This window comes from Anaerophilus nitritigenes, assembly GCF_004138215.1.
Taxonomy (GTDB): Bacteria; Bacillota; Clostridia; order Peptostreptococcales; family Thermotaleaceae; genus Anaerophilus; species Anaerophilus nitritogenes.
The window spans coordinates 1-44,457 of sequence record NZ_RYYS01000092.1 but is presented as its reverse complement, the minus strand read 5'-3'; the positions used below and the strand labels follow the sequence as shown (position 1 = coordinate 44,457).

44 protein-coding genes and 2 riboswitches are annotated in these 44,457 nt (G+C 29.2%); of the genes, 17 read left to right on the top strand and 27 right to left on the bottom strand.

The window, feature by feature from the left end; all coding sequences use genetic code 11:
* Nucleotides 1-214: 214 nt before the first annotated feature.
* From EK368_RS13170 to EK368_RS13135, 8 genes are all read right to left on the bottom strand, one after another.
* The gene (locus EK368_RS13170; RefSeq protein WP_129600438.1) at nucleotides 215-457 is read right to left on the bottom strand and encodes a BhlA/UviB family holin-like peptide; all 243 of its coding nucleotides are present in this window, start codon (nucleotides 455-457) and stop codon (nucleotides 215-217) included.
* Nucleotides 433-990, bottom strand: a complete 558-nt coding sequence (locus tag EK368_RS13165; protein ID WP_165000454.1) for an RNA polymerase sigma factor — start codon at nucleotides 988-990, stop codon at nucleotides 433-435. The genes EK368_RS13170 and EK368_RS13165 overlap by 25 nt, the downstream gene beginning before the upstream one ends.
* A gap of 489 nt (nucleotides 991-1,479) precedes the next feature.
* On the bottom strand, nucleotides 1,480-2,262 hold the full coding sequence (locus EK368_RS13160; RefSeq protein ID WP_341472801.1) for a sirohydrochlorin cobaltochelatase: 783 nt from the start codon (nucleotides 2,260-2,262) through the stop codon (nucleotides 1,480-1,482).
* 20 nt (nucleotides 2,263-2,282) lie between these two features.
* The gene (locus EK368_RS13155) at nucleotides 2,283-2,996 is read right to left on the bottom strand and encodes an energy-coupling factor ABC transporter ATP-binding protein (protein ID WP_129600432.1); all 714 of its coding nucleotides are present in this window, start codon (nucleotides 2,994-2,996) and stop codon (nucleotides 2,283-2,285) included.
* 2 nt (nucleotides 2,997-2,998) lie between these two features.
* The gene (gene cbiQ, locus EK368_RS13150; protein WP_129600430.1) at nucleotides 2,999-3,598 is read right to left on the bottom strand and encodes a cobalt ECF transporter T component CbiQ; all 600 of its coding nucleotides are present in this window, start codon (nucleotides 3,596-3,598) and stop codon (nucleotides 2,999-3,001) included.
* The gene (gene cbiM / locus EK368_RS13145) at nucleotides 3,598-4,242 is read right to left on the bottom strand and encodes a cobalt transporter CbiM (protein WP_129600428.1); all 645 of its coding nucleotides are present in this window, start codon (nucleotides 4,240-4,242) and stop codon (nucleotides 3,598-3,600) included. The genes cbiQ and cbiM overlap by 1 nt, the downstream gene beginning before the upstream one ends.
* Nucleotides 4,242-4,679 (bottom strand): carboxypeptidase regulatory-like domain-containing protein, encoded by a 438-nt coding sequence (locus EK368_RS13140; RefSeq protein WP_129600426.1) that lies wholly within the window; start codon nucleotides 4,677-4,679, stop codon nucleotides 4,242-4,244. Before EK368_RS13140 ends, cbiM begins: the two co-directional genes overlap by 1 nt.
* A 14-nt stretch (nucleotides 4,680-4,693) precedes the next feature.
* Complete coding sequence (locus tag EK368_RS13135; protein WP_129600424.1) at nucleotides 4,694-5,482, bottom strand: DUF4382 domain-containing protein; 789 nt, start codon at nucleotides 5,480-5,482, stop codon at nucleotides 4,694-4,696.
* A 187-nt stretch (nucleotides 5,483-5,669) separates the two neighbouring features.
* Nucleotides 5,670-5,844: riboswitch (cobalamin riboswitch) on the bottom strand.
* Between the two features lie 276 nt (nucleotides 5,845-6,120).
* Between EK368_RS13135 and EK368_RS13130 the strand changes: the two genes are divergently transcribed.
* Nucleotides 6,121-6,819, top strand: a complete 699-nt coding sequence (locus EK368_RS13130; RefSeq protein WP_129600423.1) for a cobalt-factor II C(20)-methyltransferase — start codon at nucleotides 6,121-6,123, stop codon at nucleotides 6,817-6,819.
* Nucleotides 6,820-6,855: 36 nt separating this feature from the next.
* Here EK368_RS13130 and EK368_RS13125 read toward each other — a convergent pair whose 3' ends face one another.
* From EK368_RS13125 to pepF, 5 genes are all read right to left on the bottom strand, one after another.
* The gene (locus tag EK368_RS13125) at nucleotides 6,856-7,623 is read right to left on the bottom strand and encodes an enoyl-ACP reductase FabI (protein WP_129600421.1); all 768 of its coding nucleotides are present in this window, start codon (nucleotides 7,621-7,623) and stop codon (nucleotides 6,856-6,858) included.
* A gap of 13 nt (nucleotides 7,624-7,636) precedes the next feature.
* Nucleotides 7,637-9,034: a peptidoglycan D,D-transpeptidase FtsI family protein gene (locus EK368_RS13120; protein ID WP_129600418.1), complete on the bottom strand. Its 1,398-nt coding sequence runs from the start codon at nucleotides 9,032-9,034 to the stop codon at nucleotides 7,637-7,639.
* Entirely contained in the window at nucleotides 9,027-10,253 is a 1,227-nt protein-coding gene (locus tag EK368_RS13115) for an FtsW/RodA/SpoVE family cell cycle protein (protein WP_129600416.1), read from the bottom strand. Before EK368_RS13115 ends, EK368_RS13120 begins: the two co-directional genes overlap by 8 nt.
* A gap of 5 nt (nucleotides 10,254-10,258) precedes the next feature.
* Nucleotides 10,259-10,684, bottom strand: coding sequence for an FHA domain-containing protein (locus tag EK368_RS13110; protein WP_129600414.1), 426 nt, complete (start codon nucleotides 10,682-10,684; stop codon nucleotides 10,259-10,261).
* A 146-nt stretch (nucleotides 10,685-10,830) separates the two neighbouring features.
* On the bottom strand, nucleotides 10,831-12,633 hold the full coding sequence (pepF, locus tag EK368_RS13105; protein ID WP_129600412.1) for an oligoendopeptidase F: 1,803 nt from the start codon (nucleotides 12,631-12,633) through the stop codon (nucleotides 10,831-10,833).
* A 196-nt stretch (nucleotides 12,634-12,829) separates the two neighbouring features.
* On the opposite strand from pepF, the gene ytvI reads away from it, so the two are divergent.
* Both ytvI and EK368_RS13095 read left to right on the top strand, forming a co-directional pair.
* The gene (gene ytvI / locus EK368_RS13100; protein WP_129600410.1) at nucleotides 12,830-13,885 is read left to right on the top strand and encodes a sporulation integral membrane protein YtvI; all 1,056 of its coding nucleotides are present in this window, start codon (nucleotides 12,830-12,832) and stop codon (nucleotides 13,883-13,885) included.
* Nucleotides 13,886-14,116: 231 nt separating this feature from the next.
* Nucleotides 14,117-16,051: a type I glutamate--ammonia ligase gene (locus tag EK368_RS13095; protein WP_423243547.1), complete on the top strand. Its 1,935-nt coding sequence runs from the start codon at nucleotides 14,117-14,119 to the stop codon at nucleotides 16,049-16,051.
* 13 nt (nucleotides 16,052-16,064) lie between these two features.
* On the opposite strand, the gene EK368_RS13090 is transcribed toward EK368_RS13095, so the two are convergent.
* Entirely contained in the window at nucleotides 16,065-16,832 is a 768-nt protein-coding gene (locus EK368_RS13090) for a hypothetical protein (RefSeq protein ID WP_129600407.1), read from the bottom strand.
* Between the two features lie 155 nt (nucleotides 16,833-16,987).
* On the opposite strand from EK368_RS13090, the gene EK368_RS13085 reads away from it, so the two are divergent.
* The 4 genes from EK368_RS13085 to EK368_RS15325 all read left to right on the top strand — a co-directional run bounded on the left by EK368_RS13085 (nucleotide 16,988) and on the right by EK368_RS15325 (nucleotide 20,400).
* Nucleotides 16,988-17,827, top strand: a complete 840-nt coding sequence (locus EK368_RS13085; protein WP_129600405.1) for a mechanosensitive ion channel family protein — start codon at nucleotides 16,988-16,990, stop codon at nucleotides 17,825-17,827.
* A 146-nt stretch (nucleotides 17,828-17,973) separates the two neighbouring features.
* Nucleotides 17,974-18,216, top strand: a complete 243-nt coding sequence (locus EK368_RS13080; RefSeq protein WP_129600403.1) for a FeoA family protein — start codon at nucleotides 17,974-17,976, stop codon at nucleotides 18,214-18,216.
* A gap of 14 nt (nucleotides 18,217-18,230) precedes the next feature.
* Nucleotides 18,231-19,019 (top strand): FeoB small GTPase domain-containing protein, encoded by a 789-nt coding sequence (locus EK368_RS15330; RefSeq protein WP_129600401.1) that lies wholly within the window; start codon nucleotides 18,231-18,233, stop codon nucleotides 19,017-19,019.
* Nucleotides 19,012-20,400 (top strand): nucleoside recognition domain-containing protein, encoded by a 1,389-nt coding sequence (locus EK368_RS15325; RefSeq protein ID WP_202976486.1) that lies wholly within the window; start codon nucleotides 19,012-19,014, stop codon nucleotides 20,398-20,400. The genes EK368_RS15330 and EK368_RS15325 overlap by 8 nt, the downstream gene beginning before the upstream one ends.
* Before the next feature lie 25 nt (nucleotides 20,401-20,425).
* Here EK368_RS15325 and EK368_RS13065 read toward each other — a convergent pair whose 3' ends face one another.
* Complete coding sequence (locus EK368_RS13065; protein ID WP_129600399.1) at nucleotides 20,426-20,869, bottom strand: metal-dependent transcriptional regulator; 444 nt, start codon at nucleotides 20,867-20,869, stop codon at nucleotides 20,426-20,428.
* Nucleotides 20,870-21,191: 322 nt separating this feature from the next.
* On the opposite strand from EK368_RS13065, the gene EK368_RS13060 reads away from it, so the two are divergent.
* Nucleotides 21,192-21,380, top strand: coding sequence for a hypothetical protein (locus EK368_RS13060; RefSeq protein WP_129600397.1), 189 nt, complete (start codon nucleotides 21,192-21,194; stop codon nucleotides 21,378-21,380).
* 119 nt (nucleotides 21,381-21,499) lie between these two features.
* Nucleotides 21,500-21,952 (top strand): chemotaxis protein CheX, encoded by a 453-nt coding sequence (locus tag EK368_RS13055; protein ID WP_129600395.1) that lies wholly within the window; start codon nucleotides 21,500-21,502, stop codon nucleotides 21,950-21,952.
* Nucleotides 21,953-22,126: 174 nt separating this feature from the next.
* On the opposite strand, the gene EK368_RS13050 is transcribed toward EK368_RS13055, so the two are convergent.
* Nucleotides 22,127-24,589 carry an ABC transporter permease gene (locus EK368_RS13050; protein WP_129600393.1) on the bottom strand — a complete coding sequence of 821 codons (2,463 nt, stop codon included), beginning with the start codon at nucleotides 24,587-24,589 and terminating at the stop codon, nucleotides 22,127-22,129.
* An 11-nt stretch (nucleotides 24,590-24,600) separates the two neighbouring features.
* Nucleotides 24,601-25,287, bottom strand: a complete 687-nt coding sequence (locus EK368_RS13045; RefSeq protein ID WP_129600391.1) for an ABC transporter ATP-binding protein — start codon at nucleotides 25,285-25,287, stop codon at nucleotides 24,601-24,603.
* A 220-nt stretch (nucleotides 25,288-25,507) separates the two neighbouring features.
* On the opposite strand from EK368_RS13045, the gene EK368_RS13040 reads away from it, so the two are divergent.
* A complete protein-coding gene (locus tag EK368_RS13040; RefSeq protein ID WP_202976485.1) occupies nucleotides 25,508-25,888 on the top strand; it encodes a four-helix bundle copper-binding protein in 381 nt (126 codons plus the stop codon).
* Nucleotides 25,889-26,072: 184 nt separating this feature from the next.
* Here the strand turns inward: EK368_RS13040 and EK368_RS13035 are convergent, their stop codons facing one another.
* From EK368_RS13035 to gltS, 6 genes are all read right to left on the bottom strand, one after another.
* Complete coding sequence (locus EK368_RS13035) at nucleotides 26,073-27,314, bottom strand: HAMP domain-containing sensor histidine kinase (protein ID WP_129600389.1); 1,242 nt, start codon at nucleotides 27,312-27,314, stop codon at nucleotides 26,073-26,075.
* On the bottom strand, nucleotides 27,298-28,014 hold the full coding sequence (locus EK368_RS13030; protein WP_129600387.1) for a response regulator transcription factor: 717 nt from the start codon (nucleotides 28,012-28,014) through the stop codon (nucleotides 27,298-27,300). The genes EK368_RS13035 and EK368_RS13030 overlap by 17 nt, the downstream gene beginning before the upstream one ends.
* Before the next feature lie 126 nt (nucleotides 28,015-28,140).
* On the bottom strand, nucleotides 28,141-29,478 hold the full coding sequence (locus tag EK368_RS13025; protein ID WP_129600385.1) for a DUF4179 domain-containing protein: 1,338 nt from the start codon (nucleotides 29,476-29,478) through the stop codon (nucleotides 28,141-28,143).
* Nucleotides 29,475-30,020: an RNA polymerase sigma factor gene (locus tag EK368_RS13020; RefSeq protein WP_129600383.1), complete on the bottom strand. Its 546-nt coding sequence runs from the start codon at nucleotides 30,018-30,020 to the stop codon at nucleotides 29,475-29,477. The genes EK368_RS13025 and EK368_RS13020 overlap by 4 nt, the downstream gene beginning before the upstream one ends.
* Nucleotides 30,021-30,305: 285 nt before the next feature.
* Nucleotides 30,306-31,655 carry a chloride channel protein gene (locus EK368_RS13015; protein WP_129600382.1) on the bottom strand — a complete coding sequence of 450 codons (1,350 nt, stop codon included), beginning with the start codon at nucleotides 31,653-31,655 and terminating at the stop codon, nucleotides 30,306-30,308.
* Between the two features lie 206 nt (nucleotides 31,656-31,861).
* Nucleotides 31,862-33,094 carry a sodium/glutamate symporter gene (gene gltS, locus EK368_RS13010; RefSeq protein ID WP_129600380.1) on the bottom strand — a complete coding sequence of 411 codons (1,233 nt, stop codon included), beginning with the start codon at nucleotides 33,092-33,094 and terminating at the stop codon, nucleotides 31,862-31,864.
* A gap of 536 nt (nucleotides 33,095-33,630) precedes the next feature.
* Here gltS and EK368_RS13005 point away from each other — a divergent pair.
* The 5 genes from EK368_RS13005 (at nucleotide 33,631) to EK368_RS12985 (ending at nucleotide 39,113) form a co-directional block, all read left to right on the top strand.
* Nucleotides 33,631-35,190, top strand: coding sequence for a glutathione ABC transporter substrate-binding protein (locus EK368_RS13005; protein WP_129600378.1), 1,560 nt, complete (start codon nucleotides 33,631-33,633; stop codon nucleotides 35,188-35,190).
* 92 nt (nucleotides 35,191-35,282) lie between these two features.
* Complete coding sequence (nikB, locus tag EK368_RS13000; RefSeq protein ID WP_129600376.1) at nucleotides 35,283-36,212, top strand: nickel ABC transporter permease; 930 nt, start codon at nucleotides 35,283-35,285, stop codon at nucleotides 36,210-36,212.
* A 12-nt stretch (nucleotides 36,213-36,224) separates the two neighbouring features.
* Nucleotides 36,225-37,127, top strand: a complete 903-nt coding sequence (locus EK368_RS12995; protein WP_243109426.1) for an ABC transporter permease — start codon at nucleotides 36,225-36,227, stop codon at nucleotides 37,125-37,127.
* Between the two features lie 17 nt (nucleotides 37,128-37,144).
* Nucleotides 37,145-38,131 (top strand): ABC transporter ATP-binding protein, encoded by a 987-nt coding sequence (locus tag EK368_RS12990; protein ID WP_129600374.1) that lies wholly within the window; start codon nucleotides 37,145-37,147, stop codon nucleotides 38,129-38,131.
* Between the two features lie 13 nt (nucleotides 38,132-38,144).
* Nucleotides 38,145-39,113, top strand: a complete 969-nt coding sequence (locus tag EK368_RS12985) for an ABC transporter ATP-binding protein (RefSeq protein WP_165000453.1) — start codon at nucleotides 38,145-38,147, stop codon at nucleotides 39,111-39,113.
* A gap of 7 nt (nucleotides 39,114-39,120) precedes the next feature.
* On the opposite strand, the gene EK368_RS15290 is transcribed toward EK368_RS12985, so the two are convergent.
* From EK368_RS15290 to EK368_RS12970, 4 genes are read right to left on the bottom strand one after another with little or no spacing between them, the layout of a single operon-like run.
* Nucleotides 39,121-39,246, bottom strand: coding sequence for a hypothetical protein (locus tag EK368_RS15290; RefSeq protein WP_279222282.1), 126 nt, complete (start codon nucleotides 39,244-39,246; stop codon nucleotides 39,121-39,123).
* Nucleotides 39,247-39,263: 17 nt separating this feature from the next.
* Nucleotides 39,264-40,022, bottom strand: a complete 759-nt coding sequence (locus EK368_RS12980; protein WP_129600373.1) for an ABC transporter ATP-binding protein — start codon at nucleotides 40,020-40,022, stop codon at nucleotides 39,264-39,266.
* 6 nt (nucleotides 40,023-40,028) lie between these two features.
* Nucleotides 40,029-41,123, bottom strand: a complete 1,095-nt coding sequence (locus tag EK368_RS12975) for a FecCD family ABC transporter permease (RefSeq protein WP_243109425.1) — start codon at nucleotides 41,121-41,123, stop codon at nucleotides 40,029-40,031.
* A 14-nt stretch (nucleotides 41,124-41,137) separates the two neighbouring features.
* A complete protein-coding gene (locus EK368_RS12970; RefSeq protein ID WP_129600370.1) occupies nucleotides 41,138-42,202 on the bottom strand; it encodes an ABC transporter substrate-binding protein in 1,065 nt (354 codons plus the stop codon).
* 118 nt (nucleotides 42,203-42,320) lie between these two features.
* A riboswitch (cobalamin riboswitch) is annotated at nucleotides 42,321-42,502 on the bottom strand.
* 279 nt (nucleotides 42,503-42,781) lie between these two features.
* Between EK368_RS12970 and EK368_RS12965 the strand changes: the two genes are divergently transcribed.
* Both EK368_RS12965 and EK368_RS12960 read left to right on the top strand, forming a co-directional pair.
* On the top strand, nucleotides 42,782-43,459 hold the full coding sequence (locus tag EK368_RS12965; RefSeq protein WP_129600368.1) for a CPBP family intramembrane glutamic endopeptidase: 678 nt from the start codon (nucleotides 42,782-42,784) through the stop codon (nucleotides 43,457-43,459).
* Between the two features lie 135 nt (nucleotides 43,460-43,594).
* The gene (locus EK368_RS12960) at nucleotides 43,595-44,350 is read left to right on the top strand and encodes an IclR family transcriptional regulator (RefSeq protein ID WP_129600367.1); all 756 of its coding nucleotides are present in this window, start codon (nucleotides 43,595-43,597) and stop codon (nucleotides 44,348-44,350) included.
* Nucleotides 44,351-44,457: the final 107 nt, after the last annotated feature.

The following is a 44,457-nucleotide window of genomic DNA, read 5'->3' as shown; positions in this document are numbered from 1 at the left end:
TCCTAATCTTGTTAAATCTTGTTGTAGCTTCTTAACATCTTCCCCTTTATCTCCTCGTCTTAACATTTTATAGCCTCCTTTTTATAAATTATGAATATATTAAATTACTATTTTATTTAAAAGCTTTAACCGGTTAGTTGCTTTATATATATTAAAGACAACTTTTATAGTAAAATTGTAAACCACTATTTTAAAAATTTTAAAATTAAAAAAACTAAAAATTTAAATCTTTCTTTTTAAATACATATTCTTTTATATCTTCAACATCCTTTTTTACATCTTCAACCACGTTTAATTTATCTGTTAAATTTGATATAATTTCTTGATACTTTTTTTCTCTTTCTTCTTGACGAACATCTCTTTTTTCTTGATTTTTTAATATATAAAAAACAAGAGCCACGCTGAGTAAAGTCCATACTCCTTGTGTAGCTGCTAATTCAAATATTTTTTCTTCCAAGTTTTTTCCTCCTTATTAATTTGTAAATTTTTCCTCAAATTATGCAGTCCTCTATTTTTGGCTCTGTTTACAGCTTGTCTTGAAATTCCTAGTAAACTTGAAATTTCTTGATCAGAAAATTCTTGTATAAATTTTCTTTTTATTACTTCTCTTTGTAGTGATGGTAATGAGTCCATCAAAGTAGATATAAAAATCATATTATCAAGATCATCTCCTACATCATCTGTAATATCTACTTCTAAAGAAGCATATTTAGGTTTTTGTAGTATGTTTTTTTTAAACAAATTTACAGATCTATTTTTTAAAAATCTGTATATATAATTGACAATAGCACCATCATTTTGCATATGTAATTTATCTAATTTTATATCTTGAATCATCTCTAATAATGCGATTATTAAATCTGTTTCTGCTTCTTCATAATTCAAATCTCTACTTAATTTTTTTATAAGCAGATTAAACTTTAAATAGATACTTATAGTGGCCTCTTCATCTCCAATATGTGCTTGTTGTAGCATCTCATATAATTCCATATTATTTCCCCCTTCTGCCATGAACTTAGATAGCTATCTACTAAATAAAGACAAGTTAAAGATGAAATTTGTAAACGGGTATTTTTTAGCTTGTTTTGTAGTATATTGACATTTTTATTAAATACCTTATATTTTACAAGTGAGAAATACTATGCAAATTTGCTACTCTGTTTATAATTTTTTAAAATAAAACATGAAGATTTTGGTACAAACCGTTTTAAAATAAGATTCTCATAAAAATTAAAAACTTAATTTTGTATTAAAGAAGTTATTAAATAATTTGAAAAGATTTTATTGTATAAACTTTTTAATAAAACTCTAAAGAATAGAGGTTATATTTGTATATAATTATAGGACACTAAAGACAGCTATCATAAGATACCCGCCTTTAGTGTCCTGTCAGTAATAAAATTCTATCAAGTACACAATTCCCTATTAAATAATAAAAAACAACAAGCAAAGAAACATCTATTTGCTTGTTGTTTTTTATTATTTTTCCATTATATCTTTTATATGTTGAACATAAATATCTTGATATTTTGAATTTTCTCCTAATCCATGAAGATAGGTATTTACAGTAAATCCTTCTTTCTCAAGAATTGTTTTCCAAGAATCATCTTCATCCCCTGCCATATCGTTTTGAGCATGATCTCCTGCTACTAACATATATGGCATTAATGTAACTTCTTTGATATTATCATCTTTGAGTTTTTCAAGCACATGATCTAATGTTGGATACCCTTCTACAACACCTATATAAACAGGTAATTTTTCATCCTGTAATACAAGTTGAAGATTTGAATAGCTAGAATTTGCTGGATGATTTGGACTTCCATGACCCATAAGTACTACAGCTTGTGTGTCTTTCATTTGTGGAAGTTGTTTTTTTAAAGCTTCTACCGCTATATTATAATCTTGTGAATAATACAACAGAGGTTTTCCCAGTTCTAATTTGTCAAATGTTTCATCTTTAAATTTAGACACTTCCTCTACAATATCATTAAATTCTTCTCCTGCAATAACATGTAAAGGTTGTACGATAACTTCTGTAAATCCATCTTTTTTCATTTTTTCAAGCCCTTGAGCTAAAGTATCTACTTCTATGTTATCTCTTTGTTTTAATTTTTTTATAATAAAATTAGAAGTAAAAGCTCTTCTTACTTCATAATCTGGAAAAGACTTTTGAATTTTTTGTTCTACCGCATCTATTGTTACTTTTCTTGTATCTTCATAACTTGTTCCAAAGCTTGTAACTAAAATTCCTTTTGTCAATGAAATTCCTCCTTCTATTCTTATCTTAAAGAATAAGGCACTTCTAATCCATGTTCTTCCATTAATTGAGCATTCGAAAGAATTTCTTTAGGATGTCCATCTCCTTGAATTTTTCCATGATCAAATACAATAACTCTATCACAACTTTCAAGAATAAATTCTAGATCATGAGATGCTATAATTCTAGCATCTTCTGTAGACGTTTTTAAAAAATCAATCAACAATCTTCTATGACGCATATCAAGATTAGAAGTAGGTTCATCATATATGACAAAAGAAGATTTCATAGCTAAAATTCCTGCAATAGCTACTAATCTTTTTTCTCCTCCGGATAATTGGTGTGGTACTCTATCTTTTAATTTTTCTATATGAAGAATCTTTAATGCATCTTCTACTCTTTTTTCTATGTCATCATGAGATAATCCCATATTCGTAGGTCCAAAAGCAATATCATCCCATACCGATGGATGAATCAATTGATCGTCTGGATTTTGAAAAATCATACCTAATTTGGGGTAAAATTTTCCTGCTATAACCTTTTTATCATATAGAAAAATTTCTCCCTTTTTAGGTTTATAAATACCACTCATCAAATAAAAAAGAGTTGTTTTTCCTGCTCCATTAGGTCCTATTAGCCCTAATTTTTCATTAGAAGATATTTTTAAAGATATATTTTCTATTATATATTTTTTCTCATATCCAAAGGAAACATCTTTCATGTTAAGAACTGTCATATTTACCTCCCATAACCTCTGATATGCATTGCATCATATACTCTTTGTGCCTGTTCATAACTTCTTACAAAAGTAGATCCTAAAAGACTACTCATAGTTTTTATGTCTTTAAAGCTTCTTTTCATTCCTCTCATATACATAGCTCTGTGCATAGTTTCCATCTGTCTTCCTAACTCAAATATATATCGGTAGGTAAATAAAAACAAATCTGTTAATATAGATGGCATTCCCATCATTCTCATAATTTTGATTACATCCACATAAGAAGTAGTATGAAAAAAAAGAATACTCATACTAAAAATACATAAAAATCTACTTGTAAATAACAAAGAATGTTCTAATCCTTGGTAAGTGATATTAAAATAGGTAGATTGTATGAGTAGATCTCCATTTGTAAAAAACAAATAGATTATATTCATCATCCCTACAAAAATGAAGGGGATTTTTATCCTTTTTAAAAAAACTTTAAAAGGAACCTTGAAAACAATCCATGTAATCAAGGTAATCCCAATCATAAAAGGAATCCACTTCATTTTTTGTATAGATGCAAAACTAAATATCATAATTAAAAATCCTAAAAATTTATACTTGATTCTCTTCATTATTTATGATCCTCTAAAATTTCTGGTTTTACTTTTTTAAGGTAAGTTACAATCCATGCAGTAAATATACCTTCTAATAGTACAAGAGGCATATGTGCTAAAAATGATCCATATACAGCCATTCTTTCTGCTACTACATCTACGTCTTTAGGAATAAATCCTAATATGATTAAACAAAATATAATTACAGCTTGTAAAGTTCCAAATGCTCCTATAAAAAAACTTAATACTGTATTTTTTGTTTTACTATCATTCATAGAGTGGCATAATTTTTTATAAATTATACTTGATACAATAGCAGGAATTCCTAATATGATCGTATTGATTCCTATTGTCGTCAATCCTCCATGACCAAATAATGCAGCTTGAAAAAATAATGATACAATAACCGATAAAAAAGCATAATCTCCTACAAGAATACCTAAAGTACCTGTAAGCATCAAATGGACACTAGTAGGTGGTATTGGAATATTAATTAAAGAACCTACAAAAAATGCTGCTGTTACAATAGATACCTTTGGAATTTGCTTTTTAGGATCTTCTTTTTCTTTAATTTTTTTTATAGTGTATGCAGCAATTCCTCCTGTTGCAGCATAAGCTCCTACACATGCATATAGAGGAAGCATCCCATCAGGTATATGCATTATTGATTCCTCCTTGAAAAATAAAGTGCAGTTCCAATCATTCCCCATACTACGCATCCTGCCATAATCCATTTTTGTACTGGAGAATACCCTGATTGAACTGGTGCACTCTCCTCTGCTCCTACTGGAATATGAAGCATTCCTCCATGTCCTGATTGTCTAATTTGTACCATCCAATCTCCTTCTTTAGAAGAATCTGGTGTAAATACATATTTTCCATTTTCATCACAAGTATCTTTTTTCCATGGTTTTTTAGCATCATCAGGTGCATAGATAATAATCTGTGCATTTTTCATTACCATTCCATCTTCATATTTTGCATCAATTGTATAAGATGAATCTTTTGTATAAGTAATGTCTACTCCATGTGCAAAAGTTGGACTGGTATATAAAATCATCATCATCAAGATTAAACCTAGTTGATATATTTTTTTCATTTTGTCACCTCTATTTATATTTCTTCTGTATATGCATGTCCTTCTCCTACATGTCCAACATGTGGAATACTATCTACTAATGTTTTGAATTCTTCTTTTGTTAATCCTTCTTGTAAAGCTTTCATATCTACTTTAATCATATTATCTTTTTCTAATTTTACTAAAGGTTCAAATCCTAAAACGCCTTCTTCATCTGGTCTTTTAATACTTCCAAATAAGTGATCTAAATGATAAGTCATTTGAAGATCTGCATCTCCTTCATCTAAGATACCTTTTCTTTCATCACCTAAGTATTCTCCTGCATAATACATATTTTCTTTATCTAATGCAATTTCAAAGTTTACTTCTTTTCCATCTTTTTTAGCTTTTCCTATAAATGTAAGTGCTGCTCCCTTATTTACACCTTCTGTTGCTTTTATTACTTTCCATGACATAGCATTATATTGACCATAAGGTGCTTTTACTTGACCAATTTCAGGATTTTCTTGTGCTAAGTCTACAGTTTTTTCACCTTCTAAAACAGCACTAGCTTCTCCTTTGATTGCTTCTTGAGTTTCTGCATCATAATCTGTATCTAATTGATAAGCTTTAATATCAGAAACAGTAAGATAAATATGATCAAACTCTAAATCCCATCCATCTTTTGTTGTAAATCCTTCTGTAGCTGCTTCTTCTCCACTTGCAACAAATGTTAAGTTTCCTTCTTGTGCTTGTTCTTTTACTTGTGTTTCTGTTTTTACTTCCTGTCCACAACCTGTCATCATTAAAGCTGCAATACAAATCACACTAAATATTTTTTTCATTTTTTATTCCTCCCTTTATATTGTGTATTACATTTAAAATTATTTCAATACCCCCACTCAAAATATAAAATTTTCCTCCTTTCACACATTATTACAAAAAAAAAGAGCCCTTAGAGGTTCTTTTTTAAAATATACATAAAAATAGCATAGCTATTTAAATATGAATACCTTACTTTCCCTCCGAAAGTTAAATAGGATATATTAGGCAGGTCTCCTGGCTTAGCTTCATTTTACTCCTTATCCTTCCCAGTTGTACCAGTGGATTTTTAAAGTTTCATCAGCTTTACAGTAGCGGGGGCTGCAGTGGATTTTACCACTTTCCCTTTTGATTCTTTTAAGAAACCTAATATAAATTTATTTAATTTTGATCATCTAAATTATACATAATCCGTTATACTATGTCAATTAAATTTGTCTTTTCTAACTCATTTTTATTAAATTTAAATTAAGTTTCTTTAAATTTTTATAATCTTATATTGATTAATTAATTGTATTCTGTTAGAGTTATAATGAATTTTTATTAAGTTTCTTTATGTTTTATGGTATTTTATTCTCTAGGTATTTATATAAGTTTTGCAAAAATTTATCAACAATAGAAAGGAGGTAATACAAATACTTAAATAGTATTTGTAGATAATATGGCAAAATTTTATGGAATTGGTACAGGTCCTGGAGACAGCACCTTAGTTACCATCAAGGCAGTAAAAACTATTGAAAAATTAGACATTTTAGTTACACCAGAACCTAAACAGGGAGGAGATAGTTTTGCTCTATCCATTGTAAAGGAATATATTCTTCCTCATACTGAAATTCGCCAAAGACATTTTCCTATGAATTTCAATAATGAGGAAAAAAATACAGCTTGGCAAAAAATTGCTGATGAAATTGAATTAGAAGTAAAAAATGGAAAAAATGTAGGATTTATCACGTTAGGTGATCCTATGCTTTATAGTACCTATGTATATATTTTAAATCTTTTAAAACAAAAAATAGAAATAGAAACAATTCCTGGAATTAGTGCTTTTTCCAACATTGCATCTAGTAAAAATTTTCCACTTGTAATGGACAAAGAAGCATTAGTAGTGCTTCCATGTACTGCTGATGAAGAAAAAATAGACTTTACACTACAACATTACAATTCTATTGTACTCATGAAAGTGTATAAAAACTTTAAAGAAATTATTGAAAAACTTAAAAAATATAACTTAATTCAATATGCAATTTTAGTAAGCAATTCTTCTTTAGACAAAGAAGTAGTATTTACAAATTTGGAAAATATTACACAAGATCAAATTTCTTATTTTTCTACTATATTGATCAATAAAGAAAATTATTAAAAAATTCACATGTTCTTATAGGAACATGTGAACTTTTTAATAGCCTAATATATTATAGCCTCCATCTACATGAATAACTTCTCCTGTGATTCCACTACTTAAATGACTTGCTAAAAATACAGCTGTATTGGCTACTTCTTCTGTTGTAACCAATCTCTTCACAGGTACCTTTTCTTCAAATTCTTTTAACATCATATTAAAATCTCTTATTCCTTTTGCTGCTAATGTTTTAATGGGCCCTGCTGAAATACCATTGACTCTTATATTATACATTCCTAAATCTGCTGCTAAATATTTTATACTGGCATCTAATGAAGCTTTTGCAACTCCCATTACATTGTAATTTTTTACAACTCTCTCTCCTCCTAGATATGTAAGAGCCATAATACTTCCACCCTCATGCATCAATGGCTTTGCATATCTAGATATTGCCACTAAGGAGTATGTACTTATATCTTGTGCTATTTTGTATCCTTCTCTTGAAGTATCTATATACATTCCTTCTAATTCTTCTTTTTTCGCATGAGCAATAGAATGGACAACACCATGCAACACTTTCCATTTACTTTTTAATGTATGAAAAGTGTTCTCAATTTCTTCATCCTTGGTCACATCACAAGGAAGAAGACAAACATCCATGTTTTCTGTTAATCTCTTTATTTTATCTAATACTTTCTCTCCCTGATAAGTAATACAAATGTTTGCTCCTGATTCATAAAATGTTTTAGCAATAGCCCATGCAATACTTCTTTGATTGGCAACTCCCATAATAATAATGTTTTTATCTTTTAATAATTGATACATTCGTTTCTCCCCTTTATTTGAGTTTATTCAAGGCAGCAATCATTAAATCTCTTGCAATAGGTGCTGCACTTGAGCCTCCAGTTAATCCAATATTTTCAAGTACTATTACAACACATACCTTTGGATCATCAGCTGGAGCAAATCCTACAAACCAAGCATGCTCCTTTTGAGATTCATTTTCTGCTGTTCCAGTCTTTCCTGCAACTTTTATATTTCTAATTTTTGATTTTTTTCCTGTTCCTCGATCTACTACATTTATCATCATATCTTTTATTTTTTCAGATGTCCACTCATCTGTAACACTTCCAAGAATCTGTGGGCGAAAATTTTTAATTGTTCTTCCATCAGAACTAAGAATTTCCTTTACCAAATAAGGCTTCATCATCTTTCCATCATTTGCAATAGCACTAGCTGACATCACCATATTCAGTGGTGTCACTAAAATTTTTCCCTGTCCAATGGCAGTGGCTCCTAGCTCTGGTTTGGTCAACATTTGTTTTGGAAATATAGAATTTTTCGTCTTTAAATCAAAAGGAATTTTTTTATTAAACATATATTTTTCACATGTTTTTTGTAAAATTTCCTCTCCTAGCTCAAGTCCCATGCGAGCAAAGGCTACATTACATGAAACTCTCATAGCTTCTTTTAAATCAATTTTTCCATGAACATTTTCTTTATAATCTCTTAATACATACCCATCAATATTTATACTTCCTCTACATTCAAAATTCTTACTTATATCATTTTCAAGTGCTGCCGTTGCAGTAATAATCTTAAATACAGATCCAGGAGCATAAAGCCCCATGGTAGCTCTATTAATTAATGGACTATTTTGATTCTCTGTAATTTCAGCCCAGTGATCTTTTATAGTAGATGGATCAAAATCAGGATTACTTACCATAGCATATATTTCTCCATCTTTGGGATTCATAAGTATAATAGCACCTTTTTTACCATTTAAATGTTTCTGTGCATCTTTTTGTAAATCATGATCAATTGTAAGAATTAAATTATTTCCTTTTTCTTTAGGTCCTGTAATTTTTTGTGTAATTTCTGCAATAGGGTTTTGATCAATATTTAAAAGTTCTTTATTATAAGAAGCCTCCAATCCTGATTTTCCATATTCCTTCAAACTATATCCAATAATATGACTATACAGATTTCCAAATGGATAATATCGAACCTGTCCATCTTGAGTTTTTTCACTATAAGCCAATGTCTTTCCATTTCTATCTGCAATAATACCTCTTAATACATGTTCTTCATTAACCCATTGCCTTTTATTATAATGATTCGTTACAATTTTTGAAGCCTGAAAAACTTCAAAATAGCTTAAATACACTACTAAGCTTATGAAAAGCATGCTAAATATAATTAAAACCCTTATGATTCTTTTGTCCGTTTTATCCATTGTCTTCCTCCTGACTAGGATCCATCTCTTCAGAAGCTACTTGTAAAATTCCCAAAGCAGCAAAACTTGATATCAATGAACTTCCTCCATAACTTACAAAAGGAAGGGTCACTCCCGTTAGTGGAATCATTTTGATAACTCCTCCGATAATAATAAATGCCTGAAGTCCAAGCAAAGTTGTCATTCCTATGGCAACAATTTTAAAAAACAAATTTTGTTGATACAAAGCAATTTTAAAACCTCTATATACTAAAATTAGAAATAGCATAATTACTCCAATTCCACCAAATATTCCCATTTCTTCGCAAATAGCAGAAAAAATAAAATCATTATGTACCTCTGGAATAAATTCTGGATATCCAAGACCAATTCCTGTTCCAAAAAAACCTCCTGATGCAATAGCAAATAAAGACTGAGTAATTTGATATCCTTTATTATCGATGTACTTCCAAGGATCAAGCCAAGTAACGACTCTAATTTGCACATGATTCACTACAAAATAACTTACGAGCGCAATAAAAAAAGCTCCTATTATATTATAATAAATTAATTTTCTATTGTTTTCAAATATATAAAAAATAGTCATAAATATAAAATAAAAAATCATAGCTGTTCCTAAATCTCTTTGAATAAATAAAAATCCTATATAAGTATATACAATACCTATGAGTCCATAGGTATTCATTATTTTTTCTTTTTTACTATAATAGGAAGCCAAAAAAAATATAAATATTATTTTTATCAGTTCTGCAGGTTGAAATCCAATGTTTCCAACTTTAATCCAATTGGTAGCTCCCTTAATTTTTACTCCAAACACAAGAGTAGACAAAAACAATATAAACGATAAAATCATATAAGTTTTTGTCCAATCTTCCCATTTCTTTATCTTTTTTATCACTGCATAAAATAAAAAAAAAGTAGTTATTCCTACACCAAACCAAGTAATTTGTCTAAATCCATAAAACGGATTAATTCGATAAATCATAATAATTCCTATGCTTATCAGCATAGTCATAATCAAAAAAATATAATGATCCCCTGATGAGGTTCTTAATAATATAAAATTAGAAATATAAATAATAAAAGTAAGAAATATTCCTGAAATTAAAATAAATTCATCAAAACTTTCCTTATAGAAATACAAAAGACATAAAGCCATAATATCTATCAAAAGAATTAAATTTTGTGGTGTTTTATAACTCAATAATTTTCTAAGCATATAAACTACTCCTCTATAAATAAAAATTCAATTTGCCCCAACCTTATACGATCTCCGCTTTTTAACTCCACCACATCTATAATACGATCTCCATTTAAATAAGTTCCATTTGCACTATCTATATCTTCCACAAAAAAACTTCCTTCATCTGATATAATTTTTACATGTTGATTAGATATATAAGGATCATTAATTATAATATCATTTTCTTTTTTCCTTCCAATGGTAACCGTCTTTTCAATTGTATACACTTCCTTCACTTTAAAGGGAAGCTGTTCTTTACGATTGATTAATTTTAAGTATGGACGTGCTTCTTTTACTTGAGTCATTCCTTTGATATCTAAATAAATTAAACGAATAATTGCAAAAATAAATAAATAAATAACAAAAATAAATAAATATCGAAATATTAATGATAACAAATGAAACATAGACTCACCTACCATATTTTCATTATTTTATTCTACAATATCATGATATAGAATGAAAATCTATATAGCAACATTTTTTTTGTAAGTTTAACCATTTCCACTAAAATAAATACTTTCTACTTTAACAAACTGAAAAGATGCTATTTTTATAGCATCTTTTCCATCTCTTGTACTAGTTTTTCAAAAACTTTCAAAGCTTCATGAATAGGTTCTGTCGTCTCCATATCTACACCTGCACCTTTTAAAAGGTTAATAGAATAATCTGATCCTCCTCCTTTTAAAAACTCAATATAATCTTTTACTGAATTTTTTTCTTCTTTTAAAATTTTCTGTGACAGAGTAATAGCTGCAGAATATCCTGTAGCATATTTATATACATAAAATGCATTATAAAAATGTGGAATCCTTGCCCACTCCATTTTAATTTCATCATCTACTATAACATTTGGTCCATAATACAACTTATTTAAATCTCCATAAATTTTACAAAGTTCTTCTGAAGTTAGTGCTTCACCTTTCTCTACCTTTTCATGAATAATCTTTTCAAACTTTGCAAACATAGTTTGTCGATACAAAGTTCCTCTAAATTGCTCTAAATAATGATTCATTAAATATAGCTTTTTGTTTTTATCTTCTGTATGATTTAAAAGATACTCCATAAGCAATGTTTCATTTACAGTAGATGCTACTTCTGCTACAAATATAGTATACGATCCATATATATATGGCTGGGTTTTATGTGTATAATAAGAATGAATAGAATGTCCCATTTCATGTGCTAATGTAAATACATCATGAACCGTATCTTGATAATTTAACAATACATATGGATTACTAGTATAAGTACCAAAAGAATAAGCTCCACCAGTTTTTCCTTTGTTCTCATAAACATCAATCCAACCCTCATCAAATCCTTTTTGTAAAATTTGAGTATATTCCTCTCCTAAAGGAGCCAATCCTTTTTTTACTATATCTTTTCCTTCTTCATAAGGAATATCTATTTTTACATCTTTTACAATAGGTGTATACAAATCATACATATGTATTTTATCTAGCTGTAAAGCTTTTTTTCGAAGCTCTACATATCGATACATAGTAGGTAAATGCTCTTCTACTGCTTTAATTAAATTTTCATACACAGATATAGGAATATAATCTGTATCTAACGAAGCTTTTAAAGCCGAAGGATATCTTCGAACTTTTGCATACAATACATCTTTTTTTACACTATAATTTAAAGTAGATCCAATAGTATTCTTTTGGTTTTCATAAGAACTATATAAAGCCTTAAATGCATCTTTTCTTACCCTTCTATTGGAACTTTCTAATAATTTTATATACCTTCCTTTTGTCACTTCTATTTCTTCATTATTCTCATCTTTGATCACAGGAAATTTTATATCAGCATTATTAATCATTCCATAAATATTTTTAGGAGCTTGTGCTAATTCTCCCATTTGTGCTAAAATTTGTTCTTCTTCTCTTGAAAGGATATGTTCTTTTTGGCGAAGAAGTTCTTTTAAATAAAAGTCATATAGTTTTAATCCTTGATTTGTATTTAAAAATTCATTTATTTTTTCTTTAGGTATACTTAAAATTTCTGGAACTACAAAAGATAGACTACTTTGAACAAAAATAGCCAAACTTTGTGCTTGATCTGTCATAGCTTGATATTTGGTGATAGTATTGTCCTCATCTTTTCTCATTTTTGCATATACATATACATTTTCAAGCTTTAAAGATATCTCATCTTGTAAGGTAAGAGCCTTAAATAACTCCTCTGAAGAAGCCCCTAATTTTCCTTGGTATTTCATAAAATCCTTTGTTAAATTTTGCACATCTTCAAAATCTTTTTTCCAATCCTCATCATTCTCATACATTTTTTCTAGTTTCCATTTGAATTCATTTGGAAGATCTTTTCTATTTGGAATATTTTTATTTTCTGTCATACATATATACTCCTCTCTTCTTTATTAATATATTATTTCAATCTTATAACGTATTTATTTTTATTATAACCTTTATATTCTATTTATCCAATGTTTTCCTTATTAAATTAAATCTTATACAGATACACTTTACTTACTATACTAATACCTATTTATCCAACATATAATAAGATATATTATATTTAGGAGTGTTTTTATGGACAATTTCAAAGAATATATTCCTTTATTCACTCGAATTTTAATTTTGTTTATGATTTTATTTACCATATACTTTGTATCTACCACTTTGATTTTTTATATCTTGCCCTTTATTTTAGGATGGATTATTTCTTGTTTACTAGATCCTATTATCCTGTTTTTATGTAATACACTAAAAATTTCTAGGAATCAATCTACCCTTGTTGCTTTATTTTTATTTTTATTTCTTACAGGATCATTTTTTACTTTAATAGGTGGAATCATTATTATTCAGCTTACAAATTTATCTATATATTTATCTGAAATATACACTCAAAATCATAGTTTCATCCATGAAATTGAAAATCTATACATTCAACTTCCTTCAAATCTTATACATTCTATTATTACAAATCTTACTGGATTATTTAAAAATTTTACAACGATCATCAGTACACTTATTTCATCACTTTTAAGTTTTATCTCAACTATTCCTCAATTTTTAGTATTCCTTTTGGTCACAATTATTTCTACATTTTTCATTACTAGAGATAAACCTATTATCAAAAAGTTTATTATAGCACAGCTTTCTCAAAATGCTCTTTGTAAAAGTAGAATGATAAAAGGAGGACTATTCTCTGCTTTAACAGGATACATAAAAGCTCAACTTATTTTGATGCTCATTACCTTTTTAGAAAGTACTATTGGTCTGATGCTTTTAGGCATTGATTATTTTATTTTGATTGCTTTTTTAGCTAGTATTATTGATGCTCTTCCTCTATTAGGTACAGGATGTGTATATATTCCCCTAATTTTGTGGAAACTATTACAAGGATCTTTCATGGAGTGTATTGGCTTAGGTATTCTTTATTTATTAATCCTATTATTAAGACAAATTCTTGAACCAAAAATTTTAGGAAGTCAACTGGGTATTTATCCACTTGTTACTCTTATAGCTATGTATATAGGTCTAAAATTATTTGGTATATTAGGTTTGATGATTGGTCCTATTTCTGTAGTGATTTTTATAACTCTACAAAATGCTGGGATCATTCCTCCTTGGAAAAAATATTAATTTGCGAACATTTTATAATTATTTAAATTTTTAATTCGCATTTGTTTTTGTATATATATTCATTTTCATAGTTTTGTATTCACTGTTCAAATTTGTGACATTTATTATATTTTGACTAATACATACTTTTTACATATTCTTTAAAATATTTTTTTCTTTGTATCTTTACAAAAAATTATGTTATGCTATAATTATTCGATATAATAAAATTTCAAGTAACGGGGTGATTTTATGTCAAAAGATATATTATGTTCAGAAATGGATAAATTATTATTTTTACTTCCTCCAGATTCTCATACTGCCAAAGATATCACATCTATTCTTAAAAAGCATCCAGAAGTAAAATTTGTATCTTTAGTAGGTGTTGATTTAGGCGGAAATGATACAGATGAAAAAATTCCTGTGTCATTATTTTTAAAAGATATAAATACTTTTTTAGCACACGGTGTTCAAACAGATGGTTCTAGTGTAGTTCTTCCTAAAATAGCTATTTTAAATAATGCTCAAGTAGATATTATTCCTGATCTATCTGTAAATTGGTTTGTAGATTATAATATAGATCATATAGATCAGACTACAAATCTGCCTGTAGGTACTCTTAGAATCCCTTCTTTCCTTGTTCATAATGGAAAAAAAGTAGACTCTCGTTCTATACTTGCAAAAGCCGCAAAAAACTTCAAAGAAAAAATTCTTTCTCTTATAAAAAATAATCCTTACATTCTAAAAGAATTAGGACTTTCATCTTTTGAAGAAATAGATGAGGTTATACTTACTGCTGCTACTGAACTTGAATTTTGGGTAAAAACACCTGATGATAAAACAGATAAAGAACAATTATCTACTTCTCAAGTACTAAAAGAACAATATTGGAAAAGAACTGTAGGACCTGTTAGAACTGCTATGGAACAATCATTGATGTGTTTAGATCTTTATGGACTAGAAGCTGAAATGGGTCATAAAGAAGTAGGTGGCGTAAAAGCAAAACTTACTGGAGATGGAAACTTCGATCATATTATGGAACAATTAGAAATTGACTGGAAATATAGCACCGCTCTACAAGCTGCAGATAATGAACTTATTGCTCGCTACATGGTAAAAGATACTTTCATTGCTAACGGTCTTGAAGTTACATTTTTGGCAAAGCCTGTTGATGGAGTTGCCGGCAGTGGAGAACATCACCACATTGGTGTAGCTTTAAAGCTTAAAAATGGACACCTTAAAAATTTATTTTCTCCTATAGATATGAAAAAAGATTTTATGAATCCTATAGGCTTTGGTGCTCTTATGGGTATTTTAAAAAACTATGAAGTGATTAATCCTTTTGTTACTTCTACAAATGATGCATTCAATCGTTTGAAACCAGGATTTGAAGCTCCTGTATGTACTGTATCCTCTATAGGTCATACTCCTGATTCTCTTTGTCGAAATAGAACTGTATTAGTAGGTCTCATTAGAGATTTAGAAAATCCTTTAGCAACTAGGTTTGAACTAAGATCTCCAAATCCAACTAGTAATACTTATTTAGTATTAGCATCTTCTTATCAAGCCATATTAGATGGAATCACTGCTGTTTTAGAACATAGTAAAACTTGCAAAGAATTAGAAGCTATTCTTTCTAAAAATGCTGGAGAAGAAGCTTTTTACCTCGAAAAAGATCGCGCTTATAGAAGTGAAGAAGATGTCTTTGATGATTATATAGAAGAAGAAAGAAATAAATTATTTGGTCAACCTCCTGCTACTGTATGGGATAACGTAGTTAATTTTGATCATTATCCAAATAAAAAAAATGTTTTATTAAAAGATAATGTATTTAATGAGGACATTATCAATTCTTATAAAACAGCTATATTGACACAATGGGCAACTGAACTTTATAATAGAATTATTCCAGAGAACATGGAAATCGTAAGAAGCTGTAAAAAAATACATCAAAATGAAAATGTATCTGATTTAGATGTAGTCAATTGGGAAAAAATCAATTATTTGCGTTATAAATTAATGAAAGATAATCTAAATAAAAAATCTCTTTTTACACAAATTAGAGAAGCTATCAACGAAAAAGATTATGCTACTGTTTCTAATCTTCAACTTAAAATGAGAAGAAAAATAAACGAATTAAGTGAATTATATGCTCTTTATAAAAGAAATTTATTTGAATTAAAATAAATCCTAGAACTTTCTAGGATTTATTTTTTATAGAATATTTTCTCATATGACTAGATAAATATTGTATTTTTTTCTCCATATCCAAAAGAAGCGAATTCATCTCTTCAATAGCTGAATTCATTTGTTGCATGGTAGGTACTAATTCTTCTTGTTGCTCATAATTTTCATTTTCTCCATTTAAAATTATAACTTGTCCGATTTGTTCCATTCCTTCTCGCATTTCTTCTATTCCTGTTATAAGCAAATCTCGATCGCGATTCATTTGATTTGTAAATTCAACAGTCTGATTTAAAACCTGAGCAAATTGTTCCATGAGTAAAGTTATCTTTTTTTCATCTTTATTCTTCATTTCCTTTGTCTCATAAATCTGTTTCATCTTATCATAAATTTCTTCATAACTACATCCCTCTTCTTTTTCTTTAAATTCATAATTAAACTCCATCCATATATTTTTTGTATCTTTAATAATTTTGTTAATAGTTGCAATTGTAATGCCTATTGTAATCAAGCCTCCTGTCATACTATTTACAAAATTTTTTTTTTCTATTTTAGATTGTTTGCTTTTATATTCATTTAAAATTTTTTTTAATTTTTCTTCCCCATACGCTGTATACCCATTTTCTTCTATTAAAATGTTGATTTTTTTATAAGTTTGCTCGTCTAAGCTATGGATTAAATTAGATTTATAAAAAAATAATCCTACAAATACAAAAGTAAGAATGAAATACCCTATGAGTAAATATGTCATCAATGTTTTTTTATAATTCTTCCGTATAGGCATATATTTCACCTCCTATTCCTCTCTCCTTTGTAGTACATCCTATTCTTGCATAAAAAATATGTGAAATATTTATGTATTTATTCCTCTTTAGAATATCTCGTCTCCTGTTTGTCTAGACTATAAAATAAGTTAAATATTTTAAAGGAAGTGAACCTATGGATCTTTCTTTTTTGAAAAATATTCATATTCAATATAGTATTAAGCCTTTTATTACTTCATTGATTATATTAGTGATTTCCTTTTGTCTAATAAGATTTGTTATGTTTTTAACTCAAAAAATTATAGAAATTACCAAATTTAATGAACAACGTGAAATGACTATAAAAAGTATCGTAGATTCTTTGTTTGCATATTTTATTTTAATTTTAGCTGTTTTAAATATATTGAGTGAATTTGGCTTGATCAAAGAATCTACTATTGTAACGGGTGCAGGAATTATTACACTAGTAGCTGGATTTGGTGCTCAAAATCTAATCAAAGATATTATCAATGGTTTTTTTATATTGTTTGAAAGACAAATGAAAGTTGGAGATTATGTAAGCATTAACGAACAATATCTTGGAACTGTAGAAGAAATCGGACTTCGTTCTACTGCTATTCGAGAATGGTCTATGAAAAAAATTTATATTCCCAACGGTCAAATTAAGACATTAAAAAATTATTATAAAGAAAGATCAAGAGTGATTGTAGAAATCGTAATACCCTTTGAAGAAAACCATGAATTGGTCAAAAAAGTATTACAGAAGGTTTGTGATGATTTGAATGAACAATATAATGACAAACTCTATAAAATAGGTGATGCCAACTACTCAGAATTTAGCATTTTAGGAATTGTGTCTTTAGATGGAAAATACGGAGGAGCAAAATATATATTAATAGGAGTTGTTCACCCTCACTTTCAGTGGTTTTTAAGAAATAAGGCCAATGAACATATATTACAAGTTTTTCAAGAAAATAATATTCAAATTGCTTATCCTAAAATTTATACATATTAAAATCTCCATCAAAAAAATATGGAGATTTTTTTATTTTTTTAGCACACATTTTTTATAAGTTCATAGTATAAAAGAGAAAGTAATTAGCTAAGGCTAACTTTTATTTTTCATAATTTGTTAGCCTTAGCTAATAGAAGGAGGATACTATGAAACAAGAAACAAAAATACCACTTTGTCATCTATCTGTAGGGATGAAAGGAAGAGTTTTGGATCTATTAAGTACAGAATTACCTAGAAGAAGAATGTTAGATCTAGGTTTAGTTCCAGGAACTATTGTAGAGGTTTTAAGAAAAAGCCCTCTTGGAGATCCTGTCGCCTATAATATTAGAGGAGCCATAATTGCATTAAGAGAAGAAGAGGCACTAAAAATATTAGTAAGACCTATTTAGAAAGGAGTATGATTATGGGATCAAATTGCAAATCTTGCAACAAATGTATATTACATGAAAAATTTAATATTAAAGCTGAGCAAGATGAACTAATTATTGCTCTAGCAGGAAATCCAAATGTAGGAAAAAGTACAGTCTTTAATTCATTAACAGGATTAAAACAACATACTGGTAATTGGCCTGGTAAAACTGTTTCTAATACAAGAGGACACTATACCTATAAAGATAAAAAATTTGTTTTAGTAGATCTTCCTGGTACTTACTCTCTTTTATCTAATTCTATAGAAGAAGAGATAGCCCGTGATTTTATATGCTTTGGAAAACCAAATGCTACGATTGTTGTGGCTGATGCAACTTGTCTTGAGCGAAATTTAAATTTGGCTTTGCAAGTTATGGAGCTTACCAATCAAGTGATTCTTTGTATCAACTTAATGGACGAAGCAAAACGAAAAGGTATTTTTATAGATATCCATGGTCTGCAAAAAGATTTAGGTATTCCTGTGATTCAAACTGCTGCTCGTTGTGGGCACGGACTTGATGATCTTATAGATGCAGTTTATCATATGGCTTTAGGAAATACTCTTACAAACCCTAAAAAAATCATTTATGAAGAAAAAATAGAAACAGAATTAAAAAAGCTCATTCCACGTTTAAAACCTATACTTAATAACAAGTTAGATGTACGATGGGTAGCTTTAAAGCTTATTGAAGGAGATCTCACTATCTTACATTCCATACAAAAATTTTTATATGATGAAATCTCTTTAGATACTCACAGGGAGGTGGCTTGTTTTTATGAGTAATCCTATCAATCTTTTATTAGATATTGAAAATGAAATTTCAAACAAGGATCATTCCCTATTTAGAGATAGTATGGTCAGTAGCATATACAAAGAAGCAGAAAGTTTGAGTACTCAATTTGTTATGAAAAGTGACGAAAAAAAATATAATTGGGATGAACAGCTTGATAATATTCTTACTTCTAAAATTTTTGGTTATCCTATCATGTTTTTACTTCTAGGCTTAGTGTTTTGGATTACTATCACAGGATCTAATATACCATCTTCTTTGTTAGCAGACTTTTTATTTGCTATAGAAGCTCATATCACTACCTTTTTTATGAATATAAATGCTCCTAAGTGGCTTCATGGTATTTTAGTTTTAGGTATTTATCGTACACTTGCATGGGTTATATCTGTTATGCTACCTCCTATGGCTATATTTTTTCCATGCTTTACCCTTTTAGAAGACTTAGGATACCTTCCTAGGGTAGCTTTTAATCTTGATAAATTATTTAAAAAAGCTGGAGCTCATGGAAAACAGGCTCTTACTATGAGTATGGGTTTTGGATGTAATGCTGCTGGTATTATTGCTTGTAGAATTATAGAATCTCCAAGAGAAAGACTCATTGCAATGATTACCAACAACTTTGTTCCTTGCAATGGACGCTTTCCTACTCTTATTGCAGTCTCTAGTATTTTTATAGGGAGTATTGTTGCAAGTCAATATAATACCCTCGTTGCATCCTTTTTTGTATGCATTTTAGTAATCATAGGTATTTTAGTAACTTTAGGAGTTTCTTTAGGACTGTCTAAAACTTTGTTAAAGGGTGTTCCTTCTTCCTTTACATTGGAACTACCCCCTTATCGAAAACCTCAGTTTGGAAAAATACTCTATAGGTCTTTGATTGACAGAACTATATTTGTATTAGGAAGAGCAATAGTTGTTGCAGCTCCTGCAGGTCTTGTTACTTGGATTTTAGCTAATGTATTTATTGGAGGAGAAAGCATATTATCTCTCATTGCAGGATTTTTACAACCTTTTGGTAATCTTATAGGTATGGATGGATTTATTCTTATGGCTTTTATTTTAGGTCTCCCTGCTAATGAAATTGTCCTTCCTCTTTTGATTATGAGCTATATGTCTAAGGGGGCTATGCTAGAATTAGATAGTATAGAAGCGATGGGAAATTTATTTATAGCAAATGGATGGACCTGGCTTACTGGTTTAAATGTCATGTTATTTTCACTTTTGCATTTTCCCTGCGCCACTACTCTTTTGACTATAAACAAAGAATCTGGAAGTTTTAAATGGACATTCTTATCAGCTATTATTCCTACTATTGTAGCTATTGTTACCTGCTTTGTACTTACTCAAATTGTACGACTTATAGGGTTGGTATAGTTAAACACGCCAAGGCGTGTTTTTTCTATGCCTCAATTCCTTCACTCCAATGCTTTTTTTCTTTTTCTTTGCAAAATTGCATAAAACTTTTTTGGATGTCTTGATTGTTATTCATAAACTCAACTAAATTTTCAATAGCTAAAATAGTGGGGGAACTTAAATAATGCTCCATAGCTTCAGCTTCCTCTTCTTTGTCACATTGACTATAGATTACAGTTAAAAATTCTTGAAGTACTGTATTTCTCTTTACTAGTAAATATCCTAAGTTGCTTCCTTCTTCTGTTAGATAAATACCTTCATATTTTTTATATGTAATATATCCTTGTTTATTTAATTTTCGAAGTGCTTTTACTACAGATGGAGAAGATACATTTAGTTTGGTAGCAATATCTAACACTCTTATTTCTTTATTGTTTAGAGATAACCTATACACTTCCTCTAAATAATCTTCTAAACTGGGTGATAACATTTTAATCTCCTTCCAAAAAATCTTTGTTTTCAAAAAATGATAACAAGTACATATAATCTTATACAAAATTCTATTCAATACATATTTTTCTATGTATCAAAATTCATGAGAAAAAAAATCAAAAAACATAGAAGTAAGTTATTCATAACATATAGAATCTCCTATGCTCTAAATTTTCAAAGCAAAGCAGTATAATTATAGTCCTTTTTAATCATTTAACATGGTAATATTATCCTAAATGCACTCAAACATGTTAATGTGCACATTAAAGATGACGAAATATAATTAGCTATTACTGATAATATGAAGGGAGATGATAATAATGTTAAGCATGCAGACAATTAACGATTTACTAGAATTAGTAAATCGTCTGGATATTAAAATCAAACAAAATAAAGATGCTATTGATTTACATCAATTAGAATATTTAACCTATCAAAAAATAAAAATACTACAGTTAATTGATGATTTAAACTGCAAGGAAAGTTATTTTAATTATTCCAATAAGTAATAACTATAATCTACAAGAGTTAAAATTTAATATTGTCTTTCAAAAATATATTTGCAATATTAAATTCATCATTTGATAGACAATAAGTTCCTTAAAATGCAAATAGATTGGAGATTTTTATGGATGTACAATATATTAATCCTTTTTTAGAAGCTTTCACAAAAACACTAGAACAATTAGGAATTATGGATATAAAAAAAAGTAATATTACAAAAAAAAATAAATTTTATGTTAATTTTGATCTATCTACTGTCATCTCTATGCAAGGGACAATTCAGGGAAATATAGCTTTATCAATGCCTAAAGATACTGCTCAAAAATTAGCTTCTACAATGATGATGAATATGAGCTCATCTAATATTGATGATATGGTTAAAAGTGCTATTGGGGAATTGTTAAGTATCATTGCAGGGACAGCTTCTACAATGTTAACATCATTAGGAATATCATTGCAGATCAGCCCTCCTCTAGTACTTCTTGAGCCTTCTGATATAAATTCTTTAGAAACACTGGCAATCGATTTCGAAACACAATTAGGCAAAATAGAATTTAATATAGGTTTTAAAATGTAATTATATACTTTAGCAAATCAACATAAATCTTATTAAATATCTTAAATTTAATCATCAAAAAAACTTTTTTAAAATAAAGGACTGGTACTTTAGTATCTTTAACATAAGAGAAGTTTTTAAAAATAGAGGACAATGAAAACTTGTCCTCTATTTTTAACTCTTTCTAAATATTCATTAAAATTCTTCTCTTAAAGCATCTATTAAATTATCTTTTTTAATTCTTCTAATAGGCATTAATACAGAAATATATCCAATAAACATAGCTCCTATTGATGCTATTACTATAGCATCTAATGGTAGTTTATAACTTTGTTCTCTAATATCACTAATTCCTTTAAATAATACATAAGAAAGACCAGAGCCTGCTACAGATCCATAAAAGCTTCCCACTATTCCATAAAGAATTCCTTCTAGAATAATCATTTTCTTCAATCCCTTTTGCGTCAGTCCTATAGATTTTAATGCTGCAAATTCTTTTCTTCTTAATATAATATTTGTAGTTAAGGTATTGATAATATTGACACTTCCAATTAAGGCTACTACCACAACAAATCCATATAGTAGTATTTTTGCCATTAATATAGCTGATTTTGCTATTCTATTTTCATCAATAATATTGATAAGCTTTAAGTCATTTGAATCATTTATTATATTTTCTATTTCTTTTTTCACCACATTTTCAAATTTGACATCTTTAATCTTTATATTTAGTCCAATAGAATCTATACTTTTATCAGTTAACCTTTGAGCTATCTCCTTTGTAGTAATCATTTTTATTTTATTTTCCCCTCCCCTAAAATAAAAAGGATTACTTTTTAAAACGGCTAACACTTTAACTTTATAAACCTTTTTTTGTCCAAACTCAAATTTTTCATTATTTTCATTAGATTGAAGAAATATTTCATCTCCTACCTTTAAATCTGTAATTGGACCAACATAAGTCCTCTGGGTTTTTTCATTATATAGCCTATTGTTTCCAATAATAATAACTCCATTTTCCCTATTTAACCTCTCTATATTAATACTTCCTTCTTTTAAATATTTCTTTGCAATTTCTAAGGAAGCTTCATCATAAGTAACTAAAGAGGAATCCATTAAAGTTTTATTTTGATTCTCATAGCTTATATCCTTATATACGCTTCCAATCTCTTTAATATCCTTAATCTCTCTATTTTTATTGACAACAGCATCAAAATAATATGGTTGAAACACTTCATAACAATTATTTATATATGATATGTCTTTGATATGGTCTATGATCGGCTCTTCTATACTTATATTATCTTTACTTTCTACAGCAAAATGTATATTTTTAGATTCATTTGTTTCTCCATATATATTTAAAGACATATCCATAAAAGATTTAAAGCTTATAAACAATGTTACACTAATTACAATTGAAAATACAGTAATCCAATATCTTTTTCTATTTCTTTTTATATTTTTAGAAGCTAAATCTCCTTCAAAACCAAATATTTTTCCTATCATATAGCTCTTTCTTTTTTTGATCTTCTCTTTTGTTATAGAATTTCTAGTACTGATAGCAACTAATGGTGATATTTTTCCTGCAAATATAGCAGGAAGTAGTGCTGAAATATAAATAGAAATTAATCCAATGACAATACTTAAAAAAACAACATCTGTTGAAATAGCGGGAGATGCAAATACTATATTTTCTCCCCCAATCCATCGAAAGGTTACATCTATTCCATAAAGTGCTACAATTCCAAAGCAAATTCCTATAGGTATACCTATAAAAGCAAGAAAAGTAGCTTCTCTTAATATAATTTTTCTAATTTGCTTTGGTGTAGTCCCTACAGCTCTTAAAAGACCAAATTGCTTAACTCTTTCTACTACACTTATTTGAAAAGCATTATATATAACTGCTATTGTTGAAATTACTACAATTCCAATAATAACAATTAAGACAGAAATCATACCTTCTGGCATATTTTCTCCTTGTGCCATAATAAGATATTGATTTTCTACTATGGATTCTTCATTCCATAGTTTCTTTAGTTCATTCATATTTTTGTTGAAATTTTTATTTGGATTCAATTCAACAACTAGATTTGTATTTTTATTACTTATATTAGAATCATTTGTTACTAGCTCTCCCATGTTATCATTTTGATTATTATAGGTATCATTTAATATTCCTACTAAAGTGTATTCTTTATCTATAAGTTTTATATGGTCTCCAAGCTTTCCATTCTTTTTTATTTTATCAAGAAACCATTTTTCCATAGCTACTTCTTTATTTGTTTCTGGCAATCTACCTTCTTTCATCTTATATGGTACAAGCTTTAATCCATCATCACTTCCAAATACTTCTCTCACTTTAAGATGATCATCTAAATTTACTTCATTCCCTATAGTATAGGTACCACTTCTTACAACTACTGGATTACTTTTTATCTTTGTTATAAAAGTATCATCTACTTTTTCATACATAATATGCCATGATCCATAAGTATTTTTCATATCTTGTATCTGAGTTTGCTGCATACTCTTAATGAAAAATCCTATAGATGATATTAAAGCTACAGATAATATAATACCTATTAATGTAAATATTGTTCTTTTTTTGTTGGATCTTAAATATTTTCCTGTAATTTGTTTATAGTTATTTATCATATGAATCACCCCTAACTTTGTTTCAAATATTTATCTGAAACGATACAACCATCTACAAGTGTTATAATTCTATCTGCTAAAGAAGCTATATTCATATCATGAGTAATCAATATGAGGGTTTGATTATATTTTTTTGCAGAAAACTTTAATAACTCTATTACTTCCTTTGAATTTTTACTGTCTAAATTTCCAGTCGGCTCATCTGCAAGCACTATGGCTGGCTTATTGAGTAACGCTCTTCCTATAGAAACCCTTTGCTGCTGTCCTCCTGATAATTCAGATGGCAAATGATTTTTTCTGTCTTCTAATCCCAAAAGCCTTATAATGTCAGATAAATATTCTTTATCTACTTGATCATGATCTAGTAATGCAGGAAGTGAAATATTTTCTTCCACATCTAACACCGGTAGTAAATTAAAAAATTGAAATATAAAACCTATCTTTCTTCTTCTAAATATAGCAAGTTTTTCTTCCCTATACTCATAAATATCCTCTCCATCAATCATCACTTTTCCTTCTGTAGGTCTATCTAATCCTCCTAGGAGATGCAGCAATGTACTTTTACCAGACCCTGAAGCCCCTACAATTGTAACAAACTCCCCTTTATTGATGCTTATATCCAATCTCTTTAGTGCTTCTACCTTATTTGCCCCTTTTCCATAAACTTTTTTCAAACCTTGAACCTTTAAAATCTCCATATTACTCCTCCTAATCTTTCTATATTTTTCTATTCATAACATCTCTGATACATTTATTATATCTACCTTATTAACAAACCTCCATGACTCTGTCCTTACAAAGGAAAAACTATCTTACAATTTTGTAAGATAGTCTTTCCTTGTACAAAGTACATTTACATCATTGAATGAATATATTGAATTTGTAAGCTAATTAATTTATATTGAAAGGAGAATTTCAATGTCTGAAAACTTATCACAAAATTATTCTGAGAACTTTGCATATAACAACCCTGATTCACACTCAACTTTATTAATGACCATTCAAAATTGTGAAGCTACTTGTGAACATATGACCACCTTCTTAAAATGTAGAAAAGATGTTCAATCAAGAGTAATACAACTCCAATTATTACGTGATTGTGCAGATATTTGTACTTTAACTGCAAAATACATTGCACGTAATAGTGGATTTTCAAAATGTATTGCTAATTTATGTGCATACATTTGTGAAGTTTGTGGAACAGAATGTTTAAGATTTCCTGATCCTGAATCACAACATTGCGCTCAAGTATGCTTACATTGTGCAAGAGAATGCCGAGTTTTTGCAATGATGCCATAAGGCTTCAAAGCTGCTTTTACTAACCTATACAATCAAAATAAACCTTGGGACTATCTCCTAAGGTTTTCTATTTGTAATGCACAGCATCATATATTCACTAGAGTTTTACCGAAAAAGAGTATCTTTAAAAATACAATTAATTATATTTTTATTCATTCCCTCTATTTATGAGATTATTTAAATATCAAAATTTAAAAAAGGTAATGATAAAGCTTGTCCCCTCATCTATTTGACTTGTAGCCTCAATATATCCTCCATGTTTTTCAACAATAGATTTTGCTAATGATAATCCTATTCCTATAGAATCACTCTTTTTAGAATAAGTAGACTTATAAAATCTTTTAAAAATATTGACCAAATCCTCTTCTTTAATAACATCTCCCCTATTATGAATAGTAATTTTTGTATAAGCTTTATTATCCTTTAAATCTATTAAAACATGGCTACCTTTATCTGCATGCTCTATACCATTTTTCACTACATTTATAAAAGCTTCTTGAAGCCATAGCCGATCATGACTCAAGCTTATATCTTGACTTGAAATAAAATCTATTTTCACATTTCTTTCTACCGCCTTATTTTCTAGTATTTCTATTACTTCCTCTATGGTCTCATTTAAACTTTGTTCCTTAATTTCAAGTTCAATGGCATTGGCATCTATTTTAGTCAGTTTCAGTAAATTTAAAATAAGCCATTTCATTCGATTTAATTGATCCCTATTATTGCTTAAAAAGGTCTTTGCTTGTTCCTTTGTTAAATTCTTACTCAGCATAATATCGTTATATAAAATCATAGTAGAAAGAGGAGTTTTTAACTGATGAGAAATATCTGAAAGGAGATCTACTAAAAAATTTTTTTCTTTTTTTAATACAAAAATATTTCCCCTTATGACTTCTCCCATAGCATTAAAAGATTGTGTCAATTTAGATAAGTCTCCTTCTTTTGTTTCATTGATTTTTAAATTGTAGTCTCCCTCCACTATCTTTTTAGCAGCCAAACTCAAGCTTCTTATATGAGTATAGAAATATCTATATTGTATGTAGTTTAGTATAAAAAGAATTCCTGTTAAAATAATTCCTAAAAACAATATATTCATTATGCTATTTCTAAAACTATCTTTTATATATGGAAATAAACTTACTTCTAAGCTTTCACTCAATCCATATTGTCTTAAAATTTCCTTTCCTTTTTCTTCTTCCTCCTTAGTTAATTCTTTTGTCATAAGGAGAACAATCTTAGTTTCCAACTGTGGGTTATTTTCAACGAGCTTGGCTGTCATTCCTCCTAAAACCTTTATATAATCACTTCTGATATTTTCATAACTCACTTGTATCATTATATAATTAGCAATTAAAAATATCACCATAATTATCATAAAAATGATATAGCTTTTCTTGATCTCTGGATTATTAAAATATTCCTTCATATTTATACTCCTTTGTTACTTGATAGTTCCATTTATAGCCTAAACCCCTTTGTGTAATGATATACTCAGGATCTTTAGAATTATTTTCTAACTTTTCTCTTAATCTTTTTATATACACAGAAAGAGTATTTTCATCAAGAAAAACATCTGCTCCATCTAATAATTCCTTAAGGATCTCTTCTCTTTTTATTAAAATCTTAGGTTTTGACATAAATATTAAAAGAAGTTTGTATTCCTGTGACGTAAGATGAATCTCTATGTTATTCTTCTTAGTAAGGGCCATAGATGTATCTACTACTATATCTCTACTGACTAATTGATTACTCACAAAAGCTGTTTTAGAGTTTCTCCTTAAAATTGCTTTTATTCTAGATATCAATTCCTTTACTCTAAAAGGCTTTGTAATATAATCATCTCCTCCTATTTCAAATCCAAGTACTACATTTACCTCCTCATCTAGGGCAGTCAAAAATATAATAGGCACATTACTTGTTTTTCGAATATATTTACAAAGCTCATACCCATTTCCATCTGGAAGATTTACATCTAATATGATTAAGTCAAAACTTTCATTTTCAAATAACCTTTTTCCTTCATCTAAAGTTGCAGCTTTTGACACTTGATAACCTTCATCTGCTAAAGTAAACTCTATTCCTAAAGCTAAAGCTTCATCATCTTCCACTAATAATAATTGATTCATTTTTTCCCCTCTCTTATTCTAACGTCTTAATTTATTGTTATTATTTTACATGACCTCTATTTTATTGTCTAGTTGATCATGTACGATTTAAAAAATACCAATGATATAAACCATTGGCATTTTCATCTATTTTAAATTTATAATAGTGTCATTGATCATTATAGATTGAACCTTAGAAATATCTAATGGCTCAGAAGATACAAATTTAATTTTCATATCTTTATTTTCACTATAACTCATCATTGAATCAAAAGTTTGAACACTACCGTCTATCATATTTACAGAAACAGTAATGTTATCTAAATCTTCACTTTCACCTCTTCCCAATAAAGTAATTCCCATTGTAGATAAACAAATACGATTAATGACCCCATTATCCAATTGAACATTACAATCTTTTTCCTTTTTTTTTCCTACAGACTGAATTTTAAATGTAGTTTCCCAGTTTCCTTCTACGTAATTTCCTTTTGTAACAAAATACCCCATAAGCTTTAATTTGTCAACATCTATATCTTCTACATCAAAAATATACTCTATATAATCACTACCATATTTAGTATTACCTACTTCATCTGTCCCAAAGTGAATATTAGCTGATTTTATATCGATCTCATTTCCTAAATCATCTACAAAATAGAAATATCCATGATCATCTACTCCATCTCCTACCCACTTGGTTTGAATATGAAGCTTTCCATCAATATATCCTATATTAGAAATGTACACAAAATCTATTTTAGGAAAAGAAATATTCATTTGATCTGTCTTTAAAACATCTATGACTTCTTTTTGTTTAAACTCTTTATATAGATTCCCTCCTCCCCCTGAAATATGACTCATATCAAGAGCTATCATTTGCGATAGATTTGCTACTTTTATATCAGAAAGCTTGATTCCTGTGTCAACTTTATCAAATGTTTTTTTATCACTAAGAAATGAACCAATACGAAGACTTACCTTCTTCCCATTTAGCTTTTCCCCTCCATTTGCTTGCATACGTAAAGTAGCTGTTTTTGTGATTTCATCATAGTCAATAATTTGACAATTAAAAATATTAGCTCCATTTAATGAATACTCATAAATATCTAATGTTTTATCCATTCGATTTCCTGTAAGATCTTTCATTGTAAAATAAATCACTGCCATTTCATCATCATTCATAGCTCCTAATACTTCCATTTTTATTCCTTGATCTTCACTAATTTTTTTCACTGGTTGAAGCAATAATCCTATATCAGTACTTACAATAGATAAAAGTTTTTGAAAAGATGGAATTGCATCTGCCATAACACCAACAGAAAAAACTATACACAAAGAAACTGCTAGAGGAATAACTCTTTTAAGGTTTATGTAAGATTTTGGACTTTTTATTTTCTTTTCTACTTCTATAGCAATATCATATTCAGGTGTATGAACGGTACTAAGAGCACTTTTTATGATTTTTTCATCAGAATCATAATTCATTTGATCTCCTCCAATTCTTTATAATATGGATTCGTTTCTGTTAATACCTTTGCTAGCTTCTTTTTTGCACGTTCATAGCGTTTTCTTAATGTATCAGAAGAAGCATTGTAAATCTCTTCTAAGTCTTTATAACTTTTTTCATCAATAATTCGACTAAATACCAAAGCTCGATCTTTAGGTGATAAAGTCAAAAGTGCCGCTTTTAAATCATCTCTTATAAGATCATCTTCTATAAACAATTCATCACTATTTATTTTATTTTGTGGCATAAAAAATAATAATTTTTTCTTTCTTAGAGAATCCATACAAGTAGTATATGCAATACGATAAAGCCATGCAGATAGAGATGTTCCTCTTTTAAAGCTTTTTCTTTTTTTATAAGCTTTTATAAATGTTATTTGTACAACATCTTGAGCTTCAAAATAATCACATAATATATTATGACAATATTTCAAAATTGAGTAACCATATAACTCTATAGCACAGCGTAATTCATACTCACCACCTATATCAAAAGTATCATCGAGATTACTTTTTTCCATTTTCACCTCTCCTTTTATTTTAAACTTATATTCACTTGTATAACGTAAATAAATATCATTTTGTGACCTGATATTAACTTAATTATTGATTTGTGCATTTAAAAATAGGTAATCCGAAAACAGATTACCTATTTTTTCTTATACTTAAAAACTTTATTATATCAAATCATTAGCATACTAATTTAATAAATTTCTAGTAAATCAACTCATTTACAATGATAATTATATAGATATATCTTTAAATAAAGATTACGGGTATATTAACTTAATGTAAAAAAACAATATTTAAAAACTTTTTTCTTTTATTTCTGATCTTTTTTTAAAAATACGATTATTTATTTTGATTTTATTCTCTACTTTAGCAATCTCACAGTTGGTATCCATAAACAGTGAAGGAGTTTTACTTCTAATTAAGATTTGTGTTGGATAAATACTTTTATGCCCCACTATAATATAACCTATTACACATACTATAGAAGCATACATTCCAACTTCTGATCCAAACAGTTCCATACACATAATAATCCCTGCCAAAGGTGTATTTGAACAAGTAGCCATAAAAGCTACCATCCCTACTCCAGCATAAAAAGCAGTACTTCCCTCAATTATATTAGCCCACATATTCCCAATGGTAGCACCTACATAAAGCATTGGTGTAAGAATTCCTCCGCTTCCTCCTGTACCTAATGTAATAGCTGTAGTTACTGTTTTCCACATAAAATCTGTATTTCTAACACTCTCTCCCATAACTGATTTATGTATCACCTCTTCCCCTATACCTAGATAATCTGTAGTTTTTGTTATCATTACAATCAATATAATAATTATACCTCCTATTAATCCTTTAACTGGAGAATATACATTAATTTTTTCAAATAATCTCTCTATAAAATTTATAATCCTTATAAATATAGCAGAAAATAATCCAATAAGTAATCCAAATAATATCATTCTAGTAATAATAATACTATTACTCAAAGAACTTATGTCGAAAAAGTAAGTAACTAAAGGTTTTGTTCCTAAAAATCTTCCTATAGAAAAACTTACAAAAGCTGATATTAAAGATGCAAATAACGATATATAATTAAAAGAACCAATATATAATACTTCTGAAGCAAATACAGCTGCTCCTACTGGAGCACCAAAAACTCCTACAAATCCAGAAGCCACTCCACATATTGCCAATCTTTTTCTATCTACATCTTTTAGTTTGAATATATCTGATATTTTTGAAGATATACTTGTCCCAATTTGGGTAGATGGACCTTCTAAGCCAACAGATCCTCCAAAAACTAATGTTATCACTGTAGTTAATAATTTTATTGGAGCTACTTTTACATTCATTCTTCCATTATTTTTATTAATTGCTTCTATAGCTTTTTCTGTTCCATGCCCTTTTGCATCTGGTGCTAATTTTAATACTATAAAACTGCTTAAAAAAAGTCCAAAAGGTATAAATACATAATAATATTTAAATCCATAAGAAAATTTAGTACTTATATCTACTATCTTAATAAACATTGCTGTAACTGATCCTACTATAAATCCAACAAAAACAGATAATACAAGCCATTTGATTATACTTCCTAATAAAACATAAATTTCTTCTAAATCTTTTTGAAGTATCTTTTTCATTTTTAGGTGACAATTATCCTTATTGTCACAACACACCCCCTATTATTAAAAAATTTTCAAAAATATCTTATTAATTATAATCGTATCATAATTAACTATAAAATTGGGGTAATAAAGTTGTTCTAAATACAAAAACTACTCTTTTTTTATCAAGAGTAGTTTTTCATTATACTATATTATTATTTATATGTATCCATACATACTAACTATTGAAATAAATTCATAAACCATACAATTGTAGGTAATGCTACAATATCAATTAAAACAGCTCCTACTAAAGGAACAATTAAAAATGCTCTTGGAGAGGGTCCATATTTTTCTGTAACTGAACCCATATTTGCAATAGCATTAGGTGTAGCACCAAGTCCATGACCTGCCATACCTGCTGACATAATTGCTGCATCGAAATTTTTACCCAGTAAACGAAAACAAATAAATACACAAAATATGATCATAAATAGTACCTGCATAATCAAAATAACAAACATAGGAATAGCTAAATCAAACAATTGCCAAAGCTTAAGATTCATTAAAGCCATCGATAAAAAGATTCCTAATGATATATTTCCAATAGTATCTATCAAATAATGATCTAAATTTACTAATTTTATTTGATCATTTATATTTCTAAAGATCACTGCAATAAACATAGCCCCTACATAACTTGGTAATACAAAATCAATCACTTGTGAAAACCATTCGCTTATCATAGATCCTATTGTGATACATAAAGTAATTAAAGCAATATGAACAAATATACTATGAGAACTCATCTCAGATTTTTTTCCTGTAGCTGCTAATTGCTTATAAGTTTCTATTTCTAAAGTATCTGCTTCTTCAGGTTTTAGATTGTATTTTTCAATTAAATATCTAGCAATAGGTCCTCCTATTAATCCTCCTGCAATCAGTCCAAATGTAGCTGCTGATAAAGCTACTGTAGAAGCTCCTACATAACCCATACTTTCTGCTGTAGGTCCAAAAGCCGCAGCAGCTCCATGTCCTCCTTCCATAGAAACTGCTCCTGCCATAATACCTAACATAGGATGTAATCCTGTAAGCTTTGCAAACACTACTCCAATAATATTTTGAAATGATGCTAATGCTCCAGAAAGTAACCAATAAATGATTAAAATCAACCCTCCCTTTCTAAGCATTCTAAAACTTCCGCCGAGTCCTACCGTAGTAAAAAATCCAATCATAAATGGACTTTGAAAGGTGGTATCTAGTTGAATCGTTACTATATTCCATACCCTTAAAATCAAAACAATAATTGCAAATAACAAACCACCAATAACTGGTGCTGGGATACAAAATTTCTCAAAAAACGTTGCTTTGTTTCTTATTTTATAGCCTATTAAGAGTAAAGAAACAGCTACAGCTAATGTTGCAATCATATCTACCTTTAATGTTAACATTCCTTCTAATAATTCTGTTTTCATGTACAAAACCTCCCTTTCTAATTATTTTCTTTACAACTCATACTTTTTTTATATGAGTTATCAATTCTTTATCAACATTATATCATGATTTAATATAATTTTCAGATTATTTTTAATAGATTATCAATTTTATTTTTTACTGGAATTATAATAACAAATTCTATATTCATAAATAAAATAGCTACATTCATTTTAGTAATATTTTTCATTCATTTACATATATTTTTTGAATATACATTACAATAACATCTTCTCTAGAAATAAATTTACTTTACTTATTCTTAAAACACTTTGTCTATTTGTTACAAATTTGTAATCATATGTTTAATTTTCTTAATATTCACAATTTACTTTTATAATTGACTTGTTTATGACATAACAATACTATATAATCTTGAATTAGTTGGAAAACGATTTATATTCTTTATTTTCTAAATATTCTTTTTATTTATTCGTGCCCTCTTTGCCATTTGATTTAAATTTTTATCGAAAGATAAAATTTAAATAATAATTAAAATTGGGAAGGGAGAAAAGAAATGAAAAAGAAAAAAATAGCAGTACTACTAAGTTTTATTCTCATTTTAGCTTTATTTGCAACTGGGTGTGGTAACAATCAATCAGCCCCTGAAGGTGATTCAGGACCAGGTACCCCTACAGATAAAAAAGATGTTTTAATAGTAGGTCAAGGAGCAGATGCTGTTTCATTAGATCCTCATGCTACAAATGATCAACCATCCTCAAGAATCTCCAAGCAAATATACGAAACACTTGTAACTCAAAATGAAGAGATGGAATTACAACCTGCACTTGCTGAATCTTGGGAACCCATTGATGATTTAACTTTTGAATTTAAGTTAAAGCAAGGGGTTAAGTTCCATAATGGTGAGCCTTTTACTTCAAAAGATGTTAAATTTACTCTACTTAGAGGATTAGATTCTCCACATATAGGCCACATTGTAGGTTCTATAGATCCTAATAGTATAGAAATAATAGATGATTATACTATTAGAATATCTACCAAAGATCCATTTGCTCCTCTACTTGCACATCTTGCTCATACAGCTACAGCAATATTAAATGAAAAAGCTGTAACAGAATTTGGAGATGACTATGGACAACATCCTGTAGGAACTGGTCCATATAAATTTGATTCATGGGTAAATGGAGACAGAGTAGAGCTTGTAAGATTTGATGATTATCATGGCAAAGCACCTGCAATAGGAAAAGTCATCTTTAGAAATATACCAGAAAATACAAATCGAACCATCGAACTTGAAACTGGTGGAATTGATATAGCTTATGAGATTCCTCCTACAGATGTTTCTCGTGTAGAAAGTAATCCTGATCTTGTTCTTCAAAGAAATATGAACTTATCTACTACCTATCTTGGATTCAACTGTAATAAAGAACATTTCAAAGACGTAAGAGTACGTCAAGCCATCAACTATGCTGTTAACATGGAAGCTATCGTAAAATCTGTTTATAAAGGTGTTGGTGCACCTTCTAAAGGTCCTTTAGGTCCTAATGTTTGGGCTTCTAACCAAAATCTTACTCCTTATGAATTCAATGTAGAAAAAGCTAAAAAGTTAATGGCTGAAGCAGGATATGCAGATGGATTTAAAACAAATATTTGGACAAATGATAATCAACAAAGAATGGATATAGCTGAAATCGTTCAAAACCAACTCAAAGCAATCAATATAGATGCAGAAGTAAAGGTAGTAGAATGGGGAGCTTTCTTAGATGGAACAACAGCTGGAGAACATGATATATTTATTCTTGGATGGGTTACTGTAACAGGAGATCCTGACTATGGTTTATATCCATTATTCCATTCTTCTCAACACGGAGCAGGAGGTAATAGAAGCTTCTACGTTAATGAGAAAGTAGATGCATTACTAGATCAAGGAAGAACTTCTGTAGATCCAGCTGTACGAGAAAAAGCTTATATAGAAGTACAACAAATCATAAAAGATGAAGCTCCTTGGGTTTTCACTTGGTCAGGAGAGGATTTAGCAGGAGTAAGATCTAATGTGAAAGGCTTTAAACAGCATCCTGCTGGACACCATAAAGTATATACAGTTTACTTTGAATAAAATATTTTTCAAACTATTTTAAAAACCCTATCTCATTAGATAATAATGTAGGGTTTTAACCCTACATTATTATTTTTAGAAGGAGGCTTATTATGCATAAATATATATTTAGAAGGTTACTTATGCTAATACCTGTAATCATAGGTGTTACATTTATCATCTTTACCATGATGTATTTTACCCCTGGAGATCCAGCTAAAATAATGCTTGGAGAATCAGCCCCACATACTGAAGTTGCTAAACTTAGAGAAGAATTAGGTCTAAACGATCCTTTCTTTGTTCAGTTTGGAAGATATGTAAAAAATGCAGTAATTCATCAAGATATAGGTAGATCTTATGCTACAAAAAGACCTGTTTTAGAAATGATCATAACTAGATTTCCATCTACATTAAAGTTAGCAGCATTAGGTGTCTTGGTAGCTGTTTTAATAGGAATTCCTACGGGAATTATATCTGCTACAAAACAATATTCATTATTTGATAATATTGCAATGGTTATCGCTTTACTTGGTGTATCCATGCCCAACTTTTGGCAAGGACTTATGGGTATCCTAATATTCTCTGTGTATTTAGGATGGCTCCCTTCGTCTGGATTTAATACTCCCGCTCATTGGATATTACCGGCTCTAACTATAGGCACAAGTACAGCAGCCATTATTACTAGAATGACTCGCTCTAGTATGCTTGAAGTAATTAGACAAGATTATATACGAACTGCAAGATCAAAAGGACAAGTAGAGTCTAAAGTAATTATTAGACATGCCTTAAAAAATGCATTGATTCCAATTATAACAGTAGTAGGTCTTCAATTTGGGTATTTACTGGGTGGAGCTGTTCTTACCGAGTCTATTTTTGCAGTCCCAGGTGTAGGGAGATTAATGGTTGATTCTATAAAAGCTAGAGATTTTCCAGTAGTTCAAGGAGGAGTTTTATTTATAGCTATTACATTTAGTTTTGTAAATCTTATAGTGGATATCCTATATGCTTTTGTAGATCCTAGAATAAGATCTCAATATAAATAAGGAGGGTCATCTATGACAGATCAACTAAATGTGAATATGTCCAATGAAGATATCAAAAAAAAATCTACTAAAAAAAGAAGTCAATACCTTGAAGTTTGGAGAAGATTAAAACAAAATAAATCTGCTATGGTAGGACTTTTAATCATTATCATCCTCATACTCAGTGCTATTTTGGCACCTTTCATTGCTCCATATGGTATAGATGATCAAGATCTTTTGAATACCCTTCAAACCCCAAGCAAAGATCATTGGATGGGAACAGATAATTTTGGAAGAGATATATTTAGTAGAATTGTATATGGTTCAATAATATCCCTTCAAGTTGGATTTATTAGTGTTGGTATTGCCATGATCGTAGGAGGTTCTTTAGGTGCTATTGCTGGATATTATGGTGGAAAGCTAGATAATCTTATCATGAGAATGATGGATATATTACTGGCAATTCCTTCTATATTACTGGCAATCTCCATCGTTGCTGCACTAGGACATGGTCTTAAAAACGTTATGATAGCAGTAGGTATATCCAGTATTCCTTCTTATGCAAGGATTGTAAGAGCTTCTGTTCTTACTTTGAAAGACCAAGAATTTGTTGAAGCTGCTAGAGCTGTTGGAACAAATAATACTAGAATCATCCTAAAACATATTATTCCAAATTCCATGGCACCTATCATCGTTCAGGCTACTTTAGGAGTTGCAGGAGCTATACTTTCTGCAGCTGGACTTAGTTTTATAGGGCTTGGAATCCAACTTCCTACCCCTGAATGGGGAGCAATGCTTTCTTCTGGAAGACAATTTATAAGAGATTATCCTCATATGACCGCTTTTCCAGGGCTAGCAATTATGATCACCATTTTTGGACTGAATCTATTAGGCGATGGATTAAGAGATGCACTCGATCCAAGGCTTAAGAATTAATTGAGGAGGAAAAATAAATGAGTGAAGAAAAAAAACTACTTGAAATCAAAAATTTAAATATACATTATATAACTCATGAAGGAACTGTTAAAGCTGTAAATGATATGAGCCTTGAATTAAAAAAAGGAGAAACATTAGGCTTAGTAGGCGAAACCGGAGCAGGTAAAACTACTACTGCACTTGGAGTTATGCAGCTTATTCAAACACCCCCAGGTAAAATTTTAAGTGGAGAAATTATTTATGATGGTGAGGATCTACTTAAAAAGTCTCAAACAGAATTAAGAAAAATAAGAGGAAATAAAATATCTATGATCTTTCAAGATCCTATGACTTCACTAAATCCAGTTCTTACTGTCGGAGAACAAATTGCTGAGGTTATTAAGCTTCATCAAAATGTAGATAATTCTCAAGCTACAGAGAAATCAGAAAAAATGCTTGAAACTGTTGGTATTCCAAAATCTAGATCTAAAGACTATCCTCACCAATTTAGTGGAGGTATGAAGCAAAGAGTTGTAATTGCTATTGCACTTGCATGCAATCCTAAGCTTCTTATAGCTGATGAACCTACTACTGCACTAGATGTTACGATTCAAGCACAGGTTATGAATCTTATGAATAAACTCAAAGATGAATTCAATACCTCTATGATTATGATTACTCATGATTTAGGCATCGTAGCAGAAGTATGTGATAAAGTAGCCATCATGTATGCAGGTCATGTTGTTGAATATACGAATACCAAAAATCTTTTTACAAATCCAAAACATCCTTACACCATAGGACTTTTTAACTCTATACCTAATATAAAAGACGATGAAGCTCGCTTAAAACCAATCAAAGGTTTAATGCCAGATCCTACAAACCTCCCTTTAGGATGTCCTTTTCATCCAAGATGTCCCAAAGCTATGTCTATATGTTCTCAACAAGAACCATGTAGAACAGAAATTTATAAAGACCACTTTGTAAATTGTTTCTTGTATGAAAATGTAGATAATAAATCATAGGTAGGTGATCAAAATGTCACAAAAACTTATAGAAGTGAAGAATTTAAAAAAGTATTTCAATACACAAAAAGGTTTGCTTCATGCAGTTGATAATGTAAATTTTTATATTCATAAAGGAGAAACTCTAGGTCTTGTTGGCGAATCTGGTTGTGGAAAGTCTACAACAGGAAGGGTTTTACTTCGACTCATTGAAGCAACTTCAGGAGAAGTATTCTTTGAAGGCAAAGATATTTTAAAGCTAAATTCTTCTGAAATAAGAGAGCTAAGAAAAGAAATGCAAATTGTTTTTCAAGATCCTTTTGCATCTTTAAATCCTCGTCTTAGTGTATCAGAAATTATAGCAGAACCTCTAATTGTAAATAAAATTTATAAAAACAAAGCAGATATGAATAAAAAAGTACAAAGCCTTATGAATACAGTAGGACTTGCACAAAGATTAATCAATACTTATCCTCATGAATTAGATGGAGGTAGAAGACAAAGAATAGGAATTGCTAGAGCTCTTGCTCTAAATCCAAAATTCATTGTTCAAGATGAACCCGTATCAGCTCTAGACGTTTCCATACAAGCTCAAATTCTAAATTTAATGGCAGATTTACAACAAGAATTTGATCTTACCTATCTTTTTATATCTCATGATCTAAGTGTTGTAAAACATGTTAGTAGCAGAATAGCGGTTATGTATCTTGGTCAAATCATAGAATTATCTGATTATAAGTCTATTTTCACAGATCCTTTGCATCCTTACACTCAAGCGTTATTATCCGCTATTCCTATACCTTCACTAGATATAAAAAGAGAAAAAATTATACTTCAAGGAGATGTTCCAAGTCCTATCAACCCACCTGATGGTTGTAGATTTTATGGTAGATGCATGCATAGAAAAGATACATGTCTTACTAAAACTCCAGAACTTAAAGAACTTCATCCTGAAAGATTTGTAGCCTGTCACTTTGTACATAATTTAGGATTAGTAAAATAAAAATTTTTTATGAATTCCACAACAATAGCCAAGCTCCTGCAAGGATTAAAATGGAGCCTGGTATTTTTTCTTTAATATTTTCTTTGAAAAATATATAAGAAAGAATCATAGTAATAATCATTGCAATATTCATATATATCCATCTTTACTCTAAATAGTTTTAAATGTAATATATATAGGTTCCTGTTGTGTATGAATGGTACAATCTACCTCATATACCTGTTTAATAAGCTCTGGTGTTAATACCTCTTTTGGTTTTCCATTGGCAACGATCTTTCCGTTGTGCATAACATACAATCTATCGCAATAAGCTATAGCTAAATTCAAATCATGAAGTGCTACCACTACTGTAATTCCTAAAGATTTAACTAAGTTTAATATTTGAATTTGATATTTTATATCAAGATGATTTGTAGGCTCATCTAATATCAATAGGTCTACTTGTTGAGCCAATGCACGAGCTAAAAGTACTCTTTGTTTTTCTCCTCCCGATAAAGTCGAAAAACTTCTTTTAGAATAATGTAGCATGTCTACTTGATCTAACATTTCTCTTGCAATTTTATAATCATATAGATTATCTTGCTCTAATATTTTTTTATGAGGACTTCTTCCCATAAGTACCATATCTTCTACTTTAATATCAAAAGCTACATGATTAAATTGACTCACAACTCCTAGCTTACGAGCCATATCTTTTATAGGCATAGTAAGAAGATTTTTTCCATCTAAATACATCATGCCTGATTTAGGTTTACAAATTCGATACACTGTTTTTAATAAAGTAGATTTTCCGCTTCCATTAGGTCCAATGATTCCTACAAACTCTCCTTTATGAACCTGCATACATGCATCCTTTACAATTGCTTTATTTCCTAAATCTACATCTATATTTTCAATACTCAACTTCATATTTTATTACCTCTCTCCAAAACTATAGGCACGTTTTATTATAATATATATAAAGAAAGGAGCTCCTATTGCTGAAGTAATAATACCTATAGGCATCTCCATATTTTTAAGAACAATACGTGCTACTACATCTGCCCATACAAGAAAACTACTTCCAATAAGCATAGCTACAGGTAAATTATTTTTATGATTTGATCCAACCAAACTTCTAGTAATATGTGGAATAACTAATCCTATAAATCCTATAATTCCACAATTTGCTACTAATACTCCCGTTAACACTGCTATTGTAATCATATATAATTTTCTATATTTATTTAAATCTATACCTAAAGTTATAGCTGCTTCATCTCCTAAAAGCATAGTATTCATAATACGGCATTGACATAAGAAGAACACAATCATAAATACTACTACTATGCTAGGTAACCACAAGTTACTCCAGTTTCCTGCTGTTAAACTTCCCATAGTCCATTCTGTAATAGAACGTACTGCATTATTATCATTTGTAAGATAGATCATTAGACTTGAAAAAGCTGAACATATAAGATTTACTACCATACCAGACAATACTAACTTTACAGGAGTTATCCTTCCTCCTATACTAGATAATCTAAAAACTAACATAGAAGCCATAAATGCTCCTATAAATCCACAAAATGCTAACCCTAGATTTTGAAATGATCCTATTAATATATTAGATCCTATTAATATAAAAAATGTAGCTCCAAATGTAGCCCCAGAAGAAATCCCTAATAAATACGGATCTGCTAAAGGATTTTGTACTGTTGCCTGCATGACAACTCCTCCTAAAGCAAGTCCCATTCCTACTATTACTCCAAGTAATACTCTCGGCAATCTTATTTGCCATATAATATCAATAAATGTTGCTTGAGTATTGTACTCTAAACTTTCTGGGCTAAAAATTTTGTATATAATAACCTTATATACATCCATTGCAGGTATTTTTACTGATCCAATCGCTACTGCAAAAATGATTGAGATCATTAAAAATATAAATAATCCTATTACAATAATTGTATTGCTTAATTTCACTGGTTTTAAATTTTTATAATCTTGAATCTCTATTTTTGTTTTCATTAAATTTTTCATTTTTATTGAAACAATTCAGGATACAGTTCTTTTGCATAACGCTCTACTGCATCTATTGTACGAACTCCTCCAGCCCATGTTTCTGCTAAACCAGTGATAATTATTTGATGATTTTTAACAGCATTTACATTAACCAAAGCTTTATTTTTAATCAATTCCTTTGCTAAATTGTTATCATGTATATCCGTTTCATCTCCATAGTGAACAAATACAATAACATCTGGATTGAGAGCTACTATATTCTCTACACTCACAGAGCCTGACTTTTCTCCTAAATTTTGACCTCCTGCTTTAAATATCATATCTCCTATCAAATCATTTTTACCATATACTCTGTATTGACCCTTGCTCGCATCTCCAAGAATTAATACTTTTTTCTTCTTTTTAAGCTGGGCTGTTTTTTCTTCTGTTTTATTTAGATGATCTCTTAAATTTTCAATATATTTATCGGTTTGATCTTGAATATTAAAAATAACACCTAGATCTTCAATATCTTTAAATCCATTTTCAATGGTATAATTTCCTACAGTACTTACTGTATTTCGTTGAACAAAAGTATTCACTTTTCTTGTATTCCACTCTTTTACATCTCCTAATGTTTTATCTTCTAATACACTTTTCCATCCAAAAATCAAATCTGGTTGCAAAGCAAGCGCCTGCTCCTTTGTTGGATATTTTTCTGATATGACAGGAACTTTTTTGTATTTATCTTCTAATCTATTTAATATTGGATTATCAAGAAAACAAGTCCCTACTAAATATTTTTCCAATCCTAAATCAAGCATTAATTCAGTAGTTGTTTGATTCGTAGTCAATACTCTTTCTGGGGCCTTATGAAAAGTTACTTGAATTTCTTCCCCGTTATAATTATAATTTGTTATGGTTACTGGATAATATGACTGAGGATCTCCTTTTGCATCCAAAGTTTTTACATTATTTTTATTTGTACTTCCATTATTATTTGATTCATTCTCTTGAGAACACGCACTGAATGACATCACCATAGATATAGTGATTACCCCTAGTATTAATTTTTTATATAATGATTTTATTCCTTTGTTATTCATAATTTGCATCTCCTTTTTTAAATTTTTTCCAATTAAAAAACTCTCTAACTACAAATCGTTAAAGAGTTGTATCTGTACATATACAGCTACAATCAACACCCCCTATTACTCGTAGAGTTATAGTGTAACAAAATAGGCAGGTATTCTGGCTTAAGGATCATCATTTTCTTCAGCCTTCCCATTATAAAACAGTGGCATATCAGAAGAAAACTCCTCTTTTACAGCGGCGGTACCGCGTGGGATTTACACCCAACTTCCCTTTTCATGAAAGATTATTTAACCTATTTTTATCGATATATTTTGTCAAATTATTTTAACATAAACATATTTTTATATCAAGTTTTACATAATCCTTGATAGTATCAAGGTTCTGTAGGAAAAAAATTTTATAACGTTCCTATTTCATCATACCATAAAGAACTATTCTCTTTTTATTTTTTTCTACAATAATTTTACAATATGCTATCATACAAATATGGATTTCATATTCTTATTCTAAAACTATCAATAGCATGATACAATAAAAAAGTATTACTTTAGAAGATTTTTTTAATTTCTAATTTAAAGGTGGTAAACTTTATGATCCATCAAAAAAAACATTTATGTATCATGTTTCTTATTTTAATAGTTTGTTTTATCATGGCATGGATAGATGGTGTACTTTGTTCTAATTATCTTATCAAATCTATCTGTAAACTATTTTTATTTTTAATCATACCTTCTGGTTATTATTACTATAATCAGAAAATTACTTTGTCTGATCTATTTCGCTTTTCTAAACAAAATATGCTTTTTTCATTACTTTTAGGTATAGGAGTTTATTTTTTTATTGTTGGTGCCTACTTTACGATAGGTAGCTATTTTGATTTCTCCAATGTAACTATCACTTTAGAAAGCAAAATTGGTGTAACTAAAACGAACTTTATTTTTGTATCCCTTTATATTTCTTTGATCAATTCATTTTTAGAAGAATTTTTCTTTCGTGGATTTGCTTTTTTAACTTTGAAAAAATTAACCACTAAAAAGGTTTCTTATGTTTTTAGTGCTATTACTTTTTCTTTATACCATATAGCTATTATGATTAGTTGGTTTACCCCTTTGCTTTTTATTTTACTAATTACAAGCTTATTTATTTCAGGTCTTTTATTTAATTGGCTTAATGAAAAAAGTGGTACTCTTTATGCATCTTGGTTTGTTCATATATGTGCCAATTTAGCAATCAATACTATTGGTTTTATATTATTTGGAATACTTTAATAGTTAAAATTTAAAATATAATAGACAAATTGAAATCACTGGTTTTTCGTAGTTTCAATTGTATTTGATATAGTAAATTTCTATTAAAAATGATATAATATATATACAGTTTATAATGTAAGGAGATATCTTACCATGATACAAAGCATATTACGTGCATCACTTATTCTTGATGTTCTTAAGGTTCCTGATAAAGAATTTACTATAGCTGATATATCTCAAAAACTTCATTTACCTCCAAGCACTGTACATCGTATCTTACAAACATTATGTCAAATACGTTATGTTATAAAAGATGAACGGGCACATACTTATAAATTAGGTCCTGCATTGATTCCATTAGGTTTAATATCTCAACATAATTTACATTTATTGGATTTCGCAAGACCTATCTTAAATAAACTTGCATATGAAACAGACGAAGATTCATTTTTAATTATTAAATCCGAATATAAAGGTTTGGTTTTAGAAACAGCACAATCTTCTAATCCTTTGAAAATTATTGATAAATATGTATATGAAAGAGACCTGCATTGTGGTGCTATCAGAAAAGCCTTACTAGCCTATCAGACAGACGATTTTATACAAAGTTATATAAGCCACGTTTTAAATAAAAATAGTGCTTTTCCTAAAATGTCCCCACAAACCCTCCTAAGAAGCATCGAAATGATTAGGAAAACTGGCATAAGCTTTTCATATGGAGAATACATTAACAATGCTATGGGAATTGGTGCTCCTGTTTTTGATTTTAACAATGAAATTGTAGCTTCTATCGGCATTGTTTTTTCTGCTTCACGAGTAAAAGATGACGATTATCTTAAAAAGCTTAAATCTACCGTTAAATATTTTGCTAATAAACTATCCGTTTCTTTGGGAAATTCACATAAGTAAACAACCTCCTAACTAGGAGGTTGTTTACTTATCTTAAAATAAATTGGTTCTATAATAAATGTTGGGGTGAATAACTCCAACATTTAATTTTTTGCAAAAAAATAAAG

Bases quoted from the DNA above. Each gene is read 5' to 3' on its own strand.
- EK368_RS13165 (WP_165000454.1), bottom strand. From the start codon at position 990: ATGGAATTATATGAGATGCTACAACAAGCACATATTGGAGATGAAGAG.
- EK368_RS13155 (WP_129600432.1), bottom strand. From the start codon at position 2,996: ATGACAGTTCTTAACATGAAAGATGTTTCCTTTGGATATGAGAAAAAA.
- cbiQ (WP_129600430.1), bottom strand. From the start codon at position 3,598: ATGAAGAGAATCAAGTATAAATTTTTAGGATTTTTAATTATGATATTT.
- cbiM (WP_129600428.1), bottom strand. From the start codon at position 4,242: ATGCATATACCTGATGGGATGCTTCCTCTATATGCATGTGTAGGAGCT.
- EK368_RS13140 (WP_129600426.1), bottom strand. From the start codon at position 4,679: ATGAAAAAAATATATCAACTAGGTTTAATCTTGATGATGATGATTTTA.
- EK368_RS13135 (WP_129600424.1), bottom strand. From the start codon at position 5,482: ATGAAAAAAATATTTAGTGTGATTTGTATTGCAGCTTTAATGATGACA.
- EK368_RS13130 (WP_129600423.1), top strand. From the start codon at position 6,121: ATGGCAAAATTTTATGGAATTGGTACAGGTCCTGGAGACAGCACCTTA.
- EK368_RS13125 (WP_129600421.1), bottom strand. From the start codon at position 7,623: ATGTATCAATTATTAAAAGATAAAAACATTATTATTATGGGAGTTGCC.
- EK368_RS13120 (WP_129600418.1), bottom strand. From the start codon at position 9,034: ATGGATAAAACGGACAAAAGAATCATAAGGGTTTTAATTATATTTAGC.
- EK368_RS13115 (WP_129600416.1), bottom strand. From the start codon at position 10,253: ATGCTTAGAAAATTATTGAGTTATAAAACACCACAAAATTTAATTCTT.
- EK368_RS13110 (WP_129600414.1), bottom strand. From the start codon at position 10,684: ATGTTTCATTTGTTATCATTAATATTTCGATATTTATTTATTTTTGTT.
- pepF (WP_129600412.1), bottom strand. From the start codon at position 12,633: ATGACAGAAAATAAAAATATTCCAAATAGAAAAGATCTTCCAAATGAA.
- ytvI (WP_129600410.1), top strand. From the start codon at position 12,830: ATGGACAATTTCAAAGAATATATTCCTTTATTCACTCGAATTTTAATT.
- EK368_RS13095 (WP_423243547.1), top strand. From the start codon at position 14,117: ATGTCAAAAGATATATTATGTTCAGAAATGGATAAATTATTATTTTTA.
- EK368_RS13090 (WP_129600407.1), bottom strand. From the start codon at position 16,832: ATGCCTATACGGAAGAATTATAAAAAAACATTGATGACATATTTACTC.
- EK368_RS13085 (WP_129600405.1), top strand. From the start codon at position 16,988: ATGGATCTTTCTTTTTTGAAAAATATTCATATTCAATATAGTATTAAG.
- EK368_RS13080 (WP_129600403.1), top strand. From the start codon at position 17,974: ATGAAACAAGAAACAAAAATACCACTTTGTCATCTATCTGTAGGGATG.
- EK368_RS15330 (WP_129600401.1), top strand. From the start codon at position 18,231: ATGGGATCAAATTGCAAATCTTGCAACAAATGTATATTACATGAAAAA.
- EK368_RS15325 (WP_202976486.1), top strand. From the start codon at position 19,012: ATGAGTAATCCTATCAATCTTTTATTAGATATTGAAAATGAAATTTCA.
- EK368_RS13065 (WP_129600399.1), bottom strand. From the start codon at position 20,869: ATGTTATCACCCAGTTTAGAAGATTATTTAGAGGAAGTGTATAGGTTA.
- EK368_RS13060 (WP_129600397.1), top strand. From the start codon at position 21,192: ATGTTAAGCATGCAGACAATTAACGATTTACTAGAATTAGTAAATCGT.
- EK368_RS13055 (WP_129600395.1), top strand. From the start codon at position 21,500: ATGGATGTACAATATATTAATCCTTTTTTAGAAGCTTTCACAAAAACA.
- EK368_RS13050 (WP_129600393.1), bottom strand. From the start codon at position 24,589: ATGATAAATAACTATAAACAAATTACAGGAAAATATTTAAGATCCAAC.
- EK368_RS13045 (WP_129600391.1), bottom strand. From the start codon at position 25,287: ATGGAGATTTTAAAGGTTCAAGGTTTGAAAAAAGTTTATGGAAAAGGG.
- EK368_RS13040 (WP_202976485.1), top strand. From the start codon at position 25,508: ATGTCTGAAAACTTATCACAAAATTATTCTGAGAACTTTGCATATAAC.
- EK368_RS13035 (WP_129600389.1), bottom strand. From the start codon at position 27,314: ATGAAGGAATATTTTAATAATCCAGAGATCAAGAAAAGCTATATCATT.
- EK368_RS13030 (WP_129600387.1), bottom strand. From the start codon at position 28,014: ATGAATCAATTATTATTAGTGGAAGATGATGAAGCTTTAGCTTTAGGA.
- EK368_RS13025 (WP_129600385.1), bottom strand. From the start codon at position 29,478: ATGAATTATGATTCTGATGAAAAAATCATAAAAAGTGCTCTTAGTACC.
- EK368_RS13020 (WP_129600383.1), bottom strand. From the start codon at position 30,020: ATGGAAAAAAGTAATCTCGATGATACTTTTGATATAGGTGGTGAGTAT.
- EK368_RS13015 (WP_129600382.1), bottom strand. From the start codon at position 31,655: ATGAAAAAGATACTTCAAAAAGATTTAGAAGAAATTTATGTTTTATTA.
- gltS (WP_129600380.1), bottom strand. From the start codon at position 33,094: ATGAAAACAGAATTATTAGAAGGAATGTTAACATTAAAGGTAGATATG.
- EK368_RS13005 (WP_129600378.1), top strand. From the start codon at position 33,631: ATGAAAAAGAAAAAAATAGCAGTACTACTAAGTTTTATTCTCATTTTA.
- nikB (WP_129600376.1), top strand. From the start codon at position 35,283: ATGCATAAATATATATTTAGAAGGTTACTTATGCTAATACCTGTAATC.
- EK368_RS12995 (WP_243109426.1), top strand. From the start codon at position 36,225: ATGACAGATCAACTAAATGTGAATATGTCCAATGAAGATATCAAAAAA.
- EK368_RS12990 (WP_129600374.1), top strand. From the start codon at position 37,145: ATGAGTGAAGAAAAAAAACTACTTGAAATCAAAAATTTAAATATACAT.
- EK368_RS12985 (WP_165000453.1), top strand. From the start codon at position 38,145: ATGTCACAAAAACTTATAGAAGTGAAGAATTTAAAAAAGTATTTCAAT.
- EK368_RS15290 (WP_279222282.1), bottom strand. From the start codon at position 39,246: ATGAATATTGCAATGATTATTACTATGATTCTTTCTTATATATTTTTC.
- EK368_RS12980 (WP_129600373.1), bottom strand. From the start codon at position 40,022: ATGAAGTTGAGTATTGAAAATATAGATGTAGATTTAGGAAATAAAGCA.
- EK368_RS12975 (WP_243109425.1), bottom strand. From the start codon at position 41,123: ATGAAAACAAAAATAGAGATTCAAGATTATAAAAATTTAAAACCAGTG.
- EK368_RS12970 (WP_129600370.1), bottom strand. From the start codon at position 42,202: ATGAATAACAAAGGAATAAAATCATTATATAAAAAATTAATACTAGGG.
- EK368_RS12965 (WP_129600368.1), top strand. From the start codon at position 42,782: ATGATCCATCAAAAAAAACATTTATGTATCATGTTTCTTATTTTAATA.
- EK368_RS12960 (WP_129600367.1), top strand. From the start codon at position 43,595: ATGATACAAAGCATATTACGTGCATCACTTATTCTTGATGTTCTTAAG.